57 protein-coding genes (1 of these 57 running past the window's edge) are annotated in these 55,364 nt (G+C 60.6%); 30 read left to right on the top strand and 27 right to left on the bottom strand.

Annotation, left to right across the window (positions count from 1 at the left end; genetic code table 11):
* Positions 1-130: 130 nt before the first annotated feature.
* The 6 genes from gmtX to ACLCGK_RS16475 all read right to left on the bottom strand — a co-directional run bounded on the left by gmtX (position 131) and on the right by ACLCGK_RS16475 (position 8,214).
* Entirely contained in the window at positions 131-790 is a 660-nt protein-coding gene (gmtX, locus tag ACLCGK_RS16450) for a gamma-mobile-trio protein GmtX (RefSeq protein WP_410950740.1), read from the bottom strand.
* Complete coding sequence (locus tag ACLCGK_RS16455; protein ID WP_410950741.1) at positions 765-3,356, bottom strand: VPA1269 family protein; 2,592 nt, start codon at positions 3,354-3,356, stop codon at positions 765-767. The genes gmtX and ACLCGK_RS16455 overlap by 26 nt, the downstream gene beginning before the upstream one ends.
* On the bottom strand, positions 3,353-4,804 hold the full coding sequence (gmtY, locus tag ACLCGK_RS16460; protein WP_410950742.1) for a gamma-mobile-trio recombinase GmtY: 1,452 nt from the start codon (positions 4,802-4,804) through the stop codon (positions 3,353-3,355). The genes ACLCGK_RS16455 and gmtY overlap by 4 nt, the downstream gene beginning before the upstream one ends.
* A 1,811-nt stretch (positions 4,805-6,615) precedes the next feature.
* Positions 6,616-7,029 carry an aminoacyl-tRNA hydrolase gene (arfB, locus tag ACLCGK_RS16465; RefSeq protein WP_410952433.1) on the bottom strand — a complete coding sequence of 138 codons (414 nt, stop codon included), beginning with the start codon at positions 7,027-7,029 and terminating at the stop codon, positions 6,616-6,618.
* Between the two features lie 154 nt (positions 7,030-7,183).
* Entirely contained in the window at positions 7,184-7,453 is a 270-nt protein-coding gene (locus ACLCGK_RS16470; protein WP_085704741.1) for a DUF3077 domain-containing protein, read from the bottom strand.
* A gap of 338 nt (positions 7,454-7,791) precedes the next feature.
* The gene (locus ACLCGK_RS16475; protein ID WP_023663223.1) at positions 7,792-8,214 is read right to left on the bottom strand and encodes a hypothetical protein; all 423 of its coding nucleotides are present in this window, start codon (positions 8,212-8,214) and stop codon (positions 7,792-7,794) included.
* Between the two features lie 218 nt (positions 8,215-8,432).
* Between ACLCGK_RS16475 and ACLCGK_RS16480 the strand changes: the two genes are divergently transcribed.
* The gene (locus tag ACLCGK_RS16480) at positions 8,433-9,359 is read left to right on the top strand and encodes a LysR family transcriptional regulator (protein ID WP_410952521.1); all 927 of its coding nucleotides are present in this window, start codon (positions 8,433-8,435) and stop codon (positions 9,357-9,359) included.
* Between the two features lie 20 nt (positions 9,360-9,379).
* Here the strand turns inward: ACLCGK_RS16480 and ACLCGK_RS16485 are convergent, their stop codons facing one another.
* On the bottom strand, positions 9,380-9,841 hold the full coding sequence (locus tag ACLCGK_RS16485; RefSeq protein ID WP_137137458.1) for a Rid family hydrolase: 462 nt from the start codon (positions 9,839-9,841) through the stop codon (positions 9,380-9,382).
* A gap of 263 nt (positions 9,842-10,104) precedes the next feature.
* On the opposite strand from ACLCGK_RS16485, the gene ACLCGK_RS16490 reads away from it, so the two are divergent.
* Both ACLCGK_RS16490 and ACLCGK_RS16495 read left to right on the top strand, forming a co-directional pair.
* Positions 10,105-10,791: a hydrolase gene (locus ACLCGK_RS16490; RefSeq protein ID WP_410952434.1), complete on the top strand. Its 687-nt coding sequence runs from the start codon at positions 10,105-10,107 to the stop codon at positions 10,789-10,791.
* A gap of 80 nt (positions 10,792-10,871) precedes the next feature.
* A complete protein-coding gene (locus ACLCGK_RS16495) occupies positions 10,872-11,324 on the top strand; it encodes a helix-turn-helix domain-containing protein (protein ID WP_410952435.1) in 453 nt (150 codons plus the stop codon).
* A 95-nt stretch (positions 11,325-11,419) separates the two neighbouring features.
* Here the strand turns inward: ACLCGK_RS16495 and ACLCGK_RS16500 are convergent, their stop codons facing one another.
* On the bottom strand, positions 11,420-11,899 hold the full coding sequence (locus ACLCGK_RS16500; protein ID WP_003258733.1) for an Lrp/AsnC family transcriptional regulator: 480 nt from the start codon (positions 11,897-11,899) through the stop codon (positions 11,420-11,422).
* Between the two features lie 159 nt (positions 11,900-12,058).
* Here ACLCGK_RS16500 and ACLCGK_RS16505 point away from each other — a divergent pair, with 159 nt between their 5' ends.
* The 5 genes from ACLCGK_RS16505 (at position 12,059) to ACLCGK_RS16525 (ending at position 18,273) form a co-directional block, all read left to right on the top strand.
* Positions 12,059-13,885 (top strand): tyrosinase family protein, encoded by a 1,827-nt coding sequence (locus tag ACLCGK_RS16505; RefSeq protein WP_410952436.1) that lies wholly within the window; start codon positions 12,059-12,061, stop codon positions 13,883-13,885.
* Positions 13,882-15,618: a hypothetical protein gene (locus ACLCGK_RS16510; protein ID WP_054571939.1), complete on the top strand. Its 1,737-nt coding sequence runs from the start codon at positions 13,882-13,884 to the stop codon at positions 15,616-15,618. Before ACLCGK_RS16505 ends, ACLCGK_RS16510 begins: the two co-directional genes overlap by 4 nt.
* A gap of 79 nt (positions 15,619-15,697) precedes the next feature.
* Complete coding sequence (locus tag ACLCGK_RS16515; protein WP_102083948.1) at positions 15,698-17,302, top strand: hypothetical protein; 1,605 nt, start codon at positions 15,698-15,700, stop codon at positions 17,300-17,302.
* Between the two features lie 212 nt (positions 17,303-17,514).
* Positions 17,515-17,829, top strand: coding sequence for a hypothetical protein (locus ACLCGK_RS16520; protein ID WP_061551487.1), 315 nt, complete (start codon positions 17,515-17,517; stop codon positions 17,827-17,829).
* Between the two features lie 66 nt (positions 17,830-17,895).
* A complete protein-coding gene (locus ACLCGK_RS16525; protein ID WP_024087115.1) occupies positions 17,896-18,273 on the top strand; it encodes an NUDIX domain-containing protein in 378 nt (125 codons plus the stop codon).
* A 45-nt stretch (positions 18,274-18,318) separates the two neighbouring features.
* Here ACLCGK_RS16525 and ACLCGK_RS16530 read toward each other — a convergent pair whose 3' ends face one another.
* Positions 18,319-19,272, bottom strand: a complete 954-nt coding sequence (locus ACLCGK_RS16530; protein WP_023663297.1) for a GlxA family transcriptional regulator — start codon at positions 19,270-19,272, stop codon at positions 18,319-18,321.
* Between the two features lie 106 nt (positions 19,273-19,378).
* Between ACLCGK_RS16530 and ACLCGK_RS16535 the strand changes: the two genes are divergently transcribed.
* From ACLCGK_RS16535 to ACLCGK_RS16545, 3 genes are all read left to right on the top strand, one after another.
* A complete protein-coding gene (locus ACLCGK_RS16535) occupies positions 19,379-20,176 on the top strand; it encodes an SDR family NAD(P)-dependent oxidoreductase (protein ID WP_410952437.1) in 798 nt (265 codons plus the stop codon).
* Between the two features lie 20 nt (positions 20,177-20,196).
* The gene (locus ACLCGK_RS16540; protein WP_137137456.1) at positions 20,197-20,961 is read left to right on the top strand and encodes an SDR family oxidoreductase; all 765 of its coding nucleotides are present in this window, start codon (positions 20,197-20,199) and stop codon (positions 20,959-20,961) included.
* Between the two features lie 172 nt (positions 20,962-21,133).
* Entirely contained in the window at positions 21,134-22,141 is a 1,008-nt protein-coding gene (locus ACLCGK_RS16545) for a zinc-binding alcohol dehydrogenase family protein (protein ID WP_410952438.1), read from the top strand.
* 49 nt (positions 22,142-22,190) lie between these two features.
* On the opposite strand, the gene ACLCGK_RS16550 is transcribed toward ACLCGK_RS16545, so the two are convergent.
* The 9 genes from ACLCGK_RS16550 to ACLCGK_RS16590 form a co-directional block, all read right to left on the bottom strand.
* Positions 22,191-23,165: a LysR substrate-binding domain-containing protein gene (locus ACLCGK_RS16550; RefSeq protein WP_410952439.1), complete on the bottom strand. Its 975-nt coding sequence runs from the start codon at positions 23,163-23,165 to the stop codon at positions 22,191-22,193.
* 85 nt (positions 23,166-23,250) lie between these two features.
* Positions 23,251-24,057, bottom strand: coding sequence for a DUF3618 domain-containing protein (locus tag ACLCGK_RS16555; RefSeq protein WP_410952440.1), 807 nt, complete (start codon positions 24,055-24,057; stop codon positions 23,251-23,253).
* Entirely contained in the window at positions 24,054-24,482 is a 429-nt protein-coding gene (locus ACLCGK_RS16560) for a phage holin family protein (RefSeq protein ID WP_003258743.1), read from the bottom strand. The genes ACLCGK_RS16555 and ACLCGK_RS16560 overlap by 4 nt, the downstream gene beginning before the upstream one ends.
* Entirely contained in the window at positions 24,482-25,069 is a 588-nt protein-coding gene (locus ACLCGK_RS16565) for a hypothetical protein (protein WP_410952441.1), read from the bottom strand. Before ACLCGK_RS16565 ends, ACLCGK_RS16560 begins: the two co-directional genes overlap by 1 nt.
* A gap of 241 nt (positions 25,070-25,310) precedes the next feature.
* Positions 25,311-25,835 (bottom strand): hypothetical protein, encoded by a 525-nt coding sequence (locus ACLCGK_RS16570; protein WP_015270276.1) that lies wholly within the window; start codon positions 25,833-25,835, stop codon positions 25,311-25,313.
* 107 nt (positions 25,836-25,942) lie between these two features.
* A complete protein-coding gene (locus tag ACLCGK_RS16575) occupies positions 25,943-26,239 on the bottom strand; it encodes a DUF6555 family protein (RefSeq protein ID WP_015270275.1) in 297 nt (98 codons plus the stop codon).
* Between the two features lie 112 nt (positions 26,240-26,351).
* Positions 26,352-27,065 carry a DUF72 domain-containing protein gene (locus ACLCGK_RS16580; protein WP_410952442.1) on the bottom strand — a complete coding sequence of 238 codons (714 nt, stop codon included), beginning with the start codon at positions 27,063-27,065 and terminating at the stop codon, positions 26,352-26,354.
* Positions 27,065-27,361 (bottom strand): hypothetical protein, encoded by a 297-nt coding sequence (locus ACLCGK_RS16585; RefSeq protein WP_013972584.1) that lies wholly within the window; start codon positions 27,359-27,361, stop codon positions 27,065-27,067. Before ACLCGK_RS16585 ends, ACLCGK_RS16580 begins: the two co-directional genes overlap by 1 nt.
* 18 nt (positions 27,362-27,379) lie before the next feature.
* Positions 27,380-27,598 carry a hypothetical protein gene (locus ACLCGK_RS16590; RefSeq protein ID WP_013972583.1) on the bottom strand — a complete coding sequence of 73 codons (219 nt, stop codon included), beginning with the start codon at positions 27,596-27,598 and terminating at the stop codon, positions 27,380-27,382.
* Positions 27,599-27,852: 254 nt separating this feature from the next.
* Here ACLCGK_RS16590 and ACLCGK_RS16595 point away from each other — a divergent pair, with 254 nt between their 5' ends.
* Positions 27,853-28,296: a patatin-like phospholipase family protein gene (locus tag ACLCGK_RS16595; RefSeq protein WP_410952443.1), complete on the top strand. Its 444-nt coding sequence runs from the start codon at positions 27,853-27,855 to the stop codon at positions 28,294-28,296.
* Between the two features lie 22 nt (positions 28,297-28,318).
* Here the strand turns inward: ACLCGK_RS16595 and ACLCGK_RS16600 are convergent, their stop codons facing one another.
* The gene (locus tag ACLCGK_RS16600; protein ID WP_061551478.1) at positions 28,319-28,777 is read right to left on the bottom strand and encodes a MaoC family dehydratase; all 459 of its coding nucleotides are present in this window, start codon (positions 28,775-28,777) and stop codon (positions 28,319-28,321) included.
* A gap of 105 nt (positions 28,778-28,882) precedes the next feature.
* Positions 28,883-29,773, bottom strand: coding sequence for a LysR family transcriptional regulator (locus ACLCGK_RS16605; protein ID WP_013972578.1), 891 nt, complete (start codon positions 29,771-29,773; stop codon positions 28,883-28,885).
* Between the two features lie 127 nt (positions 29,774-29,900).
* Here ACLCGK_RS16605 and ACLCGK_RS16610 point away from each other — a divergent pair, with 127 nt between their 5' ends.
* The gene (locus tag ACLCGK_RS16610; RefSeq protein ID WP_410952444.1) at positions 29,901-30,731 is read left to right on the top strand and encodes an oxidoreductase; all 831 of its coding nucleotides are present in this window, start codon (positions 29,901-29,903) and stop codon (positions 30,729-30,731) included.
* 47 nt (positions 30,732-30,778) lie between these two features.
* On the opposite strand, the gene ACLCGK_RS16615 is transcribed toward ACLCGK_RS16610, so the two are convergent.
* A complete protein-coding gene (locus ACLCGK_RS16615; RefSeq protein WP_410952445.1) occupies positions 30,779-31,654 on the bottom strand; it encodes a LysR substrate-binding domain-containing protein in 876 nt (291 codons plus the stop codon).
* Positions 31,655-31,807: 153 nt separating this feature from the next.
* Between ACLCGK_RS16615 and ACLCGK_RS16620 the strand changes: the two genes are divergently transcribed.
* Together ACLCGK_RS16620 and ACLCGK_RS16625 are read left to right on the top strand one after the other, a co-directional pair.
* Positions 31,808-32,233, top strand: a complete 426-nt coding sequence (locus tag ACLCGK_RS16620; RefSeq protein WP_410952446.1) for a VOC family protein — start codon at positions 31,808-31,810, stop codon at positions 32,231-32,233.
* 102 nt (positions 32,234-32,335) lie between these two features.
* Positions 32,336-33,592, top strand: coding sequence for a cation:dicarboxylate symporter family transporter (locus tag ACLCGK_RS16625; RefSeq protein WP_410952447.1), 1,257 nt, complete (start codon positions 32,336-32,338; stop codon positions 33,590-33,592).
* Between the two features lie 173 nt (positions 33,593-33,765).
* Here ACLCGK_RS16625 and ACLCGK_RS16630 read toward each other — a convergent pair whose 3' ends face one another.
* From ACLCGK_RS16630 to ACLCGK_RS16640, 3 genes are all read right to left on the bottom strand, one after another.
* Positions 33,766-34,269: a peroxiredoxin gene (locus ACLCGK_RS16630; protein WP_410952448.1), complete on the bottom strand. Its 504-nt coding sequence runs from the start codon at positions 34,267-34,269 to the stop codon at positions 33,766-33,768.
* A 90-nt stretch (positions 34,270-34,359) separates the two neighbouring features.
* Positions 34,360-34,779: a DUF6691 family protein gene (locus ACLCGK_RS16635; RefSeq protein ID WP_024087109.1), complete on the bottom strand. Its 420-nt coding sequence runs from the start codon at positions 34,777-34,779 to the stop codon at positions 34,360-34,362.
* Between the two features lies 1 nt (position 34,780).
* The gene (locus ACLCGK_RS16640) at positions 34,781-35,218 is read right to left on the bottom strand and encodes a YeeE/YedE family protein (RefSeq protein WP_003258763.1); all 438 of its coding nucleotides are present in this window, start codon (positions 35,216-35,218) and stop codon (positions 34,781-34,783) included.
* Positions 35,219-35,457: 239 nt separating this feature from the next.
* Between ACLCGK_RS16640 and ACLCGK_RS16645 the strand changes: the two genes are divergently transcribed.
* The gene (locus ACLCGK_RS16645; RefSeq protein ID WP_410952449.1) at positions 35,458-35,880 is read left to right on the top strand and encodes a hypothetical protein; all 423 of its coding nucleotides are present in this window, start codon (positions 35,458-35,460) and stop codon (positions 35,878-35,880) included.
* Positions 35,881-35,898: 18 nt separating this feature from the next.
* On the opposite strand, the gene ACLCGK_RS16650 is transcribed toward ACLCGK_RS16645, so the two are convergent.
* Together ACLCGK_RS16650 and ACLCGK_RS16655 are read right to left on the bottom strand one after the other, a co-directional pair.
* The gene (locus ACLCGK_RS16650) at positions 35,899-36,540 is read right to left on the bottom strand and encodes a dTMP kinase (protein ID WP_410952450.1); all 642 of its coding nucleotides are present in this window, start codon (positions 36,538-36,540) and stop codon (positions 35,899-35,901) included.
* Between the two features lie 208 nt (positions 36,541-36,748).
* Positions 36,749-37,537 (bottom strand): helix-turn-helix transcriptional regulator, encoded by a 789-nt coding sequence (locus ACLCGK_RS16655; protein WP_013972570.1) that lies wholly within the window; start codon positions 37,535-37,537, stop codon positions 36,749-36,751.
* Between the two features lie 162 nt (positions 37,538-37,699).
* On the opposite strand from ACLCGK_RS16655, the gene ACLCGK_RS16660 reads away from it, so the two are divergent.
* Together ACLCGK_RS16660 and ACLCGK_RS16665 are read left to right on the top strand one after the other, a co-directional pair.
* Positions 37,700-38,521 (top strand): carbon-nitrogen hydrolase family protein, encoded by an 822-nt coding sequence (locus ACLCGK_RS16660; protein ID WP_015270267.1) that lies wholly within the window; start codon positions 37,700-37,702, stop codon positions 38,519-38,521.
* Between the two features lie 99 nt (positions 38,522-38,620).
* Entirely contained in the window at positions 38,621-39,943 is a 1,323-nt protein-coding gene (locus ACLCGK_RS16665; protein WP_410952451.1) for an APC family permease, read from the top strand.
* Between the two features lie 260 nt (positions 39,944-40,203).
* On the opposite strand, the gene ACLCGK_RS16670 is transcribed toward ACLCGK_RS16665, so the two are convergent.
* Positions 40,204-41,847: an acetolactate synthase large subunit gene (locus ACLCGK_RS16670; RefSeq protein WP_247727029.1), complete on the bottom strand. Its 1,644-nt coding sequence runs from the start codon at positions 41,845-41,847 to the stop codon at positions 40,204-40,206.
* Between the two features lie 170 nt (positions 41,848-42,017).
* Between ACLCGK_RS16670 and ACLCGK_RS16675 the strand changes: the two genes are divergently transcribed.
* The 12 genes from ACLCGK_RS16675 to ACLCGK_RS16730 form a co-directional block, all read left to right on the top strand.
* Entirely contained in the window at positions 42,018-42,899 is an 882-nt protein-coding gene (locus tag ACLCGK_RS16675; protein WP_013972566.1) for a LysR family transcriptional regulator, read from the top strand.
* A 238-nt stretch (positions 42,900-43,137) separates the two neighbouring features.
* Complete coding sequence (locus ACLCGK_RS16680; protein WP_410952452.1) at positions 43,138-44,322, top strand: MFS transporter; 1,185 nt, start codon at positions 43,138-43,140, stop codon at positions 44,320-44,322.
* 199 nt (positions 44,323-44,521) lie between these two features.
* Positions 44,522-45,487 carry an endonuclease gene (locus ACLCGK_RS16685; protein WP_023660860.1) on the top strand — a complete coding sequence of 322 codons (966 nt, stop codon included), beginning with the start codon at positions 44,522-44,524 and terminating at the stop codon, positions 45,485-45,487.
* Positions 45,488-45,633: 146 nt separating this feature from the next.
* Positions 45,634-45,942 (top strand): hypothetical protein, encoded by a 309-nt coding sequence (locus ACLCGK_RS16690; RefSeq protein WP_410952453.1) that lies wholly within the window; start codon positions 45,634-45,636, stop codon positions 45,940-45,942.
* Between the two features lie 48 nt (positions 45,943-45,990).
* Complete coding sequence (locus ACLCGK_RS16695) at positions 45,991-46,542, top strand: YbhB/YbcL family Raf kinase inhibitor-like protein (protein ID WP_013972562.1); 552 nt, start codon at positions 45,991-45,993, stop codon at positions 46,540-46,542.
* Between the two features lie 554 nt (positions 46,543-47,096).
* Positions 47,097-48,152, top strand: coding sequence for a 3-deoxy-7-phosphoheptulonate synthase (locus ACLCGK_RS16700; protein ID WP_410952454.1), 1,056 nt, complete (start codon positions 47,097-47,099; stop codon positions 48,150-48,152).
* Positions 48,153-48,232: 80 nt separating this feature from the next.
* A complete protein-coding gene (locus tag ACLCGK_RS16705) occupies positions 48,233-48,514 on the top strand; it encodes a peptidylprolyl isomerase (protein WP_123084155.1) in 282 nt (93 codons plus the stop codon).
* A 13-nt stretch (positions 48,515-48,527) separates the two neighbouring features.
* Positions 48,528-50,468, top strand: a complete 1,941-nt coding sequence (locus ACLCGK_RS16710; RefSeq protein WP_410952455.1) for an extracellular solute-binding protein — start codon at positions 48,528-48,530, stop codon at positions 50,466-50,468.
* A complete protein-coding gene (locus tag ACLCGK_RS16715) occupies positions 50,465-51,523 on the top strand; it encodes a microcin C ABC transporter permease YejB (protein ID WP_123084157.1) in 1,059 nt (352 codons plus the stop codon). The genes ACLCGK_RS16710 and ACLCGK_RS16715 overlap by 4 nt, the downstream gene beginning before the upstream one ends.
* Entirely contained in the window at positions 51,523-52,539 is a 1,017-nt protein-coding gene (locus tag ACLCGK_RS16720) for an ABC transporter permease (protein WP_410952456.1), read from the top strand. The genes ACLCGK_RS16715 and ACLCGK_RS16720 overlap by 1 nt, the downstream gene beginning before the upstream one ends.
* A 119-nt stretch (positions 52,540-52,658) precedes the next feature.
* Positions 52,659-54,041, top strand: coding sequence for a sigma-54 interaction domain-containing protein (locus tag ACLCGK_RS16725; RefSeq protein ID WP_410952457.1), 1,383 nt, complete (start codon positions 52,659-52,661; stop codon positions 54,039-54,041).
* A 269-nt stretch (positions 54,042-54,310) separates the two neighbouring features.
* Positions 54,311-55,364 carry the 5' portion of a GntP family permease gene (locus tag ACLCGK_RS16730; protein WP_023660864.1) on the top strand. Its footprint extends 338 nt past the window's final position, so the window shows 1,054 of its 1,392 coding nt (coding positions 1-1,054); it begins with the start codon at positions 54,311-54,313; its stop codon lies beyond the right edge, outside the window.

Below are 55,364 nucleotides of genomic sequence, written 5' to 3' on the forward strand. Positions count from 1 at the left end.
TACAGATAAGATCACCTACTGTACTAAGATGATCGTGGGCCATTAACCATGGGGGCTACAGCCGCGAGGGATGGTTAGTATATGTACTATGTCTATGTACTACAAGCCATCTCCACGCAGCTGTGTCAGATCATTCGATTTCTTTCAGAATTTTCCGAATTGCAGGCACGTACCCATGCTTATAGATCTCACCTGAATCGCCTTTCACCTGGCCCGCCCTGGTCACCATCCAGCCTTGCCTATCGAAGAAATCGTCCGATACCGCCGCTCTGAGGGCTGTGATCTCCATGTCACTAAGAACCCCTGTCAATGAGGGCAAAAGCTGAACTGACTCCCTCTCTTGAGGTATCTCGACCACATTTGGGCGGCGGTCGACAACGATGTCCTTCTGGGATTTCAGAAGGTTGAGTTCAGCCAAGTAGCGACGGCGCTCGGCCATAACCTGTGTAAACACCGCACGCAGAGCTGGATCGTCAATACGTTGAAGCAGCTCGTTGTCGCTTGGTATGCCCTGTTCCTTGGACTTCGTAGGCAGTCTCCTATCCGTGCCCACACTTGCAGCCCAGGCCTCAATCAGCTGACGGAAACGAAACCCTCCGCTGTTGCGGATCGTTGAGGCAGATGGCCCGCCAGCCGCAACGGATAGCTTGGCAATCGTGGCAATCGAGAAGTTGCGACTCTTCGTTTTCTGATGTGCCTCCAGGACGCCATGCAGCACCGTCAGGGACTTGGCTTGCTGTTTGGTGGCCTGGCTTACCAATTCTTCAAAGATGAGCTGGGGATCGATCACGGATGGCCTCCCGGACGTGTTTTGAGGTGGTTGTGATCAGATCGGATAGCTTCGCCACCGGTTGCTTCGTGAGGCGCTCCAGCGGCTCCATAGCGGCTGGTAGAAGCTGTAGGCCTTCTCCTGCCTCAAGCAGGCTGGAAACCTCACGGAATCCCTCCATTCGGTCATTGGGAGACAGCGTCAAAGCCATAGACCTCATCATCGCATTCCCGGCAATAAGCTGGAGGCGATCATCCATTCCCATCAAAATAGGTGCGTAGCCGCCCCGCATCAGAAGGTGATTCAAAGCGCGAGAGCGCTTCTCGATGGCAGGTGTGGCCCTCAGCTCATCCGTCAAATCAGCATAGATTTCAGCGTTTTCGCACAGCTGGGAGATCTGCCACAGCTCACTACTGGTCTCGATGAATGAGATGGGCTGATGAATGTCCTCCAAAGATCCCACGGCTACCAACTTCGTGGCCGAATCACCTGTGTCCCGACCCTCTTCGATTGAGACAATCTTGCTGATGATCTGGAAGCAGGAGATCAGGTCTTTCGCGTACTCGTCAGCCTCTTTGATTTGCTTCTCATAGCGTCTTTGAGCCTGTTGCAGCTCTGCTTGTAGCAGGAATGGGCGGTTTTCCTGCTCAGCAAAGTACATCTCGTCTAGCAGATCATCGCGCTGCTGCTCGATCTCAACGGCAAGCGACGAAACCTGGGAGGCTCGATAACTCAGCATGTTGAGGTGGGCCACAAGCGCTGGTAAATAACGTGCATCGGTGATGAACCAGCGGCAACGTGGGCAGTTCTCTAGGCCATGTGGGACTGGGCCATAGACAGGCCCTTTATTGCCCCGAGTTATGACCTCCCCACCGTTCCAGCATCCGCCTATGTTGCTCATTTCGTCAGATCGAGCGCTGTTTCCACCGACAAGGCACAGCCCGATGTGACGCTGCTCCCAGCCGATTGCATTGCGATTCGCCAACGCAATCTCGATTGCGCTGCCATCAATGAAGGCCGTTTTAGAGTGGATCTGACGCATGTCAGCGTCCCGAAGGAAGATCTTCAGATTTTCATCCTGCGTAGCGCTGATGCGTCCGCTTGCAACGTCCATTACCTGGGACACCATAGCCGGGGTCGGCTTCGTGTAGTGCAGCGTCATGATGATCCGAGAGTGACCTGCAATCAGCTTGGATAGCACTTGAATCGGGACGCGCCCCTCCATGGCATAACACGTCAGAAGCGAAACACGGAGGCTGTGGAGTGGGAAATCCGTTTTGATCGGCAGCACATTCAATTTGGGGTCGGGAGGCTGTACGAAACGCAACCTAGAGCCGTCAGAAAGGGTCTGGCCACGTGCGGCAACCCGATCTTCTAACGTCGAGAGCAATCGATACCACAGGTTAGGCAGTGTGTAGCCTCCCATGGGCTTGTCACGCTCTCCTGGAGGCGCCGTGGGGTCGCGGAAGAGGAAGCAGATCGAGCCCATGTCTTTCTTCTGCTCGGCAGTTTTGACACTACCGAAGTGCTTCTCTGCCAGATCAGCACAGGAGGTTGGGCCGTTAATGGGGTTGTACTTCTCTTGCCAATTCCTCAGGCGCTCCAGCCAGTACAGGACATCTTCGTTCTGCCATGGAATCGTGTAGCCTCGCTCACGAGACTCCTTGTTCTGGTCTGCCGTTTTGTTTGTGCTGACGTAGAGACCGGTCATGATTTCACCGATGTCCTGGTCGTGGATACGGCAGAAGATTCCCCGTTTCCAGGGGTTTCCCTCGCGACCTAGAGAGAACCCATGGCGATTGTTCAGAACCCAGTCGCCACCCTCATACCGCCACGTATCAGCCTCGCCAGAGTCCAGGAAACGTACCTGATAGGTACGAAGCGGCAAATGAAGCTTTACGTGAAGCGCCATCGACCGAACAGGCGACCAGATTTCGTAGCGATCATTTTTGTAGCGCCATACGCAATCCGGGTCATCCTCGTCGATAACCGACTGCTCGACCGGGAACCAATCTCCAAAATCAGAGCGCAGTTGACCGGACTGTCGCTGAGCCCACTCCCAATCGCGGAATGTACCCCTGGGCTGCGGGCACAGAATTTCGCGAAGTTCACGAAGATATGCGTAGGGCAACGGATTGTGCACGGTCTCGGTGATTACCGTCTTTTCCTTGCCCTTGGCGAACGGATTCTTGACCAGAGCCATAGGGACGCCATGGTCATTTGGCTCGCTGTAGCTGTGGATGATGATCCAGTCGAGCAGATCCACGATCCAGTTCTGGTTTTTCACGGCAGTCGCAGCGTTCATGGATGACTCCATGAGCGGCCTCAACTCTGGCAGCAAACCCTTCTCCGCGACCTGAAAGAACACGTCAGGACTAGATCCGCCTGGCACCGTCGGCAGGTAATTGGCCATGAACCAATTCATCGCGTTGATCTTCACACCAATTGAGCCGGTCTGCGTTGCAATCCAGCCGGATAGGAGTTGACGCCAGCGCTCCCAGGCTTCGCCTCGCTCCTGCACAATCCAAGTGAAGTTCGTGTCCGAAGAGCGACCGTCTCGTGATCCGCGTCGTGTTGTCTTAGTCAAAATTTCTTAACTCTGTACCTTGTTTGTGGCGATTCGAATGCTTCCAGAGTCGCTGGTAGCGCTTCGTCCCAATCGTTGAAGGGCGAAATGATCTGGCCGCTGTCGGTCAGCTCGTCGAGCCTTTCCCCTGCGGCGGTAAGCGCAGAGGAAACGTCCGCGATACCTGGTGCGGTATATCTTTTCTGCGAGTCCAGGGAGGTGTGGTGCATAGCCTTGCGGATGATCTGCGGGGGAACCTCAGCCTTCCTCAGGCGCCGACCAAAAGCGTGCCGATGGCCATGGGTGGATCGACCCTCAGGCTTCGATACGGTTTGCCCAATACGCGCCAAGGCTCGCTTGTAATTGCCGTTCAGTGCTTGAAGGGTGTATGGCTGGCCTGCGACGGATTCTTCGTAGGAAACGAAGGCGTAAGGATGGTGCCGCTCTACAGTCGCCAAGTATCGGATATGAACCTTCCAAAGCATCATGAATAGCACGCTGAAGCGTGTAGGGAACCAGTACAGTTGGATGTAGTTGTCCGCGTGGTCGACCAGTCTCGTTTTCCACCCAACACGCTTCGTGCCTTGGCGAAGGTTCCTGGCCGTTAGGGCATACTTCTCCCTCAAGTACGCTGCGCGAGTCGTGGTGCCCTTGCGGCCTCTCCAGTTGTCTGGGGCCTTGCCTTCCTCGGGATGATAGACACGAACCATGGCGCCACCCTCGATCAGAGGGTGATCTTCGACATCCACTACCCAGAGGTGCTGTGCGTCGCTCTCTCGTAAGCCCGCGCCGTGCATCATGATCAGTATCAGTTGATCTCGCACTGCGCACCTAGGATCAGGAGCGCCACCGAAGCCCTCCATGTACATCGCTTGGAAAAGCTTCTCAGGGAACGCGATGGCGTCATCATCAGCCTTGCTGAGTGCGCGCCGGCCTCGAATATTCCGCGCCTGATCGACGTTCTTCGAGAGCGCTTTGCTTTTGATGTGCCCTAGGAAATCATTGCTGTTGCGGCGGTGCCAGGCAGCGTAATTAAGCCGCTGATCATAGGTACTGGCGGTCATCAGGGGGTTCATGGCCGGAGCGTCGTACAGATCAGCCAGATAGTCTGTGAAGCCCTTGAGGACTGAGATATGACGGTCTGATGAGTTACGACTGGCTGGCACCCACCCTAAGCCAGATGGATCTAGCCCATCATCTCCGATTGTTCCCGTATAGAGACGTGAGGCAAAGGCCTGGAAGAGAGAGCGGGGGTCGGAGAAATGGTGCTGGTTGGCCTCCATGTACTCCAGCAGCAGCTTTGTGGCCTGGGTTACCGCACGCTGCCAACTAGGGCTCAGATGATGGTTGGCCAGGAGGTAGTCAATCAGCGAGGAGACCACACCGTGCTCTGTGATCAAGACAGGAATCTCGCTCTGGATTCCCGTGCCGTCAACCACCACCTTCGCTACCACCTGAACCACTGCCATCCAATGCACCCACCCAAAAAGGTGCGGATGGTACAGATAGTACACCTATAGATGTCAACACCTTGATTTTTAAGGGGAGGGTGGAGCTAGGTTTCACCCTAATCTAGTGTACTTAGTATAGTTTTAGGTGATACCAATACTAGACATTTAGTGGAGTTATAACCTTAAGAAAGGATGTCAAGGCTGGAGGAGGTTAGCTGACCCCTTGAGTAATCTCTCATCGCTCCGAAGGATCGCATAACTAGCCCCTTGTGCGCATAGCATGCCATACCACACCGCTCAAATTGGAGGCCGATTTGCCCGGGCGGCCGCGCCCCCTAAAACGCCCCTTGTAAACCACTTTTTTGACGTATTAACCACCGTGGTTTACACGTCAAAAAAGTGGTTTACAACGCCCCAGGAAAAGGCTCCAAACCGGCATTTCGCTGCTGAATGCGCCCATATGAAAGCACTACGATCTAAAACCGACTTTGGTAAGGGATGAGGAGTAGTCGCAGCGATCCTTTAGCTCCCAGTCAGGCGACCTTGGGTTCAGAATCCGACCGGCAATGCCCGCCGTCACTACTTCAGGGGAACCAGCTTCCTCTGCTGCCAAAATTGCGGGGGGGAACTCATGCTGGTGCCCAGGCCCGCCAAATGCGCAGTTGCAGCCCTCAATTGCAAGGTTATCCAAGGCGGCACGCGTGTCAATCAAGATCTGATGCATGGCGGTGGCCGGCCTCACAGAGGTGAAACCGGAGATGCCTTGTCAGGTAGCGGAGAAGCTACCCGCTCAATTTCCGTATCGAACCGATCAATCACCATCAGAACGGTACGCAGTTGCTCAACCAGCGCGAGGACATGCAAACGGCATGGCTCGATGATACCGGCATCATCGGTGAGCGCAGAGGCTGCACGGATTGATGCCACGCGCGTCTGTATCAATGCGGCTCGGCGCCCGTTGTGTGAGTAAAAGAACGCATCAAGCGTGGTTCTACGTGCCGGTTTAGCTGACAGGCAACGCCTTAGCCGGGTCAGCATCGTGCTGGCTAGGGCCAGACAATTGACGGACACAACGGTTGCAGGAAGTAATTTGTGAACTCAGAGAAAAAACGGCGCAGTCTAGGTATTAGTTCCGAAAACGTCCTAAGAATTGCTTCCGAGGACTGCATCTGCTTGTGACCTCAAACGTCGTCGTGGACAGTGAATCTTGGCATGTGCGCACGCGGGTCAGCATCGTGCCGGCTTGGACAGCAGATGGTGGACACAGCGGTAACAGGAACTAACTCATGGGACTCTGCAGGCGTGGGAGCACAGATGGTCGCGCACGTGAGTAATACCGTAAACGAGCGCACTGATTCCTAAAAATGTTGTTGAATCAGTCCAATAGGCGAACCCGCATCCAGTGCGTGACCATGCACAGCAATGGCATCATTTCTAGATCTGCCGGTCATGACGTAAAATCGGACTCGATGATGATCAATAAGGTTGCGCTAGAGCCAGTAGCGTAGAGTTGATCGTCGGAAAAGTGATCTGCAAGCAAACCTGTGAACGTGAGGCGGAAGGCATGATTCACGCGATTACTTACCGTTTTTTCACTCATTTAGTTCTGAGAACTACCAAGGAGCTTTCCCTGGTCCCAAAGTGCCTCACTCGTGGTCAGGTGACCAAATATAGACTAGCGCATAATGAGTATTATGTTAAATGACGTATTTGGAAGTGCCCGTCCGTATTCTGTCCCCATTCGTCTATCAAGCCCCACGCTTCCACAAGCTCGCAAAACCACGCCGCCAGGATCTCACTGGCTTGAGACATCTCATTTTGTGCAGAACTTAGAACTCCACCTTGCCTCGACCCGCCTTGACAGTGCTGCGTCTGGCTTTTCCTTCGAGGCGACGGGTCTTCGAGCCGAGGGTCGGCTTGGTGGGACGGCGTTTTTTCTCGGTCTTGCCGGCAGTGATGATCAACTCGGCAAGGCGCGCCAGTGCGTCAGCACGGTTCTGCTCCTGTGTGCGGTATTGTTGTGCCTTGATGATCAACACGCCTTCACCGGTGATGCGACTGTCACGCAGCGCCAACAGCCTCTCCTTGTAAAACTCGGGCAGCGACGAGGCGGGAATGTCAAAGCGCAGGTGCACGGCGCTGGACACCTTGTTGACATTCTGCCCACCTGCGCCTTGCGCGCGGATGTAGGTCAGTTCGATGTCGGCATCTGGCAGATGCAGATTATTGGAGATGGTCAGCATGGCATGGCCCTTGTAATTCCCCTCCATTATCACAGCCTTCGCCGCTCACCCACAGAACAAAATAGGGTTGACCTCAACCACAATGATCGAGGCACCCCACTCCGCCATTGTGAATGGCGGCCGCGTTTCGCGTACCGCCGCGGGTGGAATGAAGTCAGCGCACCATACCCAGTTCGGCATCGTCCATAAGCGCCTTGGCCAACGCGCTCAGGTAATGCGCGGCCCAGATCATCATCGGCTTTTCATCCATCAACCCGACAATCGTCAGTTCCCGCACGTACCCCATCAATTCCGAAGACTGCTCCCGAGCGCTCTTGCAAGGAATGCCGGCTTCGATGCGAAACAACGGATGGGTCTGGTTTTCACCTTGGTAGAACGTGGTCTTGCCTACGGTGGTTTTCTCGTTCGATTCGTCAGTAGTCAATTGCTTATTACCTTTATGAGTGCGCCACCTGACTGCTGTCAAACAGAAGGGTGGCAGCTGTACGTAGGTTGACAGACCGGCGGAATAAGCAAGTTCCGGCGCACGCAAGCGTGCCCCACGCACAGCCACCATAAAGGGAAAGCCGAATGCTTAAACCGTTACGGCCTGTCAAAGCCGTGTCACTGATGAGCAGTGACAGGCCCAGACTAGAGCCCTGCCAGGGCACCCGCAACGGAAAATAGGCGGCAACAGTATCTTTGGGAAATGCCCTACAAGAAAGCGAAAAAATCTGATTTTTCGAGGCTAGTTGTAATCAATGAACAACGAACGATTCATCATCACATCAGGCAATAGAATTCCCTAACCTCTGCCACAATCTCTCCCTTCGCATCATAAAGCCTCGCCTCTGGCGTCATGGCCATGGAGCGGGCCTCGAGCACGTAGCGCTGCCCAGCCTTGAAATGCTCATAGTCGATGGTCAGGTAGCATTGCCTTACCGTGGTACCTCCCATCAGGCTGATGCCACCGCCACCATTTACTTCGTAGTCGAACCTGACGACCAATTCATGGCTGCCGGGGCTGACCTCAAAGAAGCGCCCATCACGCAGGCGTTGTTTATCCAGGCGTTCGGCCAACAGCACACGGTCATTCGGGAATGGCGTCGAGAGATCGACCCATGCCATCTGTGGGTTGGCACTGGGCATCGGCGCCTGGCAACCCGCAAATGCAGCGATCGCGAACAACAGTGTCAACTTGCGCATGGGCAGTTCCCCAAAGGCTCCTGGACTCACTATTCAGGATAACGCCGACAAGTGTCGATGTGCGCATGAAGGGACGACCGAAGCCCCCTCCTTCGCCTTCATGCTGATACTTGGTTCACGCAGCCCCTTCTCGTATGATCGTCGCAATCTGATCTGGAACGGATTTCGTGAAGTCGTTACCTGGAAATTTCCCAATTAGCCCGGCTACCCCCAAGGACGTGAAATGGAACGTGGGCGAGGCTGCCAACCAGCTCTCATGGGACGACCTGCGGATCATTAAAACGCTCAGTGAGTGTGGCAATCGCGCTGCCACAGCCAAGAAGCTCGGCATCAACGTGTCCACCGTCTCCCGCAGGGTCTCCCAGGTTGAAAAAACACTTGGCGTAGCCTTGTTCGATCACCGCAAATCAGGCTATCTGCTCACCATCGAGGGCTCGGAATTGCGTGCCCTCGCCGAGCGCGTGGAGCTGGACATTGTCAGCGTGACGCGGCGTGTCTCACGTGCCGGCCAGGGGCCACTCGGAAAGCTTCGTATCACCACCAGCGACTCACTGCTTCTTTACTTCCTCACCCCCATCATCGCGGACTTCAAGGCCCTCAATGAAGGCATCACGATCGAGGTGCTGGTGGGCAACGAATCACTGAGCCTTGCGCGAGACGAATCGGATATTGCGGTTCGAGCGACCAGGAAACCCGCCGAAAGCCTGGTGGGCCGCAAACTGGCCACAATCGCCTGGGCTCCCTACGGCAGCAGCAACCATACAACGCCTACTCCTCTGTTCACTGAAGGCCAGGCATGGGTTTCCTATTCCGCAGCGCTACGCGGGCTCAAGGCAACGAGCTATGTCGAAGACAGGGTCGCTGCCGAGTGCATCTCGTACCGCACCGATTCGGTTGCGGCGGCAAGTGCTGCAATCGCGGCAGGCCTGGGGGTGGGTTTCTTGCCCTGCATGCTGGGTGATATCACGCCTGGGCTTGAACGCGTCGGCCCGGTGGTGCCGGAGCTGCAGGATGAGCTGTGGCTGCTGACGCACCAGGACATCCGCAAATCGTGGCGGGTCAAAGCATTCATGACGTTCTGTGCAGCTGCCGTTGCCAACCAGAAGCCGTTGATCGAGGGCCAACTGGTACTCCCGGTCACGTAGAGCGCAACCGGGAGTGCGGGTCACTCAGCGTGTGAGCCAAGTACCGCTTTGCAGGCGATTTCGATCAGCTGTGGGCGCTGGGCAAGCCTCGATACGCCGATGATGTTGCTGGCGCATTGAGGCCGTTCCGTGCCGTAGGCGGCCTTGCGCACCTTGCCGACCACGGCAAAGGCCGCGTCCATGTCCAGCACGTACAGCGTCTCTTCCACGACATCTTCAAGCGTCGCTCCATACAGCGCGAGCAGCTTGGCAATATTGTCGTAGGCGGCGCGCATCTGATCCCCCATCGAAGAGAAATCACAGGGCCTGCCGTCACGATCCAAGGGTGCCGGCGCGATCAGGTTCCCTTCTTCGTCATGATTGAACTGGCCCGATACGTAGATCTCATCCCCTACCCGCCGTGCCTGCGGATACCCGTAAGAATTCTCCCACGGGACGCCCCAATAGGCGGTTTGTTTGTTGAGTGGTTGTGAAGCTGCCATCGCTTTCTCCTGGCGTAAACCGGATCAGGTAGACCCGCGTTTGCGTGCGAATACTAGCAACAGGATGAACAAACGAAGGGCGCATTAATGCGCCTTTGAGAGCGCAAAAGTGCGCCACCGCTTCGCTCTGCGATTGGCTATCTTGTTCTCGGACTCAAGCAACGGGCATCACTGAGGACGTCATCCAGTGCCTCAGCACAGCCTGCGAAAAGCAGGCGCCGTGACTTGTGCGATGACCATCATCCAGCTGACAGGGAACACAAATGAACAATCCGAAAACTGAAGTACTGACCCCATTCAACAGCCAGCTGATCTTCATCGATCAGCAGCCACAGATGGCCTTCGGCGTTCAGAGCATCGACCGCCAGACGCTGAAGAACAACACCGTGGGCCTGGCCAAGGCAGCCAGGATCTTCAATGTGCCCACCACCATCACGACGGTCGAGACTGAAAGCTTCTCTGGGCACACCTACCCCGAACTGCTCGCCGTCTTCCCCGACGCTCCGCTGCTGGAGCGAACCTCCATGAACTCCTGGGATGACCAGAAGGTGCGTGACGCGCTGAAGAAAAACGGGCGCAACAAGATCATCGTTTCCGGCCTGTGGACGGAGGTGTGCAACACCACCTTCGCGCTGTCGGCGATGAACGATGCCGGCTATGAAATCTACATGGTTGCCGACGCCTCCGGTGGCACCACCAGGGAAGCCCACGATTACGCCATGCAGCGCATGATTCAGGCAGGCGTGGTTCCGGTGACCTGGCAACAAGTGCTGCTGGAGTGGCAACGCGACTGGAAAAACCGCGACACCTACGATGCCGTCATGGAACTGGTGAAAGAACACTCCGGCGCCTACGGCATGGGTGTCGACTATGCCTACACCATGGTGCACAAAGCACCAGAGCGCGTTCAACACGGCCCAACCCTTGCCCCGGTTGCTGCCGCTGTCTGACCGTAGCCCGCCCGAGGCTGCAGTGGCCTGCTCTGCCCACTCGAAACGTGCGTGCCCACTTCATTGATTAATGGATTTGTATGAACAGCGATCACTGCACTGTGCTGGCGACTGTCGCACTGAAAACGACCGGGCTCCTCAAGCCCTGGCAGGTCACGACTGCCAAGAGGTTGATGCTGGAGAACCTGGACACCGGCATAACTGTTACGGAACTCGCCCAAGCCTGCTCGCTGTCCCGTAGCCATTTCACACGAATGTTCAGGGATACCCTGCACGTGCCCCCGCAGCAGTGGATGCGTGAACAACGGTTGCGCAAAAGCAAGGAACTACTGGGGGGCTCGGGAATGATGCTCGCTGAGATCGCACTGGAGTGCGGTTTCTGTGATCAGTCCCACTTTTGCCGCACATTCGTGAAGGCCGAGGGAATGTCGCCGCAGGCTTGGCAGCGACAAGCGTCCATTCAAACTGAGCCTTTGCTCAGTCAAGGAGCACATCCGTACTCTTCCGACGCAACGGCAGCAATCTACCTATGAATAAATGCTGAGTATCACGAGCGGTTCAAGGTTGATTGCCGCCCTACCCTCATGGTGAAAGTCGCAGCCAGGTGCCATGCACCGCGCTGGCTTTGTCAGGCATCGACAGCCTGCTGCAGCCCCCCTCCCAGCGGCAATTCATACGATTTCTTCACCGTACGCACCACCAACGTCGAGGAATAAGTGCGAATCGGAATATCCCGGTAAGTGTCGAGAAACCGGTAGATATAGTCGGTGTACTCGGTGGCATCGCGAAACTTGGCAACCATCACGAAGTCGAACTCGCCCGTCATCAGGTAGCAGTCCTGAATCTCCGGGTGGCTGGCCAGGATGTGCTGCATCTTGCGGTCGATGTCGTTGCTGTCGCGGTCCAGTTTCACCAGAAAGAAGGCGGTCACCTGAATGCCAAGCTTGCGCTCGTCCAGTATCGCGACCTTGGCCTTGATGATGCCTGCGCTCTCCAGGCGCCTGATACGCCGGTAGCAACTGGTGGAAGACAGCCCGACGCTGTCGCTTAGCAATTCCAGATTCTGGCTGCAATCCTTTTGCAGCTTTCCCAGAATTTTCAGATCCATGGCGTCTGTCATTTTTCACGTGTCTTCCTTGAAAAACTGCAATGAATCCGCCGCAAGGACGCGCCAATTTGCACGATTCCCTGCGTGCCAGCTCTTTACCATCAACTGAGCTTAGCAGCCCGGCCAAATATGGCCTGCGGGGCGCATGAGAGGGACCTTATGATCATCGCGAAACCGACATGGACCGCGGACATCCACGGCCTTTTTACCGCTCCCTACTGGATCCCCGCTGCGCAGCGCGCGGCCGTGGCAGCCTCCTGGACCGGGTGCATGAACGCCTATTTCGTCTACCTGGACGACCCGGACTCGGTCAAAGCCTGGTCAGAAACCATCTACCAGCACCTGGCCTCGCGCAACATGCCGCTGACCCTCGACCAGCAACAGTTCTGGCCGATCGATGCGCTGGAAACCTTCAGGTTGTGGGTCAACCAGGGCTGGCGCCTGGACGCCGGCTCTCCCTTCGATCTGGCCGAACGCATCCCGCCACCGGACCTGCCCCAACCGGTCAGGCGGGTGAGAAAGGACATCCGCGCCCTGAGCCTCGAGGAACTGAACCTGTACCGCGCCCGCCTGGACGACGTGATGCAGGTGGGCGACCCCGACAGTGGTTCGCCCTGGCAACGTTACGCCTACATCCACACCAACTGGTGCCTGCATTATCAGGAGGCGTTTGCCCTCTGGCACCGGGCCTACCTGTTGTACCTGGAACAACTGATCGACTGCGCCATTCCCTACTGGGACTGGATGGCCGAAGATGCCAGCGTCGACGGCAGCCCGCAGGCCGGCCTGCCCCAGGCGTTTCTCGATGAAACCTATGTGCACCCGCACACCGGCGAAACCCGGCCCAACCCCCTGCGCTACGCGGCCGCCAAGGACGGTTGTTCCAAGGTGTGCGCCAGTGGCGCGGCCAAGGGGGTGGACTGCCGCTATGTGCAACGCGACCGGTTGTTCTACACCCACGGTGACGACTCGCGCTCGGATCGCGCCCGTTTGTACGGCATGAGCCGGATTTTCCAGCAACAGGTGGTGGATGCCCTGAAGTTCACCACCTTCAGCCAACCACAGGGTGTGCCCGGTTATCCGTGGGCCAACATCCCGGTGTTCGACCCGCCCCAGAAGGACAGCCTGTATCCCAATCGTGCCCTCAACTTCGACGGCCTGTACGAGCAACCCCACGACAACTATCACGGCTGGATCGGCGGCGACATGGCCGACAACGCCTACACCGCCTTCGACCCAGTGTTCTGCTCCTACCACGCCAACATCGACCGCATGCTCGAGGTCTGGATCAGGGCCAACCCCGGGGTGCAGTACACCACGCAGTGCCTGCTCCAGCCGTTCTCCGGCCACGACGCCACGCAGCTCACCTTCACCAGCGCCGACGCCTGGCGCTACACCACCATCGGCGACATGGCCCAGGACAGCCGGCACATCGGCTACGACTACGGCGTACCGGTGGCCCCACAGTTCGGCACGCCCAAGGCGGCCACCGGCGCCTGCTGCAAGCACAGCGCAAAAGCCGGGCCTGCCGCGGGCAACGCCGCAGGGCCCGGGCCGTGGGTGGTGTTCGATCATGTGCGCTGCACCCATGACACCTATCTGATCGATGTCTTTCTCGACCAGCCCGACGCTGCCACGCAGCACGTCAGCGCCGACAACCCCCATTACGTGGGGCGCTTCAGCCGTATCGGCATGGGGCTGGTGGACGACAAGGGCCGGTGCATCACCCACGGCGTGTCCCGTGCACTGAATGCGGCCCGCAACGCTGCTGCGCTGGGCCTTGGCCGCGGCGACGCGGTGCAGTTGTCGCTGGTGGTGACCCACCTCGACAGCGGCCGCGTGCTGACGCCTGACGAATACATGACCTTGCCCGGTTTCATCGCCCAACTGGTGTGGGACGACCCGCGCCAGACCCTCGCCGGCCCGCCCCCGGTCGCCGGCTGCTGCTCTGCTTCCACCTCACGCACATCAGGAGAACCGACATGAGCACGCCCTTCAAGCAGTTCACCTCTCCCGCCGGCCAAGCCCCCAAGGACTACAACAAGCTGGGCCTGGAAGACCAGTTGCCGCAGTTTGAAACCGACTGGAACAACAACCTCACCGGCTGGACCGAATCGTCGATCATCGGCAACCCCTGGTCGGGCCTGAACGACGCCCCCCGCTCGGGTTACTACAACCCGCTGGTGGAAGGTTTCGGCGACGTGACCGCCCCGGCGATCACCTGGGCGCCCTTCCCCAACCGGCTCTGGACGTTCTTCTACAACAACGGTGCGGCGGTCATTCCCCAGCTGGGTGGCAAGGCCATGACCCTGGACCAGGTGATGGAGTTGACCGACCACGGCCAGATCACCCTCGACAACACCCTCTACATGCTCTACGACCCCAACAAACAAGGTACCGTGCTGCAACTGCCGGCCAAGCGCTGCCCGAGCATCGACTGGAACGGCAAATACACGGCGTTCTCGCCTTCCGGGCCTCGGGGCTGGCTCGACGAGTACTGCGAGTGGTCGATCGTACGCGATGCCAACGGCAACATGCGCAAGATCACCTTCACCTGCGAAAACCCCGCGTACTTCCTGACCATGTGGCGCATCGACCCGAACGCAGTACTGGGGCTGTACCGCGACTACATCGACCCGAACGTGCAACTCGAAGACCTGTACCTGCGCTACACCGTCGACTGCCCGACCGGCAAGGCCGGCGACCCGGTCATCGACCCCACCACCGGCAAGCCGGCCTATGACACCGTCAACAAATGGAACGCCGGAACGGCCTGTGTGCCCGGCCAGTACGGCGGTGCAATGCACCTGACCTCCGGCCCCAATACCCTCAGCGCGGAGGTGTACCTGGCCGCCGCCGCCACCATCCTGCGCCCGGTGAGCAGCAGCCAGAACGCCCAGTCGTTGATCTGCTGCGCGCAGTACGGGCAAAACTATCGCAACTCTGATCCGCACATCGGTTTCATGGCCAATACCACGGCGGTGAACAACCGACTGTCGCTGACCAACCCCATTGGCCTGTACTTGCAGCAGCCCACCGATTTCAGCGCCTGGAAGGGCCCGCAAGGCCAGGACGTGAGCCAGTACTGGCGCATCACGCGCGGTACGGCCAAGTCGGCTGCCAACGGTTCCGACCAGATCCTGCAGGCGGTGTTCGAGGTGCCGGAAAGCGCTGGTTTCTCGATCAATGACATCACCATCAACAACCAGAAGGTCAACTATGTGTGGGTCATCGCCCAACAACTGTTGGTCGGCCTGAGCGTCACCGTCAAGCCGCTCAGCGCCACGCCCCAAGCATTCCCATGCGTGCAGGACCGGGTGGCCGGCCTGCAACCCTGGCCAGTGCAACTGCTGCCGCTGGACCTGTTCTACGGGCAATCCCCCACCGACCTGCCCGCCTGGCTTGCACCGGGTAGCAGCAACCAGTTCGTGCTGGTGGTGCAAGGTGCCGACCCGACTACCACGGCGCAGAATGCCAGGGTGCAATTCTCCAACCCTGGGGTGACGGCGCAGGTCACCCAGTACCTGCCCGACGCATCGGCCATTCCCGGCCAGACCAACTCGGGCGGCACCCAGGCCTACATTCTGACCATCACGGTCAGCCCCTCCGCAGCACCCGGCCTGGTGGCATTGCGTGCCCTCAACCCGGGTGAAGATGTGAACGTGAGCGCGACAGACCACCCTTGGGAATCTGGCCTGGCGCTGGTGCCTGGCGCCTGAGCCACGCCAGTCACCCCACTTACGCCCCTCTATTGCCGCACCTTCGGGTGCGGCTTCACAGCTTGCAAGGAGCGCAATGATGTCCAGGTCACGCTTGAGTCTTCTGTCGCTGCTGTGCGGCATTCTACTGTGCCTGTCGACCCCGCAACCCGCCACGGCGGCCACGCTGTCGGACGCCGATACCTGTGTACAGCAGCAATTGGTGTTCAACCCGGCCAGCGGGGGATTCCTGCCGGTCAACAACTTCAATGCCACCAGCCAGGCGTTCATGAACTGCTTTGGCTGGCAGTTGTTCATTGCCTTGAACTGGCCGGTGAACCCCGGTTGGCCAGCCACCGCCAGCCTGGCGGGCGAACCCGACATGCAAAGCACGCTGGCGCAGTTCGGGGTCCCCTCCACACCGGGTCAACCCATGAGCGTGGCCCCGGTATGGGCCAGCTACAAGGACGCCAACGACATCTTCCTGCCCGGCGCCCCCACGCCCACCGGCTGGGGCGTGCAAACCCTGGTACCGTCCGACTGCAGCACCCAAGGTAGCCTCAAGACACTCAAGGTGGGCGCACGCAAGTTCATGAACGCCACCTCCGAAGGCGCGATCAATGCCTTGCACGGTTTCCACCTGTCGACCGGGACACTTGCCTCCATTCCCGACCCGGTCATGGAAGCGTCCGGCGGCTGGCTGACGGACCAGGCGGGCAAACTGGTGTTTTTTGAACGCAAGGTGGGCAAGGCCGAGTTCGACTACATCGTCGACAAGGGGCTCTACGACGCCGCCAACCAATTGAAGGTCGCGCGAAACCTCGACGGCCAGACACCGGAGGGCCTGTCGCTGCCCATCGGTGAACCGATGCGTTCACTGCCAACCTCCCCAGTGCCACAGGAGCAACTGGGCGCGATCGAACTCAAGGCCGCCTGGCGGGTGCTGACCGGCAAACCCGAGCTGTTCGGGCGCTACCTGACTACCGTGGCCTGGCTCAAACGCCCCGACACGCTGGAGTGCACCCAGGAGGTGGTGGGGCTGGTGGGCCTGCATATCATCAACAAGACCCAGGCTTCGCCCAACTTCATCTGGACCACCTTCGAGCAGGTGGACAACGTGCCCGAACCGGCCCAGGTTCCGCCGCAACAAACCCCGCCAAACGGGTTTGCCTTCAACAACCCTGACTGTGGCAACGGCCCCGAGTGCACACCAAACCAAGCCCGTATCCAGTGCAAGCAAACGCATCCCGACAAGGACTGCACCGATCTCTTCCCACGCGACCAGCCGGTACAGACCACCCGCGAACACCCCGTGCCCGGCGACCTGCAAGCCCTCAACAGCGCGGTACAAGCCAACTTCGCGCAGCACAGCCAAGGCAAGTCGGTGTTTCAGTACTACAAGCTGGTCAACGTACTCTGGACCCTCGCTCCCAATCCGCCCAGCCCGGAACCGGGAGCCAACGCGCAAGTGCCGCTGTCGTACGGGCCGTTCATCAGCCAGGGCAACGTGCCGGTGGCCAACACCACCATGGAGACCTACGTGCAGGGTGATAACTGCAACCAGTGCCATCAGTACGCGACGATTGCCGGCAGCCCGTCATTGGCCTCGGATTTCTCTTTCCTGTTCAACAGTGCCGGCTCCGCCAGCAACAAAAGCCTGATCAAAAGCGTCAAAGCCTTCGAAACCCTCAAGGACCGCCCCTGAACCGCAAAAGGGGCGATCTCCGATCGCCCCGAACAGGGTTTCGCAGATGGCGCTGCCCTTCAGGCACCTTCCTGCCCACACACCAAAATCTCGTACCCCTGAAATTCATGCGTTTAGTCAGCTAGCCAAATATTCCTTGAATACCGCGCGAACGGGCCTCGGTCATAACAGTACACACAGACCTTCCTGTGTTTGACCCGAGGTAAGCGATCATGGCAAACAATCAAGACAAAGGTGGCAACCAGGGCAATGCTGACACCGGCATGGGCAACAATACTGCCGGAGCTGGCCAGCAAGGCGGCCAAGGTTCGGGGGGGCGGATGCCCGGTCAGCAGCAAGGTGGCAGCCAATCCGGCCAAAAACCTGAGGACAAGATGAACAAGGACTGGGAACGTTCCCGTGATACGGGCAGCCAGGGCGGCCAGGGTACGACCGACAAGCAGAACCAGAACCTGCAAGACAAGGACCGCATGGGTGGTCAGCAAAACCAGGCAGATGATCAGCAGCAGTGGGATAAAGAGCGCTGATAATCAGCAGCGGGCATCAGGGTGATTGCTGCCCTGATGCCACCTCCATGGTACGGGAGGGGCATGATGAACAACGCCAGAGAACGACACTCGACGGTCATTTGCCTGCAAGCAGGACGCATCCTTTTCGTGCGCAAGCAAGGCGCTGAATGGGCGTTGCCAGGCGGGAAGATTGACCCAGGCGAGCATCACCTGGATACAGCGCAGCGCGAGCTGATGGAGGAAACTTGCCTACCCTTCAATGGTGCTCGATTCCTCAACCATTACGTGCTTGCAGGTGAGGAGCACTACCTCTATCAGCTGCCTGTTGAAGCGGGAGCAAAGCCTGCTGCAGATCACGAGATAGTCGAGTGCCGCTGGTTCACCGCCCCAGAGCTTCACGAAGTTCGGGTCAAGCCATCCAACATCGAGTTGCTTGAACGAGAACACCTGCTTCCTGTGTAGTGGATCAGAGCCAGAAAGCGCATATCCCCCGGGCTGCGTGCGTTGTCATTCAACCAATACGACCCGCCGGGCATCTCTTCGCACGGCTTGAGGCGGGACACCAAAACCACGAATGAACACCTCCCGCATGTGCCGACGGTCCCTGAACCCGGTTTCCTTCGCCACCACATCCAGGCTGTGGCGACTCTGCTCGATCATCAGGCGGGCAGCCTCAAGACGCAGGCTTTCCACAGCCTTGGCAGGTGATTGACCTGTCTCGGCAGTGAATACGCGGGTAAATTGTCGGGGGCTCAAATGCACGGACTCGGCGAGCTCTTCGACACTCAATGGACGGCTCAAATGCTTGCGTGCGTAATCCAGGGCGTTTTGTATCCGATCAGACTTCGGCGAAAGCGCCAGCAACTCGGAATGCTGCGATTGCCCACCGGAGCGGCGCTGATGCATCACCAGCTTGCGTGCCACTGACCTGGCCATCTCGGTTCCCAGGTCTTTTTCCACCATACCCAGTGCCATGTCCAGGGCGGCGGTCATCCCGGCGGACGTCCAGATCTGCCCGTCCACAATGAAGATTCGGTCTTCTTCCACTTCGATCTTCGGGTGCAGTTCACGCAACTTTTTCGCATAGGCCCAATGTGTCGTGGCCCGCCGGTTGTCCAGCACGCCTGCCTGGGCCAACACGAAACAGCCGGTACACAGACCGGCCGTGCGTCGAGCGCCATCGACAAAGCCTCTGACGCTGGCCAGCACTTCCTCGCCTGGCGGAGTCAGCGGCGTCAGGGTCCCCGTGATCATCCAGGTATCAGCCAGACCAGGAGCGCCCAACGGCAGCGTGTCCATGTACATGCCCAGAGAAGAACGCACCGTGCCGCCGCCGATGGAAAAATTCTGGATCTTGTAAACCGTTTCGCCCGCGACAATGTTCGCGAACTCGAACACGGCCTGCGTCGCCAGCGACATGATCTGGAAACCTTCGGTGATGAGATAGCCGACCCGGTGCATGGTTGGAGCTCCACATTGGATGTCCTGAAAACGTACCATATGTGTCGTTTAAGACAAAGGCGACCTTCTGCATCATGGGCTCCACATCCAACAACGGAGCATGACCATGAAGCAGCAATTCAAAGGCACTGCCCTCATCACTGGCGCCTCTACCGGCATCGGCGCGATCTACGCAGAACGCTTGGCGCGTCGGGGTTACGACCTAGTGCTGGTGGCCCGCAACCGGGAGCGCCTCAATACGTTGGCCAGCCGGCTGACTACGGAAACCCGGCAGAACGTGGAGGTGTTTCCGGCAGACCTGGCAAACACAGATGACCTGGCCAAGGTAGAACGCAAATTGCGCGAGGACGCCAGTATCAGCCTGCTGGTGAACAACGCAGGCATAGGCACCCACACCAGCCTGCTGGAAAGTGATGTCGAGCGCATGGCTGAAATGATCACCCTCAACGTCACCGCCCTCACCCGCCTCACCTACGCGACCATCCCCGGATTTGTCGCCCGTGCGCAAGGCGCCGTGATCAACATCTCGTCCGTTGTCAGCCTGGCGCCGGAGCTGCTCAATGGTGTGTACGGGGGCAGCAAGGCGTATGTCACCGCCTTTACCCAGTCCCTGCACAAGGAGCTTGCGGACAAAGGCATAAGGATCCAGGCAGTGCTGCCAGGAGCCACCGCCACCGACTTCTGGCAGATCGGCGGCTTGCCGGTCGAAAACCTTGATCCGGGCATCGTGATGTCGGCCCAGGACCTGGTGGACGGTGCCCTCCAGGACTTTGACGACGAGGTACTAATCTCTATCCCCTCGATGCATGACCTGAAGTCCTTCGAACGCTACGAGGCCAGCCGGCAAGCCCTGTTCGGCCAGCTGTCCAGCAATCAGCTTGCCCCTCGCTACAACGCCAACTGAACAATGCAAGGAGACGGATCATGAAACTTAGCGCAAACACCATTTTCATTACCGGCGGTACCTCAGGCATCGGCCGCGCCCTGGCCGAGGCATTCCACCAACGTGGTAATAAAGTGATCGTTGCGGGGCGCCGTCAGGCACTGTTGGATGAAATCGCCCAGGCCAACCCGGGGATCGATACAGTGCGCCTGGACATCAATGATCCGCAGCAGATCAAGGAGGTGGCCCAGGATGTGATCCGCCGCCATCCTGCATTGAACGTGATCATCAACAATGCCGGCGTCATGCCGTTCGACAATCCGGCTTCCGGGGACCTCGACGACGAACAAGCAGTGAGCCTGCTGCAGACCAACCTGCTCGGCCCGGTGCGCATCAGCGCAGCCTTCGTCGAGCACCTCAAGCGCCAACCGGATGCTTGCATCATCAACAACAGTTCGGTTCTGGCCTACCTGCCGCTGGCGGCCACCGCTTTGTATTCGGCGACCAAGGCCGCCATCCACTCCTACTCACTGTCGCAGCGGTTCAGCCTGCGTGACACCAGCGTCAAGGTACTGGAAATTGCGCCACCTTGGGTGGACACCGATCTGATTCACAAGAGCGGTGATGAGCGCGCCATGCCGCTGGATGATTTTATCCAGGAAACCTTGGTCAAGCTCGAATCCGCAACCACGGAAGTCCTGGTGGATCGTGTCGTCCCGCTGCGAGCCAACCAGGGCCTGAACGAACACGAACTGATTCACCAGTTCAACCTGGCGCTGGTTGAGAACCCGATCCCTGTTGCCTGAACCCAATTCCCGAATCCCGACAACGTTGCGCAGTCTGTTGGCAACGTTCCACCACAAGGCAGCTAGCCGATTTTCAGCGAAATGCGGAAAGTGTTCCGGCAATTGCCCGGTTTTTCAGGGAGGGCGACACGATTAGCCTGTTACCACTGTTTACCTGAAAGGTCACATCCCAATGAAAGCAATCGTCTACGAAACCCCCGGCCTCCCGATCCAGGATTCCCGATCGTTGTACGAGCACGAACTGCCCAAACCCACGCCCGGCGCCAGGGACCTGTTGGTGGAAGTCAAAGCTATCGCAGTAAACCCGGTCGATACCAAGGTCAGAGCCACCCGCGGCGGCGCCCATCCCCAGGTGTTGGGATGGGATGCCGTGGGCGTCGTTCGCGAGGTCGGCGCCGAGGTGTCGTTGTTCCAGCCTGGCGACGAAGTGTTCTACGCCGGCGCGATCGACCGCCCGGGCACTTACAGCGAGTTTCACCTGGTCGACGAACGCATCGTCGGGCACAAGCCTCGTACTCTGGACAATGCCAGTGCCGCAGCCTTGCCGCTGACGTCCATCACCGCCTGGGAGCTGCTGTTCGACCGCCTGGGTGTTGAGGAAAATGGCGGCGCTGGCAAGAGCCTGCTGATCATCGGTGCCGGCGGCGGGGTTGGTTCGATCCTGGTACAGCTTGCACGCAAGCGTACCCAGCTCAAGGTGATCGGTACCGCGTCACGGCCTGAAACCCAGGCTTGGGTCAGCGAACTCGGGGCACATCACGTCATCGACCATTCGGCATCCTTTGCCCTGCAACTGGAGCAACTCCAGCTCAACCCAGTGGATTACGTGATCAGCCTGACTCACACCGATGCGTACCTCGCGCAGATCGTCGAAGTCCTGCGCCCACAGGGCAAGCTCGCGCTGATCGATGACCCTGAGCATCTTGATGTCGTGCCGTTCAAGCGCAAATCGCTGTCGGTGCACTGGGAGCTGATGTTCACCCGCTCGCTGTACCAGACCGAGGACATGATCAAGCAGCACCATCTGCTGGAAAAAGTCTCGGCGCTGGTCGACGAAGGGGTCATCAAGACCACCGTTGGCGAGCACTTCGGCAGCATCAATGCCAGCAACCTCAAACGCGCCCATGCCCTGATCGAAAGCGGCAAGGCAAAAGGCAAGATTGTGCTGGAAGGCTTCTGAGCATTCATCCAGTCAAGGTAACCAAGGCGGGGCCATGAGCCCCGTCAGCTTATCCATCAGCACCGATGAGCTGCTCGAAACGCTCCGCCAGAAACGCTCTGAGCACCTGCACGGCAGGTGTGAGCGAGGTTCGATGAGCGCACACCAGTTGCAACGGCGCAGGTTGGCCGTAATCCCAAGGAAACAACTCGACCAGCCGCCCAGCGCGTATATCCGCCAGAACGTCCAGCCTGGATTTGTAAACGATCCCCAATCCTTCAACGCCCCAGCGCCGAACGACATCGGCGTCATCGCTCAAGCGGTCGCCTGTAACCTGGACGGTCTTGATTCCATCGGGCAAATGGAAACTCCATCGCTCGTAAGTCTGCTCGCCCATCACATAGCGCAGGCAATTATGCCTGCCCAGGTCTTCCAGAGCGTCTGGCGCCCCATGTCGTGCCAAGTATTGAGGTGAGGCGCAGACCGTTCTGCGATTCCCTGGGGCGAGCATCAGTGAAACGAGGCTGGAGTCTGCCAGTTGCCCATACCTGATACTCGCATCCAGTTGCTGGCCGACAAGGTCGGCCACCTGATCGCTGACCCGCAGTTGCAGCGTCACCTTGGGGTTCAACCGCTGGAAATCGTCGAGCCAGGGCAGCAGCAGATTCCTGCCAATATCCGAAGGGATGGACAGGCGAAGTGTACCCGCGATCTCATCTCGCCCTTCGGTCAGCGCCACCTCACCGGCGTCCAGTGCGTCCAAGGCCTGACGGGCATGGGGCAGATATCGCTCGCCATCATCCGAGAGCCGCAAACGCCTCGTGGAGCGCACGAACAACCTGGCACCCAGGCTGCTTTCCAGTCGCTGGACAGCGCCGCTGGCCAAGGCCGGTGAAATATCCAACAACCTGGCCGCTGCCGAGAAGCTGCCGGCAAAGGCTGTTGTGACGAAGACCTGAAGATCATCAAACCGAACTGTTTTCTTCACTGTGGCGAATTCTTGACCTGGCGCGTGGGCCAAAGCGTAGCGATATTGCGCAGCCATTCCCAGCCTGGGCCTATACAACCTTCGTGATGAGCCGCCAGCCCTCTGCGCAGGCAGAGGGGCCGGCGACGCACATCCCTCGGGATCAGGAATTGAAGCCCAACCCTGAGGAAAGGTCGGAGTCTGCAGCCTTGCGCTCTGCCTGTGTAGACGCTTTACCACCCACCTTGTCGAAAGACTCTTCGACCGACGCCTTCACCTCGCGGCCCTTGGCCTTGAGTGTGTCGCTCAAACGATCACTGCTGGCGCCCATCAGCTGGTCTTCCTTGCGGGTAGTGGGTAATGCGGCCCCCAATGCCGCACCCAGTGCTATGCCCAAAGCGGCCAATACCAGAGGTTGCTCCTGCAGCAGGTGATCGAACTGGCCCTTCAGTGCCGTGGCCTGATCTGCGGCCTTGTGTGCCGAATGGCGCAGGGTATCCGCGGAAGCCCCCACGGAGTCGCGGGCGCCGCTGCCAAAGTCGCTGGCCCGATCGCGCATGTCATGGGCTTTCATGCGCACCTTCTGGCTGGCGTCGTGCACTGCCTCCCCCGCCTGCGCGAAAGCGCCCTTCACCGTGTCCACCGCGTCGCCGAGTTTTTCGCCCAGCCCAGGCCCATGGTGTGCAGGCCCGGGGTTGAAGGGGCGGTTCTGGTTCAGGCCCAGCCAGGCCAGGCCCAATACCGTCAGGGTTGCGGGTACGGGGTTGTTCTTGAGGGTGGTGCCAAGGTTCTCGAAGAACTCGCCGCCATTGCCCTTGGCATAGGCCAGGACCCGGTCGACCATCTGGCCCGGGCTCAGGCGCTGTTCGAGGGCGTCCACCAGATCGCTGATGTGCTCGCGCTTGGCGTTGATTTCCTGCTCGAGCAAGTCCGGGTCTTTGTGCGCTTCATGTTCGAAGGAAGTGGTCATGGCAGTTTCCTCTTCAGCGTGTCCTTGTCCTGCTGCATGGCATGCAAGGTACGGTCAGGGGCCAGATGCGTGGGTTCGAACCGTTTCTTGCCCGACTGCAACATGATGAACCCGATTACCAAGGTGACCGCGCCCACGATCAGGGCTGCCAACCAGGGTTCGAGCACCATCGCCAAGGCGTAGACTGCCGCCAGCAACAGGATGACGAAGCCCGCCAGCATCACGATCGCACCCGCTGCCACCGCAGCCGTGCCGGCCTTGAGGGTGGCGAGGTTCTGCTGCAGCTCTGCCTTGGCCAGCGCCAGCTCCTTGGTGAACAGGTCCGGTACTTCCCGCATCAGCTGGCGCAACAAACCGCCAACACCGACGGCGTCGTCTTCCGCCGTGTGCAAGCTCGGGGTGGTATGCAAGGGTTCTTTGTTCATCATTCACCTCCTTTGAGTGGATCGCGTTCGAACGGGCTGCCACTGACCGGCGTGCCTGCACCAGGGCCGACTGGGTCGACTGGGGTGAAAGGTTCACGGGTGGATACGTCGCTGCCACGATCAGGCACTGGCTGCGCGGGGCGGGACTGTTGCCAATCACCGGACGACGCAGGGGTGGTGGACTCATGGCTGGTGCTGGCTCGCATGAAACGCGATACGGCAAACCCGATGGCGACGCTACCGGCCAGGAATAGCGCCGGGTTGCTCCTGGCCAACTGAGCACCACGCTGCAGCAGGCTTTCGGCACTTTCATGGCGTACCTGTTCGGCGAACTCACCCACGCACTCTGCTGCCTGGTTCAGGTACTGCGACAGCCCGAGACTGTCCTTGCCTTGCAGCGCAGCTGCCGCCGAACGCGCACCTTCCTCGAGCGAATCAAGCTGATCGGCTGCGTTATCGCGGTAATGGTCGAACTGCTCGCTGCCTTTGTGCCTGGCCTCGCCAAGCAGCGCACCGGCGTCATCGATCAAGGCATGTTCCTGGGTGCTACCGGGTGGAGACGTCGAGCTTTGATTAGTCTTGTCCATCGTTTCGCCCTCGAAGCTGATTGTTGGGTGGATGCCGTCTTTACTGGGGCATTCATTCGAGGGACGCAGGTGGGGCTGCAGGAGTTCAGCGTTTGTGATCTATGACACTTGTCTGGAGACCCAAAGAAAATGGCGCAATCAAACCTGGTTATTGGTACCGGAGCAAAGGCTTTGAAGGTGGCGGTAATCAGCGTCGACAACGATTGGAGTACCGCGTTGTCTCGGGGTGCAGCCGCGCCGCTCACGCCAGCTGGATGAAGACCGCGTAAATACCGAGAATCATCCAGAAGACCAGGAATATCCAAGGCGTACGCAGCGAAAATAACAACGACTTGCGGTGCCCGGCCAGGGAGGTTTCCGCCTCGCTGAACAGTGGCGATTCGTCATATGCCAGGCCCATCAATGGCTCGCTGCGCAGAAGGTGGCTCTGTTTCAATTGCCAGTGCTCGATGATCTTGTAGGCCGCGCGAATGCCCGGCCAGGCATTGAGTGAACTCAACACGCCCAGCAATGCGAGAAACGGGGGAACCACCAGCGTGAACATCTCGCCCCAGCTCTGGTTGAGGTTACTCATTGACGACACGAAGGCGATCACCAGAAACGACTGGGCAGCTAGATAGGCGTCAGTGCGGTTGGCAAGGATGCTGGTCTCGTACTGGATTTCACGGCGGTAGAAATCCAGGCGTTCCTTTGGCGAGCCGAACATGCGGGCGTTCCGCTCGCTGATCTCGTGTTCAGGGGTGCCTGGAGTGATGATTTGCGGCACGTACTGGCTCCTGAAAGTGAGAGTGATGGTGCCTCGAAACTTGAGAAGCGAACCCATGAGCGCAAGCCTGCCTGAAGACTTCAGGCAGGCCTTGCGCACAACAAGCTTCAGGTATTGCCGGTACCGCTATTGGAAAACTTCTTCACATCAATGGTCGGTGCGACGAACTCCGGCCCGTCGCCCGATACCCGCCAGCGCACATTGCCGATGCCGTAGCGCTCAGCCATTGGCCGGCTGACCTTCTTGATCTTGTGCTGGCCGAACCGTGGAATGATACCCACGCCGGCATCGCAACTTGCCCAGTGCCAGGCTTCGGCGTTGTCCATACGCTCGAGCCGGATGATGAAGGTGCGAAATTCCCCATGAAGCTCGTACTCGATCACATACAACTGCTGTCCAGCCATTGCACTCTCCTTCACCAATTCAGACTAATGGAGCGAGCGACGTGTAAAAAGATTCATTAATTTTGACTGATTTGTCATCGCTCTTTTCCATCGCCATGCTTCCATCACTTCCTCAGCGCAAATGCCGCTCCAAAGCCAGTGCATTGGCTATCGCAGCGCCGGAGGCGGTGTTATCGAAAATGCACCAGGTGGGCGCTCCGGCGGCAAGGCTGTGCGGCAAGCGTTCAGCCAGACGCTGCAGATATTCGTCGGAATACTCGCTGTGGTAGATCCTCGGTTCGCCATGCAGGCGCCAGTAGACCAGCCCCGGCCAACCTCCCGGTTGCGCATCGGTAACGAAGCGCGACGGGCTCGCGGCAACCTGGGCGATGCGCAAATCGACCAGCATCGGCTGCGCCGATTGCCAGCTGGCGTGCCTGGGCTCCAGCGCTACCGGCCCGTCATACCGTTGCCGCAGGCTTTCGAAGAAACGTCGCGCATGCTGGGGGTCATGGCCAAGCGATGGCGGCAGTTGTACCAGCAGGCAACCCAGGCGGTCGCCCAACTGACCGCATTGAGCAAGAAACCTGTCCAGCGCCTCCTCGCACCCGCAGAGCCGCTGCTCATGGCTGATGGCCTTGGGCACCTTCACCGCAAAGCGGAAATGCTCAGGTACGGACGCAGCCCAACGGGCATAGGTTTCCGGGCGATGGGGTCGGTAGAAGGAACTGTTGATTTCCACTGCATTGAAGCGGGTGGCGTAGCGTTGCAGGTGGCTGCCGGGCTGCGCAAATGCCTCGGCGTAACGGTTCGACAGGCTCCAGCCAGCGCAACCCAGATAAATCATCAGCTACCGGCCGGTTCGCCACGCAACGCCTCGCCCTCACCCGCGACGCGTCGGGCATATCCCACACCCCACAGCAACGCACGCCTCATGGTTTCCCCCGCGCGTTGGTCATAGATCCGTTCGCACAGCACCGAACCGTCGGTGCGATAGACACCAATGAACAACTGCGTGGCGCCTGTGCGTGACAAGCGCGTCTGCACTTCCAGGCAAGTGCCGGTTCCGAGCGTTTCCTCATGGGTTTGATGGTGCAGGATCGGGTCGCACCACTTTCTATAGGTTTCACCTCTTCTTTTCATCTGCCAGCCCTCACCTTTTCATGGTTGCTGATAATGCCCCGGTGACGTGCCTGGCTCATGGTCGTGCTCCAGACGTTGCACCTGCACGTCAGTGAAAGATGACGCTTCGTTGCGGTGCAGGCCTTGGAGGTAATCGCGCGCTGCTTCGCGGCTCAGGTCCTCCTGGTCGCTGCGCAATTCGCAGGTGCCGGGTTGGTTGTCGAGGATGTAGCTGATCAGGTACAGGTACTGGGCCATCGCTGTAACTCCTGCTGGCTGAATGAAATCGGGCGACTCAGCTCGATTGATCCTGGCTTGAGTGCAGCCGTTCAGCAGCGACGACGACCGGCTCAGGAATCAGGGAGGGCTGCCATCCGCAGACTGGGCTGAGCAATCAAGGGAAGTGGACGCCAGACATCCAGGCGAACAAAAGACGGGGCGTGCCTGGATCCGGACGTACCTCCCCTGCCAACTACACTCAGTCGACACACGTCTGCGCAGAGACGGCAATCATGCCTACGCAAACCGCAATCGTGTTCGCTGGCGGCGGCAGTCTGGGTGCGGTCCAGGTGGGGATGCTGCGGGCCCTGGTCGAAGCCGAAGTCCAGTTCGACATGGTGGTTGGCGCCTCGGTAGGCGCCATCAACGGTGCCTACTTTGCAGCAAGGCCCAACGCTCAGGGTGTCGAGACTCTCGCCGAATTCTGGCGGGGCCTGAGCAGAACCGAGAGCATGCGCCAGCTTGTGAGTGACATCGAACACTTCCGCACGCTCACCAGCCTGCATATCGTTCCGCCCTTGTGCCCGGTCGATGTCTCGGTATTCAACTTCGACCAGACCGAGTCGTTGCTGGAGCGGGCCTATGAGCAGACGCTTCGGTGGCTGGACCACGGCGGGCTCGAACGGACCAAGGTGCCGGGTGCCCTGACCGTTCACTCGCATGCCCATGAGCATTGAATGATGTGGACAGTTCGGGGCCTTACACATCTGCCCGGCGAAACACCAATACCCTTGAAACAGTGGTTTGGCATACGGCATCGTCCTGATTCAGCGTGATGCTCTCAAGGACAGCGAAGCCCCGGTCAGGCTTCGACTTCGACGCGGCAAGCTCCCTTATGGTTGTGGTCACTCGCAACAGGTCACCTGGTCGCACGGCCCTTGGCCAGCTGATTTCGCTGCCAGCGCCGATGAGCCCTCCAGCCACTGGAACACTCTCTACCAACAACCGCATCGTGACTGCGGATGTATGCCAGCCGCTAGCAGCCAGCCCAGCAAAAAAGGTTTCTTGGGCAGCATCGGGGTCCGTATGGAATGGCTGGGGGTCGAACTCCGAGGCGAAACTCAGGATCCGCTCCTGGGTCATTTCATACGAGCCGCTCATGAAGGACTCACCTACTTGCAAGTCCTCGAAAAAGAGCCTTTCAGGTGCAGAAGCCATGAGTTACCTCCTGGGTATGCAGGCAGCGACGGCAAAGCGAAACGTCTGGAACTGGCGCCAGTTTAGCCCTTCCCTACCTGCCTGCCTCCAAAAGCCACGCTCACGCTAGCGCTGCTCCCGTACGAACTCGATGAAGGCCCTTAACGCCGCAGGCACCTGGCGGCGGCTCGGGTAGTACAGATACAGCCCCGGGTAGTAGTGACACCAGTCCTCCAGCACCTGCTGCAGATGGCCACGCTCCAGGTGCTCCTTGGCCATGTCTTCGAACACGTAGGCCAGGCCGAGCCCTTGCAAGGCAGGCGCCAGCATCAGGCTGACGTCACCCAATACCAAGGGCCCCTGGACATCGACCTCCAGTTGCACACCCCCGCGCTCGAACTCCCATCGATAAAGTGCGCCACCAGGGAAGCGGTGCCCGATGCAAGGTAGTTGCTTCAAGTCTTGCGGGTGCTGTGGAACAGGATATCGATCGAAAAACGCGGGCGCCGCTACCACCACCGAACGAAGGTAAGGGCCGATGGGCAGCGAAACCATGTCCGCCTGGAGTCGCTCCCCCAGGCGCACGCCAGCGTCAAAGCCGGTGCCCACCATGTCCACCAGCGCATCGTCACTGACGATTTCCAGGCGTATATCCGGATACGCCAGCAGAAAGCGATTGGCCAGTGGCAGTAGCGCGAGCTCTACTGCGGCGCGCCCGGCAGTGATACGCAGGTTGCCTGACGGTTTGTCGCGGAAGTTGTTGAGGTCCTCCAGCGCGTCGGCGATGTCCCGAAAGGCCGGTTGCAGCCTCTGGTAAAGACGCTCCCCGGCCTCGGTAAGCGCCACACTGCGCGTGGTGCGGTTGAACAGGCGAACATCAAGACGGGTTTCCAGAGCCCGCAGCGCATGGCTCAGGGCCGAGGGCGTAAGGCCCAGCTCGACTGCCGCGCGGCTGAAGTTCAGGTGGCGGGCAATGCACAGGAACAGGGACAGATCGGCGGTGCTGGTTGGCTTCATTACTGAAAGCTACTCAAAGGCCTATGTAATATTCATGGGATTATCACAGCAATCCGCAGATTTTAAAGTTCGCTCAACTCATCGAGAAGGCCCGCATGGTGCAGGGTCGGATACAGGAGGAGTTGACATGCGTACCTGGCTTATTACTGGCGCTTCCCGCGGTTTCGGCACCCTGATCGCCGAACAGGCCCTGGCAGCGGGTGACGCCGTCATCGCAACGGCGCGTAACCCGGAAGACATCGAGGCTCGCCTTGGCCGGCACCCGAACCTGTTGGCCGTGCGCCTGGATGTGACCCGCGAAGAGGACGCCCATGCGGCGGTCGCTGCTGGCATCAAGCATTTCGGGCAAATCGACGTGCTGGTCAACAATGCCGGTTATGGCGTGCTCGGCGCGGTAGAAGAAACCAGCGCCAGCGAAACCGAACGGCTGTTCGCCACCAACGTTTTCGGGCTGCTCAACGTAACCCGCGCCGTACTGCCCCACATGCGTCGCCAACGCAGCGGCCACGTGATCAACATCTCGTCGCTCGGCGGCTACCAGGCCTACATGGGCTGGGGGGTGTACGGTTCGACCAAGTTCGCGGTCGAAGGCATCAGCGAAGCGATGCATCAGGAGCTGGCCCCCTTGGGGATCAAGGTGACCGTGGTCGAGCCGGGCTTCTTCCGTACCGACTTCCTGGATGACCAATCGCTGGTGAAGACAGCCCTGGAGCTGCCTGACTACGCAGCCACCGTCGGCGTCATGCGCCACCACGCCGAGGCGGCCAACCATGCCCAGCCCGGCAACCCTGCGAAGCTGGCCGAAGCCCTGCTGGCCCTGGTCAATGCAGCGAACCCGCCACTGCGCCTGGCGCTGGGCAGCGATGCCGTCGCGCGCATCGAGGCCAAGAACAGCGCGGTAGAGCAAGAGCTGGCCCAGTGGCGGGACCTGTCGCTCTCTACCGACTTTGCCGCGTAGCCGTCGCTGGCGTGCCAAACCTGAACCGGGGGCGCCGGTTCAGGTTGTCAGTGGCATTGAACAGCCGCCTCGACAATCAGCTGGACCAAGAGCGTAACCTGCACGCTCAAGGCAACGTTTGCAGGGTGAACCAGGCCAATGTCGCGATGGAACGTGTGGGCGCCAAGATCATAGGCGCGCACGGAGGCAGGCCAGGCGTCCCGGCTGACTGTTTGTGGTACCAACGCTACCCCCACACCCTTCCCGACCAGTTCGGTGATGGCATCCAGTTCGTCCAGTTCGCACACGTCTCTGGTATTGAAATGAAATTGTCGAAGGAAGCGGTCGACCTGGCGCCCACCAAATGACGAGCGATCGTAGCGAATGAAGGGTTGGGTCGAAAGCATTTCGCCCCACTCTGCATCCGCGAGCCCGGCTGGAACGATCAGCCTGTAAGGCTCGCTTGCCAACGTTGTCCAGTGCAGATCGCTTTGCAATTCGAACGGCGGCCTGATGATCACGGCGATGTCGATTTCCCGGGCATCTACCGCACTCAGCAGCTCCAGCGACAGGCCAGGGATGATCCGCGTGCGACATTCAGGCCGGGCACCATGAAACTGCGCCAGTGCTTGTGGCAGCAGTGACCTCTGTACCGACGCGATAGCGCCGACCTCGACCTGCACGGTAGGCGCCACACCCTGTGCACCGGAACCCAGGCTGTTGTAAAGCCTGACGAGTTCCTGGGCCTGCTCCAGAATCTGCTGCCCGCGCCTGTTCAGCTGGGCGTTGCGGCCTTTGCGTTCAAAGATCTCATACCCCAGTTCGGCCTCCAGCCTCTGCATCTGCGCGCTTACGGCCGCCTGGGTCAGGTTCACCTTGAGCCCGGCCGCAGCGAACGTGCCCTCCCGGGCCACGGCAATCAGGGTCTTGAGCTCGCGGATCATTCATAAATTTCCTTTGTGTTTTCAAGAAAAATATATTGATTTTTTTATCACTTGGCCACTCCTAGAATCGGCAAGCACAAGAAACAAGCCACCCACCCCATCGACAACCTGTTACTTCACAGGTCGTTACCCATAGCCCTCAAGGAGTTTCTGATGAGCCTGTCCCCCTTCCATCTCGCCATTCCGGTTTACGATATTCCCGCGGCTCGCAAGTTCTACGGCGAGGTGTTCAACCTTGAAGAAGGACGTTCCGCAGCCCAATGGGTCGACTTCAACTTCTATGGCCATCAACTGGTCATCCACGAACATCCCAAGATGCCCTACCAGGAACATGCACTTAGCAACCCGGTAGATGGACACAATGTGCCAGCCCCTCACTTTGGCGTGATTCTGCAGTGGGACGAGTGGGAAGCGCTTGCCAAGCGCCTGACCGACCTGGGTACCGAATTCGTTATCGAGCCCTACATCCGCTTCAAAGGCCAGGTGGGCGAGCAAGCCACCATGTTCCTCTTCGACCCGTGTGGTAACGCGCTGGAGTTCAAAGCGTTCAAGGACATGGGACAGATCTTCGCCAAATAGCGTTGTTTGCCCGCGTGCTCCCGGGCGTGAGCGCGTCGCTCACGCCTTCAATTACTGCCAACAGCGCAGCACACCTTAAATCAATAAAAACAGGCTGGCGTCATGAAAAAAGTCCCACTGGTCTGGCAGATCGTTATCGGCTTATTGCTCGGCATCAGCGTTGGCTGGTTCTTGAATACACACCCGGAACATCAACAATGGGTCAGCAGTGAAGTGCTCAAACCCCTGGGTGACATCTTCATCAAGATGATGAAGATGATTGTCGTGCCCATCGTCTTCTGCTGCATGGTGCTCGGCATTGCAGGGGGTGGCGACAACAAGTCGTTTGGCCGTATGGGGGTCAAGTCCCTTGGCTACTTTTTCGCAATCACCACCTTGGCAATCATTGTCGGGCTCGTGCTGGCCAATCTTCTGGGGCCTGGTTCAGGTACGGTGATCGCCGGCATGGCGGGAGGCGCTGCGAGCATTAAATCGGAACCTGCAAAAGGCGCTTTGCTGATCCTGCAGAACATTGTGCCGGACAACCTCTTCCAGTCGCTGTCCGAAGGCAAGTTGCTTTCCATCCTGTTCTTCGCGGTACTATTCGGTATGGCCCTGAACGCCTTGCCGCGCGAAAAGAGTGCCCCAGTCGTAGCGACACTCCAGGGCACCGCCGACGCAATGTTCAAGCTGGTGAACTATGTCATGGCATACGCGCCCATTGGGGTGTTCGGCATGATCGGTTCCACCGTGGCAACCTTCGGCTTCGCCTCCCTGCTGCCATTGATGAAGTTGATCGGGGTCGTTTACCTGGCACTGATCCTCTTCGCACTGATCGTACTTGGCGGTATCTGCCTGTTGATCGGCGAGAACCTGTCGAAGCTTGTCCGCTATTTCAAGGACGAGTTGATCCTGGCGTGCTCGAGTGCGGCATCCGCGGCGGTAATGCCACAGCTGATGGAGAAGCTTGAACACTATGGTGTTCCCAGACGTATCGTCAGCTTCGTAGTACCGGTCGGGTATGCGTTCAACCTGGATGGGGCGTCGATTTTCCTGGGGGTCGCGACGATCTTCATCGCCCAGCTTTACGGTATAGACCTCACACTGTCCCAACAAATACTGCTGGTCGTGACCATGGTGCTCACCTCCAAGGGCGCAGCCGGTGTTCCAGGCTTCGCAATCATCATCCTCTCGGCCACGCTGGCATCTGCCGGGCTTCCCCTCGATGCTGTGGCACTGGTGGCAGGCATCTTCCGAGTGATTGAAAGCGGGACTACCACGCTGAACGTGCTAGGCAATGCAATCGCACCACTGGTGATTGCCCGTTGGGAGGGGGTTCAGTTGAAGCCATCCCGGCGTGAGGCGGCGAGTAGAGGTTGATGGGCCAATTGCCCAGCCCTTCGAGCTGCGCTGTCGCGCAGGGAACGATATTCGAGAGCGAGTCACATTCCCTGTGGGAGCGGGCGTGCCCGCGAACACCGGCGCAGCCGGTGCCACGCACCGCGTTGGCCGTTTCGCGGGCGCGCCCGCTCCCACAGTAACTGTGTATGCCTTCATAGCTTACAAACAGCCAACATGCTCGCAGCGTCGCTGCACTCGAACTTGCCGGGTGCTTCGACCGCAATGTGCCTGACCACCAAGTCGTCGACCAACATGGCATAGCGTTGCGAACGCCGACCCATGCCGCGTGCCGATAGGTCCTGGATCAGGCCCAGCGCCTCGCTGAATTCACCATTGCCATCGCCAATCATCCTGACCGCCTCGCCCACCTGCAGGCTCGCGCCCCAGGCATTCATGACGAATGCATCATTGACCGAAACACAGAGAATTTCGGCAACCCCGGTAGCGAACAGGTCCTGGGCCGCGGCCACGTAGCCCGGTACGTGCCGCTGCGAACAGGTAGGCGTGAAGGCACCAGGCAAGCCGAAGATCACCACTTTTTTCTGCTTGCAGCGCTCGTGCAGGGAAAACGCGTTCGGGCCGATTGCACAGCCGCCCTCGCCGTTGCTGTACAGGTAAAGCGTTACGTCGGGCAGTGTATCGCCGGTCTTGATCATCGTTTTCTCCGTGGGGCGGTAAATGGCCAAGCATGATGCAGCATCCACCAAGGTGCGTACATACAGCGGTCTGGCCTGGAAAGCTGGATGTCAGCTACCACGACGCGCCTCAAGCCACTGGAACAACCCCATGCCAACCAGCATCGCAGCGACGAACAGCCAGGCCTGCCAGTACCCTGCAGGCAGCAGCACCAGGGCCGGCCCCGGGCAGATGCCCGCAAGCCCCCAGCCAATGCCGAATACCAGGCTGCCGCCGATAAGGCGGCGGTCCACATCACGTCGGCCAGGCAATTGCATCGCCCCACCCAGCAGGGCCGTTGGATGACCGCTCGCCCAGCGCATCGGTATCCATGCTGCGGCAATCGCCCCGATCATCACTAGCGCCAGCGAAGGGTCCCATTGCCCTGCGATGTCGAGAAAGCCGAGCACCTTGGCGGGGTCGGCCATGCCTGCCAGCAACAACCCCACGCCGAACAGCAGCCCGGCGATGAAACCACTGAACACCGGCATTTCAGGCCCCTTGTACGAGATGGCGGACCACATACACCGTGGCAAAACCGGTAGCCATGAAGCACAGCGTTGCCACCGCCGAACGGGGTGACAGGCGCGACAGGCCACAGACGCCGTGGCCGCTGGTACAACCGCTGCCATAGCGCGTCCCCAGCCCTACCAGAAGGCCCGCCGCGATGAGTGTCCAGGAAGCCGTGGTGAAACGGGCTGACGGCAGCGTGGCAAATATCCCCCAAAGCAACGGGGCTGCCAGCAGCCCCAAAAGAAAGGCAAGCTTTTCTCTGCGCCCTTCCCCGCCTCGCTGCAGCATCGAACCGAGCAAACCACTGATTCCTGCAATACGGCCATTCACCACCGCGAACAGCCCAGCCCCCAGCCCGATCAACACACCACCAGCCAGCGCGGACCATGGTGTAAAGGCCAGCCAATCAATTGCCATCGTATTTCTCCCGGAACAGGAACAAGAGAACAATTAACGGTTCAGTAAGAAAGTTGAAGAATACCACGACCCCTATGCCGACAATTTCAATGAGATTAGCCAGCCTATTCAAAGTGCATGAAGCTGCACTTGTTTGATGCAGGTCAAATTCGCGACCAGATGGCCGCCTAGACTGCAATCATCCAGGCATACCACGGCCTTGAGGCACGTCGTATATATCCATAAAAGTGGAGTTCGCCATGCAAACGCAATTGAAGTTGGTTCTTGCTGTTGTTCTGGCCGGTAGTGCACTCATGGCGCATGCCGAAGCCAAAAATCAGGCTGGCGACGCCTCCACCAGCGCCCCAGCCGCCAGTACAACTTCCGAGTCGCCCATGCACAAGGCGATGAGCGAGCAAATGCACAAGATGCAGGTTGCTCATGACAAAGCCGCAGCCGCGAAGACCCCTGCCGAGCGCCAGGCCGCCATGCGCGAGGGCATGAAGACAATGAAGGAGAGCATGGCCATGCTGCACCAGCAACATGCTGCGGGCTGCATGGGTTCGGGCATGGGAATGTCGGGACCCAAGGGTGGCATGGGTATGGGCGACGGAATGATGGACATGATGATGAAGATGATGGATCAGCAGTCGTCGATGATGGATATGCCCATGAAGCAGTAACCAGTACTTGCTGTTGTTTCAGCACTGATCGCACTGCGGTCGATGACGTGGTCGAAGCACGCCATCGATCTCGGCCACTATCTGCCGCGTTGCATCCTCGATGGCCCCTTCATTACGGCACAATACCCAGCCGTGTTCCGCAACCGCACGCTCGAACGCCTCGGTACAGGCAACCTGCTCGTCCAGGCTATGGATCACCGTACTGCCCAATCCGCGCGTTCGTGCCGCGGCCCTTGCCCATGAGGTATCAGGGGCCGTGACAACGCCGACATGCAAATCGGGCACTTGCACATTTCGCTCGAGGTTCAGGCGCAGGATTTCGTCGAACGCCACGCTGCGGCGAAATGCGGCATCAGACGGGTACCAGCGATCGATCAGGATGATGCTGTCTACTGGCTGCCTGGGCAGCACGTGTCGTGAAATCCAGGCACGGCTTTCGGCGAAGCGCTCGCATACCCTCAATTCCAGGTCCCGGGAGGGGTTTCTGACCAGTTGATTGACAAGGGCCATGGTTTCCCCCCGGTAGGGGTCGCTTTTTTTCTCGCAAAGCCGGATCACTTTCTTGTTGTCAGCCCGCAAGGCCTTGGTAACCGCCTCCAGAAGCGTGGTCTTGCCGGTGCCCTTGGGCCCATCGATGGAAACAAACAGCGGGCGGGTCATTTTTTCATTACCAGTCGAATCTGAAGATGCAGCGCAGGCCTGGGTGCCAGCACGGTCCTTGTGGGAGCGGGCATGCCCGCGAAGCAGGCGACGCGGTGGATGGCACCGGCTATGCCGGTGTTCGCGGGTAAACCCGCTCCCACAGAATCCCTGCCAAGGCAACAAGTCATGTGCAGTCCCATGTGAGGGGACATGCAGTTGGCCGGAATCAACCCAGCTGGGCCTGAAGAAACAGCGAAAAAAGCTCCGACTGCGATTTGATACCCAACTTGCTGTACATATGCTTGCGGTGCACTTTCACTGTCTCCACCGAGATTTCAAGCTTGCGCGCAATTTCTTTGCTGGAACACCCGCTGAGCATCAGCCGGCCCACCTCCAGCTCACGCCCGGTCAGCGGCGACTCCATCTGCTCGACCCTGTCCTCCATGCGGCTTTGCCAGTGCGGTGCAGGTTTGGTGGCCTCTTCCAGCAACTCCCGCTCGAACGTCATCCGCTGGCGCATCAGCGCAGTGACCCATGGCCGCAACAGTTCCAGCAGGGTGACCTGTTCGATGCTGAACCGGCGCTTGCTACCCAACGACAGGCACAGCGTGCGCTGCGCATCCAGCTGCACGTTGAACTGAATTTCATCGGCAACCACGTTAAGCCGGAAATAGCGCTGGTAGTAGTCCGTCTGCTCGAAACACTCAGGGGCCACATCCGCCAGGCGCACCAGGCCGGACACCGCAGCCTCTCGGCTGGCCACGTAGAAAGGGTCCAGCAGGTACAAGCCCTTCAGGTAGTCCTGGAACAGCGGGTCAGGGTTGCCGTCTGCACTGGGGCACTCGGCGAACACCTGCGGGCGCCCTGCGGAAAACAGCAGCGCAACCCAGCTGTCGCAGGCAACGTACTCGTTCAGCAACCGCACCAAGGCTGTCCAGAAGTGGTCCTTGTCAAGGGTTTCGATCAATTGGCCTACCGATCGGTGCCAGGCGATGTCGTGCAGCGTAAAATTCATCCTCTACCCCTGTTGGGTTACCACGTGGGCGTAATACCCCCCGCCATGATGACCACCCCATAATCCGGGCTAGCTTACGCTGAGCGAACCTGTACCGGGATCGTTTTTTACACCCCATGTCGCCACGGCGTGGCGGTCGAAGCTGTTAGTCGAGGATTGGAAATGAAGGTAGAGCTTGTCCAACTGGCCGGTCGCGATGGCGATACCGCGTACAACCTGCAGCGCACCATCAAGGCGATCGGCAACTGCGGCGCCGATACCGATCTGCTGGTCTTTCCGGAAACCCAGCTGATGGGCTTCCCAACCGAAGAAAATATCGGCCGCATCGCCGAGCCACTGGATGGCCCGAGCATCACGGCAGTCCAACAGGCCGCACAAGCGCAGAATGTTGCCGTGGTCGTCGGGATGGCCGAAGCCGCAGACGACGGTCGTTTCTACAACACCACCGTGCTGGTCACGCCTGAAGGCGTAGCGCTCACCTATCGCAAGACCCACCTTTGGGCATCGGACTGCGGGGTTTTCACCCCTGGCGACCGTTTTGCGACAGCCCTGTTCAAAGGCATCCGTGTCGGCCTGCTGATCTGCTTCGACATCGAGTTCCCGGAAACCGCCCGTGCCCTGGGGCAGCTGGGCGCAGAACTGATCATCGTCACCAACGGCAACATGGACCCGTACGGGCCCACCCACAGAACCGCCATCACCGCACGCGCCATGGAAAACCAGGCCTTCGCGGTCATGGTCAACCGCGTGGGTGATGGTGATGGCGGCCTGGTCTTCGCCGGCGGCAGTGCCGTCGTCGACCCGTACGGCCAGTTGCTGTGCGAAGCCGGCCGTGGCGAGTGCCGGATAACCGTCGAGCTGGCCATGGACCAACTGCAGCAGTCACGGCGCGATTACACCTACATCGCCCAGCGCCGCATCCAGCTGCCGGGTGAACAGGTCGAGCACGCCAACGGCCTTCGCGAACTGATCATCCCCTCCTGAAAATTCCACCCTTCCAGGCTCTATTACTGGAATGCAAGGCCGCCAGGGACGGCAGCGTGTTCGACTCTGAATAACAATCACAAGCTGGAGCAAGCAGTAATGGCCACACTCAAGCGAACGCTTTCGCTGGGCTCGGTGGTGCTTTTCGGCATCGCCTACATGACCCCCATCATCGTCCTGGGCACATTCGGCATCCTGGCCGAGACGACGGGAGGAAAGGTACCCGCAGCCTACCTCGCTGCAGCCATCGCCATGTTCTTTACCGCCTTGAGCTACGGCCACATGGCGCGCGCCTTCCCGGTCGCCGGGTCCGCCTATACCTACGTGCGCAAATCGATCAGCCCGCAGCTGGGCTTCATCACCGGTTGGGCGGTGTTGCTCGACTACCTGTTCCTGCCCATGGCGATCTGGCTCATTGGCGCGGCCTATCTGCACTCGGCGTTCCCGGGCGTGCCACAAGCCATTTGGGTGTTGGCATTCATCGGCATCACCACAACGATCAATGTGATCGGCCTGCGGCTGGCCAAGACCGTCAATGGCCTGTTGATGTTCATTCAGCTGCTGGTGCTGGCGGCGTTCGTTGCACTGGCGGTGCACTATGTCTGGGGCGACCCCACGGTACCGCTGTGGACACTCGAGCCGTTCTACAAGGAAGGCACCCAGTTGCCGCTGATCATGAGCGGTGCGGCGATTGCCTGCTATTCATTCCTGGGCTTCGACGCGGTCAGCACCCTGACCGAAGAAACCAAGGAACCACGCAAGAACATCCCGAAAGCCATCCTGCTGATCACCCTGATCGGTGGCGGGCTGTTCATCGCCTGCAGCTACTTCGTTCAGCTCGCTCACCCGTCCACCGACTTTGCCAACGCCGACGCGGCGGCTTATGAAATCGCCCAGAACATCGGTGGCGACATCTTCGTCAGCATCTTCCTGCTGGGGCTGATCGTCGGCCAGTTCACTTCTGGCCTGTCGGCACAGGCCAGCGCCTCCCGGCTGCTGTATGCGATGGGGCGTGACGGAGTGCTGCCCAGGTCATTCTTCGGAAGGTTGAGCGAACGCTTCAGCACGCCGGTGCCCAGCATCATCCTGTGCGGGGTGGTCGCCCTGCTTGCCTTGCGCATGGACGTGACGACCTCCACCTCGTTCATCAACTTCGGTGCATTTCTCGCGTTCAGCCTGGTCAACCTGGCTGTGATCTTCCACTACTGGGTCGCCATGCAGCAGCGTGGTGCGAACGCGCTACTGATGTACCTCGCGTTCCCCTTGGTGGGCTTTGCATCCACGTTGTGGCTGATGGCAAGTCTTGATCACCTGGCGATCTACCTGGGGGCAGGCTGGCTCTGCCTCGGCGTGCTCTACCTGACGGTGATTACCCGTGGTTTCAAGCGCAAGCCCCCGGAGATGCACTTCGAGGAAGCCTGAGCTGTCCACTCTGGTCGATACGGCGCTTTGAACGATGCTCTGGATGGCACCGGCGGCGCCGGTGTTTGCGGTGGCGGATTCTGAGGCAGGTAGCTAGCCGTGTAGTAGCGGCCTAGCGTCGCGATGGGCTGCATGGCAGCCCCGGCGATTGTTGCGTTGATGCTGAAATCCGGGGGGCCGCTTTGCGGCCCATCGCGACACAAGGCCGCTCCTACACAGGTTCGGCGCCAGCCTTGAGGTGGCGCCGATCCTGTCAGGCCTTACACCGCCAGCGCGCGCTCACGCAGCTCGCTGTTGAGGATGCGGTCGTTCTCGCTGTAATCGACCGGGCAGTCGATCACGTGCACGCCCGGGGTCTTGATGCAGTGCTCGAGCAGCGGCAGCAGGCCTTCGGCGCTTTCCACGCGGTGGCCGTTGGCACCGTAGGCTTCGGCGTACTTGACGAAGTCCGGGTTGCCGTAGTCCAGGCCGAAATCGGTGAAGCCCATGTTGGCCTGCTTCCAGCGGATCATGCCGTAGCCATCGTCACGCAGGATCACCACGGTGATGTGCATGCCCAGGCGTACCGCAGTCTCCAGCTCCTGGCTGTTCATCATGAAGCCACCGTCGCCGCAAACCGAGATCACCGGGCGGTCCGGGTGCACCAGGTGCGCGGCCATGGCCGATGGCAGGCCCGCGCCCATGGTCGCCAGGGCGTTGTCCAGCAGTACGGTATTCGGCTTGTGCGCCTTGTAGTTGCGGGCGAACCAGATCTTGTAGATGCCGTTGTCCAGGGCAACGATGCCTTCGGACGGCAGCACGCGACGGATGTCGGCGACCATGCGCTGCGGGTAGACCGGGAAGCGGTTGTCGTCGGCACCTTCGGCGATCTGTGCCTCGTTGGCTTCACGGATGGCCATCAGGCGGGTGAAGTCCCAGTGTGTGGTGTCGGTCAGCGCTTCGCTGATCTGCCATACGGCATTGGCGATATCGCCGATCACTTCAACCTGCGGGAAGTACACGGCATCGACTTCGGCGGAGCGGAAGTTGATGTGGATGACCTCGGTGCCGCCACGGACCATGAAGAACGGCGGCTTCTCGATCACGTCGTGGCCGATGTTGACGATCAGGTCGGCAGCTTCGACGGCGCGGTGCACGAAGTCACCCGACGACAGCGCGGCGTTGCCCAGGAAGCGCGGGTGACGCTCGTCGACCACACCTTTGCCCATCTGGGTGGTGATGAACGGGATGCCGGTCTTGTCGATCAGTTGCTTGAGGACCTTGGCGGTCATCTTGCGGTTGGCGCCAGCGCCGATCACCAGGATCGGGTTGCGGGCGTTCAGCAGCTTTTGCACGGCAGCGTCGATCGCCACGTGCTCGGCCAGCGGGCGGCGGTGCAGGCTTGGCGGGATCGGCAGTGCGTCGGTCTGCTCGGCGGCGATGTCTTCCGGCAGCTCCAGGTGCACGGCACCCGGCTTTTCTTCTTCGGCCAGGCGGAAGGCTTCACGCATGCGCGAAGGGATGTTGTCGGCGGAAGCGAACTGGTGGGTGTACTTGGTGATGGGGTCCATCATGCCGCACACGTCGATGATCTGGAAACGGCCCTGCTTGGACTTCTTGATCGGCTTCTGGCCGGTGATCATCATCATCGGCATGCCGCCCAGGTAGGCGTAGGCGCTGGCGGTGACCAGGTTGGTGGCGCCAGGGCCGAGGGTCGACAGGCTGACGCCGGTCTTGCCGGTCAGGCGACCATAGGTGGCAGCCATGAAACCTGCGGACTGCTCGTGACGGGTAAGTACCAGCTTGATCTTCGACTTGCGCAGGGATTCGAGCAGGTCGAGGTTTTCCTCACCAGGAATGCCGAACACATACTCGACACCTTCGTTTTCCAGGCATTGCACAACGACATCGGCGGCCTTGGCCATTTGGGGTACTACCTCAAAATCTTTGTGGGATTGCAGATTTATTAAGCTGCGTGACTGAGATGTTGCAGGATGTCTCAGTGGCGCGCATCGTAGGCCCTCTGGTTAATAATAATAAATATATTGTTATGATGCTTGGCATCACAGTTTGTTATGAACGGTACCCCCCCTCAATGAACCTCAAGGCATTGCGCTGCTGCGTCGAGATCGTGCGCCAAGGCAGCTTCACCAAAGCCGCGCAGCACCTGCATATCGCCCAGCCGGCACTTAGCATGGCCGTTACCCGCCTGGAAGAAGAACTGGGCGTCACTCTGTTCAACCGCACCACGCGCAAAGTCATCCTGACAGCCGAGGGCGAACGCTTCCTGCCACGTATCGCATCGGCCCTTCGCGAAATGGATGTGGCGCGGCAAGAACTGCGTGACATGGCCGACCTGAAGCGCGGCGAAGTGCGCCTGGGAATCCCGCCGATGTTCGGCCTGCACTATGTACCCGGCCTGATGAACGCCTTCCGCCAGCTGTACCCGGGTATTGGCATGACCGTGTTCGAAGGCAGTGCCGAGGACATTGGCCATCGCCTGGAACAACGGGAAATCGACCTGGCGCTGCTGGAGTCCCGGCGCGTGCCGCCCGACAAGGAATCGATCCTCTTGGGCAGCGATGAGATGCTGGCGTGCATGCACCCTGACCATCCCTATGCTGGCAAGGCCTTCCTCACAGCCGAGGACCTGCGCAATACCGACATGGTGGTGTTCGACCGCACCTTCGTGCAACGTCACCTGCTGGATGCGTTCTTTGCCGAACATGGCATCACCTACCGGGTAGCGCTGCAAAGCAACTTCGTATCGCTGGTGGTACAGGCCGCGCTGGACAACATGGGCGTGGCGACCCTGCTGCGCTCGGTGCAACAGCGCACACCGGGCATCGTCGGCGTACCGTTCCAGCCAGCGCAGCAGATGAGCTTCCGCTTGTGCTGGCGCTCGGGGGAATACCTGTCGCTGGCCAGCAAGCGCTTCATCGATTTTGCCGCGCAGACTCATTACCTGGAGCGCTGACTCCACCCTGCTCCGCTGCCACAGTCATTACGCAGATCTGCTGTGGGAGCGGGCGTGCCCGCGAACACCGGCGCAGCCGGTGCCATCCTCCGCGCTGGATTCTTCGCGGGCATGCCCGCTCCCACAGGTGCTGCTTATGCCGCAGGTTCAGGAAGCTGGCCAGCTTCCTCGACGTCACCAGCACGGATTGACTATGATCCCGCCTTGAACGTTTCAGCATGTTTCAACAAGGATCCAGATGTCAGTTCAGGAATTACCCCCTCTCTCTAGCAAAAGTACCGTCGCGAAGATGGAAGCTGCTATGGCACTGGGCAGCTTTGCCATTGGCACCGGCGAGTTCGCCATCATGGGCCTGATGCCCGATATCGCCAGCAATCTGCAATTGAGCGAGCCCCAGGTGGGCCATGCCATCAGCGCCTATGCGCTGGGGGTGATGGTTGGCGCCCCGACACTGGCGATCATCGGTGCCAAGCTGTTGCGCAAGCACATGCTGCTGCTGTTGATGGCGCTGTATGCCATAGGCAACCTGGCTACCGCCTTTGCCCCCTCGTTCGAAGGCCTGGTCGCCTTCCGCTTCATCAGCGGCCTGCCCCATGGCGCCTACTTCGGCATCGCGGCGGTAGTGGCGTCGAGCATGGTGGCCAAGGACCAGCGGGCGGGGGCCGTGGCCCGGGTGATGATGGGGCTGACCGTGGCCATGTTGCTCGGCAACCCGGTTGCCACCTTGCTGGGCCAGTACTTCGGCTGGCGCTCGGCGTTCGTGCTGGTCGGCGTGATCGCCCTGTGCACCATCGCCCTGGTCTGGCGCTTCGTGCCCCAGCGCCACGATGAAGTGCGCAGCGACCCGCGCAAGGAACTGCAAGCCTTCACCCTGCCGCAAGTGTGGATGGCGCTGGGCATCGCCTCGATCGGCTTTGCCGGCATGTTCTGTGTGTTCAGCTACCTGGCGCCGACCATGTTGCAGGTGACCCAGGTGTCGCCGCAGTGGATTCCTTTCGGCCTGGCGGCATTCGGCGTCGGCGGCATCGTCGGCAACATCGCCGGTGGCAAGCTGTTCGACCGCCTGCAGTTCCGCGCCGTCGGGCTGGTGCTGGTGTGGTCGATTGCCGTGCTGCTGTTCTTCAGCTTTGCCGCCCAGGCGCTGTGGAGCCTGCTGCTGGGCATTGGCCTGGTCGGCACCATGATTGCCCTGGCGGCGCCGTTGCAGATCCGCCTGATGGACATTGCCCATGAAGCGCCAAGCCTGGCGGCGGCGTCCAACCATGCGGCGTTCAACCTGGCCAATGCGCTGGGGCCGTGGCTGGGTGGCATGGCGATTACCGCAGGTATGGGCTGGACCAGCACCGGGTACATCGGCGCGGCTACGGCGCTGGTCGGGCTGGGGATCTACCTGGTGGCACGGCGGATGAAGGGCGGGCACTAAGGTTGAGGCCTGACAGATAGCGTGAACGGGGCTGCCATGCAGCCCATCGCCGGCAAGCCAGCTCCCACAGAGACCGCACAATGCCTGAAATTTTCATGGGCAGCGACGACCCGCGCCGCCCACTGGTGTGGATCAGCGAGCTGGCCAGGCCCAAGGAAATGATTACAATGCATGCCCCAACCTGAAATATGTTTTTCCCATGAAATCACTGCTTTACGCCGTATCCTTACTGTTTTCCTTCACCCTCCCTGCCCTGGCCAGCCCGCCGGCGACCTTCACCGAGGCCAAGGTGGTGGCCAAGCAGAAGGTGTACATGGACCAGGCCAGCAGTGCCATGGGCGACCTGTACTGCGGTTGCAAATGGGCTTGGGTGGGCAAGTCTGGCGGGCGTATCGATGCCGCCTCGTGCGGCTACCAGACCCGCAAGCAGCAGAACCGCGCCGAACGTACCGAATGGGAACACATCGTGCCGGCCTACACCTTCGGCAACCAGCGCCAGTGCTGGAAGAATGGCGGCCGCGAGCATTGCGTGGATGACGACCCGGTGTTCCGCGCCATGGAGGCCGACCTGTTCAACCTGTACCCGGCAGTGGGCGAGGTAAACGGTGATCGCAGCAATTTCAACTACGGCATGGTTGCTGGCAATGCAGGGCAATACGGGCAGTGCACCACCAAGGTGGACTTCGTGCAGCGTGCTGCCGAACCACGCGACGAAGTGAAAGGCCTGGTCGCCCGCACCACCTTCTACATGTACGACCGTTACAAGCTGAGCATGTCGCGCCAACAGCAGCAGTTGCTGATGGCCTGGGACAAACAGCACCCGGTGTCTGCCTGGGAGAAAGAGCGTGACCGGCGCATTGCCGCGATCATGGGGCATGCCAACCCCTTCGTGACCGGGGAACGCAAATGGACCGCCAACTACAAGCCGGTCGGCAGTGGCGTGGTGCAAGCGGTGCCGGAAAAGGCCGCCAAGCCCGAATCCAAGCCGAGCCTGGCCAGTGCCGGGTCGGTGGGAGCGGTGCTTGGAAACCGCAACAGCCATGTCTATCACCTTTCCGTTGGTTGCCCGGGCTATACCCAGGTTACCGCGAAGAACCAGGTCACCTTCGCCACAGAGGGTGAGGCGCAGGCGGCGGGTTATCGCAAGGCGGGCAACTGCCGCTGATCGCCTTCCTCGGGGCCTGCCCGGCCCCCTTGCAATTGAGCGGGCTGCACAGCAGCCCGCAACAATGACCATCCGTCGCCCAGACGGCACCCCACTCCCCACCCCCAGCCCAACGAATGACAGATCATCCGTAAAGGAGAGGTTCCATGATCCGCATTCGCCCACTTTCACTGTGCCTTGCCCTCGCCCTGGTCAGCGTCACTGGCACCAGCTTCGCAGCCACCGACACAGATACCGACAGCCGCCCGCAAACCGACCAGTACGGTGGCAAGACCGCCGGTGAAGACAGCAGCGTCAACAGCCCAGGCAGCAGCAAAACCAATGACAGCAGCGACACTGGCAGCAACAGCGATGCCGCCGACGGCGCCGCTGGCGGCTCGAACAGCACCGGCGAAGCAACCGGCTCCGGCGCCGGGCACACCGGTGGCACCGCCGAGGACCAGGACAGCCATTGAGGCCGGCCTGGGCTACACTGCGCCGGAACGCCCTGCCAAGGATTCACCATGAACCTCAAACCCTGGCTGCTCGCCGCCCTGCTGCCGTGCAGCGCCTTGGCCGTCGCTGGCAGCCAGGGCGCGCTGTCGATCAGCTCATCGTCGTTCACCGATGGCGGCGTGATCGCCTTGCAGCAGGTTGGCCCGGACCCGGCCTGTGGTGCTGGCGAAGAGCGCACCCCGCAACTGAGCTGGGACAACCTCCCCGCAGGCACTCAGTCGCTGGCACTGATCATGTTCGATCCGGACGGCGGCAAGGGTATTGGCGTGGTCCACTGGATCGCCTACAACATCGACCCGGCCCAGGATGGGCTGAAGGAAGGCGTCGCCGGGCTGACCGGGCAAGGCGTGACCGTAGGGCGCAACTCTCGGGGCACGCTCAGCTACCGCGGCCCCTGCCCACCCGCCGGCGACAACCCGCACCACTACGCGCTGACGCTGATCGCCACCGACCTGCCATTGGGCACCCTGCCCGAAGGCCTGGATCGCAGCGGCTTGCTGCAACTGCTGCAAGGCCACGCGCTGGGGGCGCAGAGCCTGGTCGGGCGCTATGGCCACTGAGCCTGGCCGTACCGGAACAATTAAACACCCCCATAGCATTTATCCATTGAATGGCCCAGTCGAACTGAAGTAAGCTCGGGCTCATTCACTGGAGAGCAACATGCCGAAACACACCCGCAACCACGCCAACCACACCGGTCGCACCCTGCGCCCTGTGCTGGCCGTTGCCGGCTGCGTCGCACCTGCCAGCTATTACTTTGGGTATTGGTTTAGCCACTAGGCGCCGATACCCACACGGCGCCCACCTTCGAGGGGCCGCCGAACATGAGAATACTCAAACCCCCGGTCGGCTCCCCGACCGGGGGTTTTGCTTTTCAGGCCTTTGAACAACACCGATTCACATTGAGGACAGATTCATGAACTACGCCACTTATTACTACGCAAACACCTACGCCTGGCGATTTAGCCAATCCCGTTCGGGCCAGCCTGCCGCCTCCGTTCGGTCTTCCACAGGTGGCAATGCAGCAGCCAATACGAATTCAACGATTTGTCGAACACCTCGATAGGGCCGACGACGCGGGCCAGAATCCGCCGTCCGCCCAGGGAAAAACGCCATGCACGCTTCCAGCCTCGCCCTGACCCAGCCGCAAGCAGCCAACACCACCGTCAGCCAGCGCCTGCCCAGCCCGCACCTGCTCAAGCAGCAAATGCCGCTGTCCAGCGAACTTACCCAGCAAGTCCATGCCCACCGCCAGGCCATCCGCGACATCCTCGAAGGCCGCGACCAGCGCCTGCTGGTGATCGTTGGCCCGTGCTCGATCCACGACCCGCGCTCGGCCCTGGAATACGCCGACCGCCTGGCCACCCTCAGCCGCGAAGTCGACGACAAGCTGCTGCTGGTGATGCGCGCCTACGTCGAAAAACCCCGCACCACGGTCGGCTGGAAGGGCCTGGCCTACGACCCGCACCTCGATGGCAGCGACGACATGCACGCCGGCATCGCCCTGTCCCGCGGGCTGATGCTGAACATGATCGAACGCGGCCTGCCGGTTGCCACCGAACTGCTGCAGCCAATGGCCGCCGGCTACTTCGATGACCTTCTGGCCTGGGCCGCGATTGGCGCGCGCACCACCGAGTCGCAGATCCACCGCGAAATGGTCAGTGGCCTGGAGCTACCGGTCGGTTTCAAGAACGGCACCGACGGCGGCATCGCCATCGCCAGCGACGCCATGCGCAGTGCCGCCCACTCGCACCGCCACTTCGGCATGGATGCGCAGGGCTACCCGGCCATCATCGAGACCTTGGGCAACCCGGACACCCACCTGGTGCTGCGCGGCGGCCACAAGGGCCCGAACTTCGACGCCAACAGCATCGCCATGGCCCGCCAGGCGCTGGCCAAGGCCGGGTTGCAGGCGCGGATCATGGTCGATTGCAGCCATGCCAACAGCGGCAAGGACCCGGCGCGTCAGCCGGCGGTTTTCAACGATGTGCTGGCGCAGCGCCTGGCCGGCGACCGCTCGATCGTCGGCGTGATGATCGAAGGGCACCTGTTCGACGGCTGCCAGGCGCTGGGCAAGGGCGCGCTGAAATACGGCGTGTCGATCACCGACGGTTGCCTGGGTTGGGCCTCGACCGAAACCCTGTTGCGCGAGGCGGCACAAAAACTCTAGGCAGCGGGACGCAAGCCTGGCGAGACATACCCTGGACAAGTGCGCTAGGCTTGCCTTTTTTACCCCAAGGAGCAGTACCCATGGCCCGTGCAACCGCCCGCCACATCCTGGTCAGCAGCGAAGAGAAATGCAACGAACTGAAAGCCCAGATCGAAGCAGGCGCCGACTTCGCTGAAATCGCCAAAGCCAACTCCACCTGCCCGTCCAGCCGCCAGGGCGGTGACCTGGGCTCGTTCGGCCCGGGCCAGATGGTCAAGGAGTTCGACACCGTGGTGTTCAGCGCCCCGATCAATACCGTGCAAGGCCCGGTCAAGACCCAGTTCGGCTACCACTTGCTGGAAGTGACCAGCCGCCAGGACTAAGTCCGCGCAGCCGATGAAATCCCCTGTGGGAGCGGGCATGCCCGCGAATGCGTCAGCCCGTACAACGAGGCTGCCTGATCTGACGCATTCGCGGGCACGTCGCAGCGGCGCACCGCCGCTCCCACAGAGATTGTGGTGCCTGTTCCTGCTTTGCCTGGCTTTCAACGCCCACGCCGCCTCCACCCACGCCCTCACCGTCTACGGCGAAGCCCCCCGTTACAGCGCCAGCTTCCAGCATTTCGACTACGTCAACCCCGACGCCCCCAAAGGCGGCATCCTGCGCCGCTCGGCCATCGAGATTGGCCAGTTCGACCATATCCTGCCGTACATCGACAAAGGCATCGGTGTCAGCGAGGTCGATGGCCTGCTGTACGCGCCACTGGCCGTGCGCTCGTTCGATGAACCCTACACCGTCTACGGCCTGATCGCCCGGCGCATGGAGCGCGGCCCGGAGGATGCCTGGCTGCGGTTCGAGATCGACCCGCGTGCCACCTTCGCCGACGGCAAGCCGGTGCGCGCCGAGGACGTACGCTTTACCTTCGAGCTGCTGATGAGCAAGGGCAGCCTGAGGTATCGCACCCAGTTCGCCGATGTTGCCACCGTCGTGGTGGAAAGCCCACACAGCGTGCGCTTCGACTTCAAGCCTGACCACGGCCGCACCCTGCCACTGGACCTCGCCAGCCTGCCGGTTCTGCCCGAACACGACTGGCAGCAGCGCGATTTTGCCAACGGCGCCGGCTTCGACAAGCCGGTCGGCAGCGGGCCGTACCGTATCGGGCGCATCGACAACGGCCGCAGCATCACCTTCCAGCGCGATGCCAACTGGTGGGCGCGCGATCTGCCGGTCAGCCGTGGCCGCTACAATTTCGACAAGCTGCGCATCGAGTACTTCGGTGATACCGAAGTGGCGCGGCAGGTGCTCAAAGGCGGCGGCTACGACTACAACCGCGAATTCTCCGCCACCGCCTACACCCTGGGCTACAACGGCGCGCAACTGGACGACGGCCGCCTGCAGCGCGCCCACCTGGGCCCGGCCAAACCGCAAGTGGCCCAAGGCTTCGTGTTCAACCTCGACCGGCCGCAGTTCAAGGACCGTCGCGTGCGCCAGGCGCTGGGCATGCTGTGGGACTACGAGTGGAGCAACCGGCAGATGATGCGCAACATGTACATCCGCCAGCAGAGCGTGTTCTCCAATACCCCGCTGGCCGCCCGCCAACTGCCGGATGCCGGCGAGTTGAAACTGCTCGAACCGTTGCGCGGCAAGGTGCCGGACGAAGTCTTCAGCACCGTGTTCACCGCCCCGGTCACCGATGGTTCGGGGATAATCCGCAAGCAGCAGCTGCAGGCACTGGCGCTGCTCGAACAAGCCGGCTGGCGCCCCGAAGGCGACCGCCTGGTGAACAGCCAGGGCACGCCGTTGGCGTTTATCTTCCTCAACGGCCAGGCAGGCATGGAGCGCCTGCTGCTGCCGTGGAAGCGCAACCTGGCCCAGATTGGCGTGACCCTGGACATCCGCAACGTCGATTCGGCCCAGTACGTCAACCGCCTGATGGCACGTGACTACGACATGATCGTCACCGGCTACCCGGTCACCCTGTCGCCTGGCGCCGAGCTGTACAACTATTTCGGCTCGGCAGCGGCCCACGACCCTGGGTCGAACAACCTGATGGTGCTGCAGGACCCTGCCGTGGACCGCCTGATCGACGGCCTGGTGCGCGCCGACACCCAGGCCGACATGCTGTACCACGCCCATGCCCTGGACCGGGTGCTGCAATGGAACTACTACTGGATCCCCAACTACTACCCACCGGGCAGCTCCACTGTCTGGTGGAACCGCTTCGGCCTGCCCAAGGTCCAGGCTGCCTATGACGAAGGCCTGGACACCTGGTGGGAAGTCAGCCCTGCCGCGCTGACCAACGCACAAATGGCCGAACGCCGGAAATCCTCGCCATGACCACCTACATACTGCGCCGCCTGCTGCTGATCGTCCCGACCCTGCTGGCGATCCTGCTGGTCAACTTCCTGATCGTCCAGGCCGCACCGGGAGGCCCGGTGGAGCAGGCAGTGGCACGCCTGCAGGGTATCGGCGGTGGCGCTCCCGGTGCCCGGGCCGAGGTGGTGCACGGCGAGTCACGTGCCACCCGTGGCCTGGACCCGAAACTGATCGAGGAGATCAAACGCCAGTACGGCTTCGACAAGTCCGCCCCCGAGCGCCTGTGGCTGATGCTGGGCCAGTACGCCCGGCTGGACTTCGGCAACAGCTTCTTCCGCGGCGCCAAGGTCACCGACCTGATCCTCGACAAGTTGCCGGTAACCCTGTCGCTGGGCTTCTGGGCCACGCTGATCACCTACCTGGTGTCGATCCCGCTGGGCATCCGCAAGGCGGTGCGCCATGGCAGCCGCTTCGATGCCTGGAGCAGTGCACTGATCGTGGTCGGCTATGCCCTGCCCTCGTTCCTGTTCGCCCTGTTGCTGATCGTGCTGTTCGCCGGTGGCACCTCGCTGAGCTGGTTCCCGGTGCGCGGCCTGGTCTCGGACAACTTCGACGAGCTCAGCCTGCTGGGCAAGGTCGCCGACTACTTCTGGCACCTGGTGCTGCCGGTCGGCGCCCTGGTGATCGGCGGCTTCGCCACCCTGACGCTGCTGACCAAGAACGCCTTCCTCGACGAGATTTCCCGGCAATACGTGGTTACCGCCCGCGCCAAGGGCCTGAGCGAACGCCGGGTGCTGTATGGCCACGTGCTGCGCAATGCCATGCTGCTGGTGGTAGCGGGGTTGCCGCAGGCATTGATCACGGTGTTCTTCGCCGGCTCGTTGCTGATCGAGGTGATCTTCTCGCTCGATGGCCTTGGCCGCATGAGTTACGAAGCGGCCGTGTCGCGGGATTACCCGGTGGTGTTCGGCACGCTGTTCATCTTCACCCTGGCGGGCCTGCTGATCCGCCTGATTGGTGACCTGTCGTACACCCTGCTCGACCCGCGTATCGACTTCGACACGAGGGCGCGCTGATGCTTTCGCCGATTTCGCGTCGCCGCCTGCAACGCTTTCGCCGTAACCGCCTGGGCTGGGTTTCGCTGTGGCTGTTCACCGCCCTTTTGCTGCTGAGCCTGTGCGCCGAGCTGGTGGCCAACGACAAACCGCTGCTGCTGGGCTACAAGGGCGACCTGTACGTGCCGGCGCTCAAGCGTTACACCGAGCAGCAGTTCGGCGGCCAGCTGCCGTTCCAGCCAGACTACCGCAGCGCCTATGTACGCCAGTTGATCGAGCAGCAAGGTGGCTGGATGCTGTTCGCCCCCATCCCGTTCAGCGCCGATACCCCAAACTACGACCTGCAAGTGCCCACGCCCAGCCCGCCAAGCGCGAGCAACTGGCTGGGTACCGACGACCAGGGCCGCGACGTGCTGGCCAGGGTGCTGTATGGCACGCGGGTATCCTTGCTGTTCGCCTTCGCCCTGACCGTGGTCAGCGTGCTGATCGGGGTGGCGGCCGGAGCCCTGCAGGGCTACCACGGTGGTTGGGTCGACCTGGTCGGCCAGCGCCTGCTGGAGGTGTGGTCGGGGTTGCCGGTACTGTACCTGCTGATCATCCTCAGCGGGTTCGTCGAGCCGGACTTCTGGTGGCTGCTGGGGATCATGGCGCTGTTCTCCTGGCTGACCCTGGTCGACGTGGTGCGCGCAGAGTTCCTGCGCGGTCGCAACCTGGAGTACGTCAAGGCCGCCCGAGCGTTGGGGTTGCAAGACAGCCAGGTAATGCTGCGGCACATCCTGCCCAATGCCATGAACGCGACGCTGACCTATGTGCCGTTCATGCTGACCGGGGCGATCACCACCCTGACTGCACTGGATTTTCTCGGGTTCGGCATGCCGGCCGGGAGCGCTTCGCTGGGAGAGCTGGTGACCCAGGGCAAACAGCACCTGGAGGCGCCGTGGCTGGGCTTTACCGCGTTCTTTGCGCTGGCGGTGATCCTGTCGCTGCTGGTGTTTATCGGGGATGCCTTGCGCGAGGCGTTCGACCCCAGGGGATAGGTTTTCAGGTCTGGCCCATTCGCGGGTAAACCCGCCTCAAGGTTTGTGGTGACCCTGTAGGAGCGGGTTTACCCGCGAAGAGGCCAGCCCTGCTTACACAGATTTCAGGATTTCTACCCATGCACGACAGCGACAGCCTCAAGGACTACCCCCAGGTACGACAACTGGCGATCCGCTCGCTGTTCGAAATCATCGAACAGTCCAGCGAAGGCACGGTAATCGTCGACCGCCAGGCGCGCATCGTCTGGATGAACGAGCGCTACGCCCGGCGCTTTGGCCTGGCCGACGCCGCCAGCGCCATCGGCCAACCGTGCGAGGCGGTGATCCCAGGCAGCCTGATGCGCGAGGTGGTGAATAATGGCCGGCCAATCCTGCTGGACATGCTCGACACCCCGAACGAGCCGCTGGTGGTTATGCGCCTGCCCATCCACGACGACCAGGGCGCGCTAATCGGTGCCATCGGCTTTGCCCTGTTCGATGAGTTGCGCAGCCTGTCACCCCTGCTCAAACGCTACTCCAGCATGCAGCAGGAACTGGCCTCGACCCGCTCGCAATTGCGCGCCCGCCAGGCCAAGTACAGCTTCGCCCAGTTCGTCGGCAGCAGCGCCGCCAGCCTGGAGGCCAAGCGCCGCGCCCGGCGTGGCGCAAGCAGTGATTCGCCGGTGTTGCTGCTGGGCGAAACCGGCACCGGCAAGGAACTGCTGGCCCATGCCATCCATGCGGCGTCGGCGCGGGCGCACAAGGCGTTTGTCAGCATCAACAGTGCGGCGATCCCCGAGACGCTGCTGGAAGCCGAATTCTTCGGTACCGCCCCCGGCGCCTTTACCGGCGCCGACCGCAAGGGCCGCAGCGGCAAGCTGCAACTGGCCGAAGGCGGCACGCTGTTCCTCGACGAGATCGGCGACATGCCGCTGGCCCTGCAGAGCAAGCTGCTGCGGGTGTTGCAGGAAAAGGAATACGAGCCGGTAGGCTCGAACCAGATGCTGCGCAGTGATGTGCGCATCATTGCCGCCACTTCCATCGACCTGCAGGCCGCCATCGCCCGCGGGGCATTCCGCGCCGATCTGTATTACCGGCTGAATGTGCTGCCGATCGAGGTGCCACCACTGCGGCAACGGCTGGAGGACCTGCCGGCGCTGTGCGAGGCCATCCTGGGCGAACTGGGCAGCCAGTATGAGCTGGAGGCCGAAGCGCAGCAGCTACTGGCGCGGCATGCATGGCCGGGGAACATTCGCGAGCTGCGCAATGTGCTGGAGCGGGCCACGCTGCTGGCGGATCAGCCGCGGCTGGGGGTGGCGGATGTACGGGCGGCATTGGGGCCGTTGAGCCCGGTGGCGGGTGAACCTATGCGGCAGACTTACCGTGAGGCCTGTGAGGCATTTGAGCGCGAGCTGATTGTTGGGGCACTGGCCGAACATGGGGGAAATGTGCCGGAAGCTGCGTCGGCGTTAGGACTGGGGCGGTCAACGCTGTATAAGAAGATGGTAGCGCTCGGTCTCTGAGTGGAGACTTTTGTTTCCATTTCGAGACTGTCGCGAGGGCTTTGCCCTCGATCGCGACACAAGGCCGCTCCTACAGGAGATCGCGGTGCACATGTAGGAGCGGCCTTGTGTCGCGATGGGCCGCAAAGCGGCCCCAAAATCTCAAGACAGAGACAAAAATTCAGAAGAAAACAAAATACCCATATAAATCAATGAGTTAAAAACTGGCACGATTCCCGCTATCTCCTGCTCACCGATAAAAACAAGACTCACCCAGGAGACCCACCCCGATGACCGTGCTCATCGCCCTCGCCGCTCTGGCCTTGCTGATGCTGGCTGCCTACCGCGGCTACAGCGTAATCCTCTTCGCCCCCATCGCCGCCCTCGGTGCGGTACTGCTCACCGACCCGTCCGCCGTGGCCCCCGCATTCACAGGGGTGTTCATGGAGAAAATGGTCGGCTTCATCAAGCTCTACTTCCCGGTGTTCCTGCTGGGCGCCGTGTTCGGCAAGCTGATCGAGCTGTCCGGTTTCTCGCGCTCGATCGTCGCCGCCGCCATCCGCGTGCTCGGCACCCGCCAGGCGATGCTGGTGATCGTGCTGGTCTGCGCGCTGCTCACCTATGGCGGCGTTTCGCTGTTCGTGGTGGTGTTCGCGGTGTACCCGTTCGCCGCCGAGATGTTCCGCCAGAGCAATATCCCCAAGCGCCTGATCCCGGCAACCATCGCCCTGGGCGCGTTCTCGTTCACCATGGATGCCCTGCCCGGCACCCCGCAGATCCAGAACATCATCCCCAGCACCTTCTTCAACACCACCGCCTGGGCAGCGCCATGGTTGGGCCTGATCGGCACATTGTTCGTGTTTTGCGCCGGCATGGCCTACCTGCAGCGCCAGCGCAACAAGGCCCAGCGCGCCGGTGAAGGCTATGGCAGCGATTTGCGTAACGAACCGGAAACCGCAGCCGACCTGGCGCTGCCCAACCCTTGGCTGGCCCTGTCGCCGCTGCTGCTTGTGGGGGTGATGAACCTGCTGTTCACCCACTGGATCCCGCAGTGGTACGGCCCAAGTCACAGCCTGCAACTGCCCGGCATGAGCGCACCGGTGCAAAGCGATGTGGCCAAGCTCACTGCCATCTGGGCGGTGCAGGCGGCGTTGCTGGTGGGCATCCTGATGGTGCTGGTGTGTGCCTTCGGCGCCATCCGCACCCGCCTGGCCGAAGGCACCAAAAGCGCCGTGGGCGGCGCCTTGCTGGCGGCCATGAACACCGCCTCGGAATACGGCTTTGGCGCGGTGATCGCCTCGCTGCCGGGCTTCCTGGTATTGGCCGACGCCCTGCGCGGCATCC

The sequence above is a fragment of the Pseudomonas sp. S1(2024) genome (genome assembly GCF_046557535.1).

What these genes read in the sequence shown, in the direction of transcription:
- ACLCGK_RS16660 (WP_015270267.1), top strand. Translation starts at nt 37,700, where the DNA reads ATGAAGGTAGAGCTTGTCCAACTGGCCGGTCGCGATGGCGATACCGCG.
- ACLCGK_RS16605 (WP_013972578.1), bottom strand. Translation starts at nt 29,773, where the DNA reads ATGAAGCCAACCAGCACCGCCGATCTGTCCCTGTTCCTGTGCATTGCC.
- ACLCGK_RS16565 (WP_410952441.1), bottom strand. Translation starts at nt 25,069, where the DNA reads ATGGACAAGACTAATCAAAGCTCGACGTCTCCACCCGGTAGCACCCAG.
- ACLCGK_RS16610 (WP_410952444.1), top strand. Translation starts at nt 29,901, where the DNA reads ATGCGTACCTGGCTTATTACTGGCGCTTCCCGCGGTTTCGGCACCCTG.
- ACLCGK_RS16715 (WP_123084157.1), top strand. Translation starts at nt 50,465, where the DNA reads ATGACCACCTACATACTGCGCCGCCTGCTGCTGATCGTCCCGACCCTG.
- ACLCGK_RS16510 (WP_054571939.1), top strand. Translation starts at nt 13,882, where the DNA reads ATGAGCACGCCCTTCAAGCAGTTCACCTCTCCCGCCGGCCAAGCCCCC.
- ACLCGK_RS16485 (WP_137137458.1), bottom strand. Translation starts at nt 9,841, where the DNA reads ATGGCAGCTTCACAACCACTCAACAAACAAACCGCCTATTGGGGCGTC.
- ACLCGK_RS16615 (WP_410952445.1), bottom strand. Translation starts at nt 31,654, where the DNA reads ATGATCCGCGAGCTCAAGACCCTGATTGCCGTGGCCCGGGAGGGCACG.
- ACLCGK_RS16525 (WP_024087115.1), top strand. Translation starts at nt 17,896, where the DNA reads ATGAACAACGCCAGAGAACGACACTCGACGGTCATTTGCCTGCAAGCA.
- ACLCGK_RS16550 (WP_410952439.1), bottom strand. Translation starts at nt 23,165, where the DNA reads ATGGCTGCGCAATATCGCTACGCTTTGGCCCACGCGCCAGGTCAAGAA.
- ACLCGK_RS16690 (WP_410952453.1), top strand. Translation starts at nt 45,634, where the DNA reads ATGATCCGCATTCGCCCACTTTCACTGTGCCTTGCCCTCGCCCTGGTC.
- ACLCGK_RS16700 (WP_410952454.1), top strand. Translation starts at nt 47,097, where the DNA reads ATGCACGCTTCCAGCCTCGCCCTGACCCAGCCGCAAGCAGCCAACACC.
- ACLCGK_RS16630 (WP_410952448.1), bottom strand. Translation starts at nt 34,269, where the DNA reads ATGATCAAGACCGGCGATACACTGCCCGACGTAACGCTTTACCTGTAC.
- ACLCGK_RS16595 (WP_410952443.1), top strand. Translation starts at nt 27,853, where the DNA reads ATGCCTACGCAAACCGCAATCGTGTTCGCTGGCGGCGGCAGTCTGGGT.
- ACLCGK_RS16520 (WP_061551487.1), top strand. Translation starts at nt 17,515, where the DNA reads ATGGCAAACAATCAAGACAAAGGTGGCAACCAGGGCAATGCTGACACC.
- ACLCGK_RS16645 (WP_410952449.1), top strand. Translation starts at nt 35,458, where the DNA reads ATGCAAACGCAATTGAAGTTGGTTCTTGCTGTTGTTCTGGCCGGTAGT.
- gmtY (WP_410950742.1), bottom strand. Translation starts at nt 4,804, where the DNA reads ATGGCAGTGGTTCAGGTGGTAGCGAAGGTGGTGGTTGACGGCACGGGA.
- ACLCGK_RS16710 (WP_410952455.1), top strand. Translation starts at nt 48,528, where the DNA reads ATGAAATCCCCTGTGGGAGCGGGCATGCCCGCGAATGCGTCAGCCCGT.
- ACLCGK_RS16695 (WP_013972562.1), top strand. Translation starts at nt 45,991, where the DNA reads ATGAACCTCAAACCCTGGCTGCTCGCCGCCCTGCTGCCGTGCAGCGCC.
- ACLCGK_RS16580 (WP_410952442.1), bottom strand. Translation starts at nt 27,065, where the DNA reads ATGATTTATCTGGGTTGCGCTGGCTGGAGCCTGTCGAACCGTTACGCC.
- ACLCGK_RS16475 (WP_023663223.1), bottom strand. Translation starts at nt 8,214, where the DNA reads ATGCGCAAGTTGACACTGTTGTTCGCGATCGCTGCATTTGCGGGTTGC.
- ACLCGK_RS16500 (WP_003258733.1), bottom strand. Translation starts at nt 11,899, where the DNA reads ATGGATCTGAAAATTCTGGGAAAGCTGCAAAAGGATTGCAGCCAGAAT.
- ACLCGK_RS16720 (WP_410952456.1), top strand. Translation starts at nt 51,523, where the DNA reads ATGCTTTCGCCGATTTCGCGTCGCCGCCTGCAACGCTTTCGCCGTAAC.
- ACLCGK_RS16515 (WP_102083948.1), top strand. Translation starts at nt 15,698, where the DNA reads ATGTCCAGGTCACGCTTGAGTCTTCTGTCGCTGCTGTGCGGCATTCTA.
- ACLCGK_RS16560 (WP_003258743.1), bottom strand. Translation starts at nt 24,482, where the DNA reads ATGAACAAAGAACCCTTGCATACCACCCCGAGCTTGCACACGGCGGAA.
- ACLCGK_RS16675 (WP_013972566.1), top strand. Translation starts at nt 42,018, where the DNA reads ATGAACCTCAAGGCATTGCGCTGCTGCGTCGAGATCGTGCGCCAAGGC.
- ACLCGK_RS16530 (WP_023663297.1), bottom strand. Translation starts at nt 19,272, where the DNA reads ATGCACCGGGTCGGCTATCTCATCACCGAAGGTTTCCAGATCATGTCG.
- ACLCGK_RS16585 (WP_013972584.1), bottom strand. Translation starts at nt 27,361, where the DNA reads ATGAAAAGAAGAGGTGAAACCTATAGAAAGTGGTGCGACCCGATCCTG.
- ACLCGK_RS16625 (WP_410952447.1), top strand. Translation starts at nt 32,336, where the DNA reads ATGAAAAAAGTCCCACTGGTCTGGCAGATCGTTATCGGCTTATTGCTC.
- ACLCGK_RS16590 (WP_013972583.1), bottom strand. Translation starts at nt 27,598, where the DNA reads ATGGCCCAGTACCTGTACCTGATCAGCTACATCCTCGACAACCAACCC.
- ACLCGK_RS16620 (WP_410952446.1), top strand. Translation starts at nt 31,808, where the DNA reads ATGAGCCTGTCCCCCTTCCATCTCGCCATTCCGGTTTACGATATTCCC.
- ACLCGK_RS16545 (WP_410952438.1), top strand. Translation starts at nt 21,134, where the DNA reads ATGAAAGCAATCGTCTACGAAACCCCCGGCCTCCCGATCCAGGATTCC.
- arfB (WP_410952433.1), bottom strand. Translation starts at nt 7,029, where the DNA reads ATGCTGACCATCTCCAATAATCTGCATCTGCCAGATGCCGACATCGAA.
- ACLCGK_RS16495 (WP_410952435.1), top strand. Translation starts at nt 10,872, where the DNA reads ATGAACAGCGATCACTGCACTGTGCTGGCGACTGTCGCACTGAAAACG.
- ACLCGK_RS16635 (WP_024087109.1), bottom strand. Translation starts at nt 34,779, where the DNA reads ATGCCGGTGTTCAGTGGTTTCATCGCCGGGCTGCTGTTCGGCGTGGGG.
- ACLCGK_RS16670 (WP_247727029.1), bottom strand. Translation starts at nt 41,847, where the DNA reads ATGGCCAAGGCCGCCGATGTCGTTGTGCAATGCCTGGAAAACGAAGGT.
- ACLCGK_RS16535 (WP_410952437.1), top strand. Translation starts at nt 19,379, where the DNA reads ATGAAGCAGCAATTCAAAGGCACTGCCCTCATCACTGGCGCCTCTACC.
- ACLCGK_RS16650 (WP_410952450.1), bottom strand. Translation starts at nt 36,540, where the DNA reads ATGACCCGCCCGCTGTTTGTTTCCATCGATGGGCCCAAGGGCACCGGC.
- ACLCGK_RS16540 (WP_137137456.1), top strand. Translation starts at nt 20,197, where the DNA reads ATGAAACTTAGCGCAAACACCATTTTCATTACCGGCGGTACCTCAGGC.
- ACLCGK_RS16490 (WP_410952434.1), top strand. Translation starts at nt 10,105, where the DNA reads ATGAACAATCCGAAAACTGAAGTACTGACCCCATTCAACAGCCAGCTG.
- ACLCGK_RS16665 (WP_410952451.1), top strand. Translation starts at nt 38,621, where the DNA reads ATGGCCACACTCAAGCGAACGCTTTCGCTGGGCTCGGTGGTGCTTTTC.
- ACLCGK_RS16655 (WP_013972570.1), bottom strand. Translation starts at nt 37,537, where the DNA reads ATGAATTTTACGCTGCACGACATCGCCTGGCACCGATCGGTAGGCCAA.
- ACLCGK_RS16505 (WP_410952436.1), top strand. Translation starts at nt 12,059, where the DNA reads ATGATCATCGCGAAACCGACATGGACCGCGGACATCCACGGCCTTTTT.
- ACLCGK_RS16680 (WP_410952452.1), top strand. Translation starts at nt 43,138, where the DNA reads ATGTCAGTTCAGGAATTACCCCCTCTCTCTAGCAAAAGTACCGTCGCG.
- ACLCGK_RS16640 (WP_003258763.1), bottom strand. Translation starts at nt 35,218, where the DNA reads ATGGCAATTGATTGGCTGGCCTTTACACCATGGTCCGCGCTGGCTGGT.
- ACLCGK_RS16725 (WP_410952457.1), top strand. Translation starts at nt 52,659, where the DNA reads ATGCACGACAGCGACAGCCTCAAGGACTACCCCCAGGTACGACAACTG.
- ACLCGK_RS16575 (WP_015270275.1), bottom strand. Translation starts at nt 26,239, where the DNA reads ATGGCTGGACAGCAGTTGTATGTGATCGAGTACGAGCTTCATGGGGAA.
- ACLCGK_RS16705 (WP_123084155.1), top strand. Translation starts at nt 48,233, where the DNA reads ATGGCCCGTGCAACCGCCCGCCACATCCTGGTCAGCAGCGAAGAGAAA.
- ACLCGK_RS16555 (WP_410952440.1), bottom strand. Translation starts at nt 24,057, where the DNA reads ATGACCACTTCCTTCGAACATGAAGCGCACAAAGACCCGGACTTGCTC.
- ACLCGK_RS16685 (WP_023660860.1), top strand. Translation starts at nt 44,522, where the DNA reads ATGAAATCACTGCTTTACGCCGTATCCTTACTGTTTTCCTTCACCCTC.
- ACLCGK_RS16600 (WP_061551478.1), bottom strand. Translation starts at nt 28,777, where the DNA reads ATGGCTTCTGCACCTGAAAGGCTCTTTTTCGAGGACTTGCAAGTAGGT.